Source organism: Stenotrophomonas sp. GD03654 (genome assembly GCF_029845105.1).
In the GTDB taxonomy this organism is placed as follows: domain Bacteria; phylum Pseudomonadota; class Gammaproteobacteria; order Xanthomonadales; family Xanthomonadaceae; genus Stenotrophomonas; species Stenotrophomonas africana.
Genome location: NZ_JAOCLC010000029.1, coordinates 1 through 56,664, shown reverse-complemented (window position 1 = coordinate 56,664; position 56,664 = coordinate 1). Strand labels below are relative to the sequence as shown.

General features: G+C 67.5%; 51 protein-coding genes (1 of these 51 only partly in view). 18 read left to right on the top strand and 33 right to left on the bottom strand.

What is annotated here, in order from left to right; translation table 11 throughout:
• The 5 genes from N5J73_RS12405 to N5J73_RS12385 all read right to left on the bottom strand — a co-directional run.
• Nucleotides 1-2,627, bottom strand: the 5' portion of a protein-coding gene (locus tag N5J73_RS12405) for a TonB-dependent receptor (RefSeq protein ID WP_049448251.1). 199 nt of this gene lie to the left of the window's left edge; the window shows 2,627 of its 2,826 coding nt (coding positions 1-2,627); the start codon lies at nt 2,625-2,627; its stop codon lies beyond the left edge, outside the window.
• A gap of 369 nt (nt 2,628-2,996) precedes the next feature.
• Nucleotides 2,997-4,319, bottom strand: a complete 1,323-nt coding sequence (locus tag N5J73_RS12400) for an ABC transporter permease (protein WP_046984561.1) — start codon at nt 4,317-4,319, stop codon at nt 2,997-2,999.
• A 13-nt stretch (nt 4,320-4,332) separates the two neighbouring features.
• A complete protein-coding gene (locus tag N5J73_RS12395) occupies nt 4,333-5,490 on the bottom strand; it encodes an ABC transporter permease (protein ID WP_049448254.1) in 1,158 nt (385 codons plus the stop codon).
• A gap of 14 nt (nt 5,491-5,504) precedes the next feature.
• Nucleotides 5,505-6,194, bottom strand: coding sequence for an ABC transporter ATP-binding protein (locus N5J73_RS12390; RefSeq protein ID WP_004137569.1), 690 nt, complete (start codon nt 6,192-6,194; stop codon nt 5,505-5,507).
• A 101-nt stretch (nt 6,195-6,295) separates the two neighbouring features.
• The gene (locus N5J73_RS12385) at nt 6,296-7,546 is read right to left on the bottom strand and encodes an efflux RND transporter periplasmic adaptor subunit (RefSeq protein WP_049448256.1); all 1,251 of its coding nucleotides are present in this window, start codon (nt 7,544-7,546) and stop codon (nt 6,296-6,298) included.
• A gap of 202 nt (nt 7,547-7,748) precedes the next feature.
• On the opposite strand from N5J73_RS12385, the gene N5J73_RS12380 reads away from it, so the two are divergent.
• From N5J73_RS12380 to N5J73_RS12365, 4 genes are read left to right on the top strand one after another with little or no spacing between them, the layout of a single operon-like run.
• A complete protein-coding gene (locus tag N5J73_RS12380) occupies nt 7,749-8,645 on the top strand; it encodes an ABC transporter ATP-binding protein (RefSeq protein WP_049448258.1) in 897 nt (298 codons plus the stop codon).
• Nucleotides 8,642-9,424: an ABC transporter permease gene (locus tag N5J73_RS12375; RefSeq protein WP_049448260.1), complete on the top strand. Its 783-nt coding sequence runs from the start codon at nt 8,642-8,644 to the stop codon at nt 9,422-9,424. The genes N5J73_RS12380 and N5J73_RS12375 overlap by 4 nt, the downstream gene beginning before the upstream one ends.
• 6 nt (nt 9,425-9,430) lie before the next feature.
• Nucleotides 9,431-10,645 (top strand): sensor histidine kinase, encoded by a 1,215-nt coding sequence (locus tag N5J73_RS12370; protein WP_049448261.1) that lies wholly within the window; start codon nt 9,431-9,433, stop codon nt 10,643-10,645.
• Nucleotides 10,642-11,244 (top strand): response regulator transcription factor, encoded by a 603-nt coding sequence (locus tag N5J73_RS12365; RefSeq protein WP_049448262.1) that lies wholly within the window; start codon nt 10,642-10,644, stop codon nt 11,242-11,244. The genes N5J73_RS12370 and N5J73_RS12365 overlap by 4 nt, the downstream gene beginning before the upstream one ends.
• A gap of 563 nt (nt 11,245-11,807) precedes the next feature.
• On the opposite strand, the gene N5J73_RS12360 is transcribed toward N5J73_RS12365, so the two are convergent.
• From N5J73_RS12360 to N5J73_RS12320, 9 genes are all read right to left on the bottom strand, one after another.
• Nucleotides 11,808-12,344 (bottom strand): cytochrome b, encoded by a 537-nt coding sequence (locus N5J73_RS12360; protein WP_049448721.1) that lies wholly within the window; start codon nt 12,342-12,344, stop codon nt 11,808-11,810.
• Nucleotides 12,341-13,444 (bottom strand): catalase family peroxidase, encoded by a 1,104-nt coding sequence (locus N5J73_RS12355; RefSeq protein ID WP_049448718.1) that lies wholly within the window; start codon nt 13,442-13,444, stop codon nt 12,341-12,343. Before N5J73_RS12355 ends, N5J73_RS12360 begins: the two co-directional genes overlap by 4 nt.
• Nucleotides 13,445-13,579: 135 nt before the next feature.
• Nucleotides 13,580-14,947 carry a M17 family metallopeptidase gene (locus tag N5J73_RS12350; protein WP_049448717.1) on the bottom strand — a complete coding sequence of 456 codons (1,368 nt, stop codon included), beginning with the start codon at nt 14,945-14,947 and terminating at the stop codon, nt 13,580-13,582.
• Nucleotides 14,948-14,950: 3 nt separating this feature from the next.
• Nucleotides 14,951-15,670: an HAD-IA family hydrolase gene (locus N5J73_RS12345; protein WP_049448715.1), complete on the bottom strand. Its 720-nt coding sequence runs from the start codon at nt 15,668-15,670 to the stop codon at nt 14,951-14,953.
• 31 nt (nt 15,671-15,701) lie between these two features.
• Nucleotides 15,702-16,811 carry an AI-2E family transporter gene (locus tag N5J73_RS12340; RefSeq protein WP_049448713.1) on the bottom strand — a complete coding sequence of 370 codons (1,110 nt, stop codon included), beginning with the start codon at nt 16,809-16,811 and terminating at the stop codon, nt 15,702-15,704.
• Nucleotides 16,812-16,878: 67 nt separating this feature from the next.
• On the bottom strand, nt 16,879-17,334 hold the full coding sequence (locus N5J73_RS12335) for a hypothetical protein (protein ID WP_049448711.1): 456 nt from the start codon (nt 17,332-17,334) through the stop codon (nt 16,879-16,881).
• Complete coding sequence (locus N5J73_RS12330) at nt 17,331-17,801, bottom strand: phage holin family protein (protein WP_049448709.1); 471 nt, start codon at nt 17,799-17,801, stop codon at nt 17,331-17,333. Before N5J73_RS12330 ends, N5J73_RS12335 begins: the two co-directional genes overlap by 4 nt.
• An 8-nt stretch (nt 17,802-17,809) precedes the next feature.
• On the bottom strand, nt 17,810-18,175 hold the full coding sequence (locus N5J73_RS12325; RefSeq protein ID WP_049448707.1) for a hypothetical protein: 366 nt from the start codon (nt 18,173-18,175) through the stop codon (nt 17,810-17,812).
• 101 nt (nt 18,176-18,276) lie between these two features.
• The gene (locus tag N5J73_RS12320; RefSeq protein WP_049448706.1) at nt 18,277-19,710 is read right to left on the bottom strand and encodes a Do family serine endopeptidase; all 1,434 of its coding nucleotides are present in this window, start codon (nt 19,708-19,710) and stop codon (nt 18,277-18,279) included.
• A gap of 490 nt (nt 19,711-20,200) precedes the next feature.
• Between N5J73_RS12320 and N5J73_RS12315 the strand changes: the two genes are divergently transcribed.
• Together N5J73_RS12315 and N5J73_RS12310 are read left to right on the top strand one after the other, a co-directional pair.
• The gene (locus N5J73_RS12315) at nt 20,201-21,094 is read left to right on the top strand and encodes a histone (protein WP_279940995.1); all 894 of its coding nucleotides are present in this window, start codon (nt 20,201-20,203) and stop codon (nt 21,092-21,094) included.
• A gap of 107 nt (nt 21,095-21,201) precedes the next feature.
• Nucleotides 21,202-21,891: a hypothetical protein gene (locus N5J73_RS12310; protein ID WP_049448704.1), complete on the top strand. Its 690-nt coding sequence runs from the start codon at nt 21,202-21,204 to the stop codon at nt 21,889-21,891.
• Nucleotides 21,892-21,906: 15 nt separating this feature from the next.
• Here the strand turns inward: N5J73_RS12310 and N5J73_RS12305 are convergent, their stop codons facing one another.
• A complete protein-coding gene (locus tag N5J73_RS12305; RefSeq protein WP_005407745.1) occupies nt 21,907-22,266 on the bottom strand; it encodes a DUF1428 domain-containing protein in 360 nt (119 codons plus the stop codon).
• Nucleotides 22,267-22,357: 91 nt separating this feature from the next.
• The gene (locus tag N5J73_RS12300; RefSeq protein ID WP_049448703.1) at nt 22,358-24,760 is read right to left on the bottom strand and encodes a DPP IV N-terminal domain-containing protein; all 2,403 of its coding nucleotides are present in this window, start codon (nt 24,758-24,760) and stop codon (nt 22,358-22,360) included.
• A gap of 210 nt (nt 24,761-24,970) precedes the next feature.
• On the opposite strand from N5J73_RS12300, the gene N5J73_RS12295 reads away from it, so the two are divergent.
• Nucleotides 24,971-25,543: an Ax21 family protein gene (locus tag N5J73_RS12295; RefSeq protein ID WP_032130335.1), complete on the top strand. Its 573-nt coding sequence runs from the start codon at nt 24,971-24,973 to the stop codon at nt 25,541-25,543.
• Nucleotides 25,544-25,732: 189 nt separating this feature from the next.
• Entirely contained in the window at nt 25,733-26,404 is a 672-nt protein-coding gene (locus N5J73_RS12290; protein WP_049448702.1) for a response regulator transcription factor, read from the top strand.
• Between the two features lie 12 nt (nt 26,405-26,416).
• On the opposite strand, the gene N5J73_RS12285 is transcribed toward N5J73_RS12290, so the two are convergent.
• Entirely contained in the window at nt 26,417-26,806 is a 390-nt protein-coding gene (locus N5J73_RS12285) for a DUF6165 family protein (RefSeq protein WP_049448701.1), read from the bottom strand.
• 179 nt (nt 26,807-26,985) lie between these two features.
• Between N5J73_RS12285 and N5J73_RS12280 the strand changes: the two genes are divergently transcribed.
• Nucleotides 26,986-27,684, top strand: coding sequence for a TorF family putative porin (locus tag N5J73_RS12280; RefSeq protein ID WP_049448730.1), 699 nt, complete (start codon nt 26,986-26,988; stop codon nt 27,682-27,684).
• Here N5J73_RS12280 and N5J73_RS12275 read toward each other — a convergent pair.
• Complete coding sequence (locus N5J73_RS12275; protein WP_340623623.1) at nt 27,681-28,829, bottom strand: MFS transporter; 1,149 nt, start codon at nt 28,827-28,829, stop codon at nt 27,681-27,683. The two genes, N5J73_RS12280 and N5J73_RS12275, sit on opposite strands and share 4 nt — an antisense overlap.
• Nucleotides 28,830-28,973: 144 nt before the next feature.
• Between N5J73_RS12275 and N5J73_RS12270 the strand changes: the two genes are divergently transcribed.
• Nucleotides 28,974-29,861 carry a LysR family transcriptional regulator gene (locus N5J73_RS12270; protein WP_049398095.1) on the top strand — a complete coding sequence of 296 codons (888 nt, stop codon included), beginning with the start codon at nt 28,974-28,976 and terminating at the stop codon, nt 29,859-29,861.
• Here the strand turns inward: N5J73_RS12270 and N5J73_RS12265 are convergent.
• A complete protein-coding gene (locus N5J73_RS12265; RefSeq protein WP_005411992.1) occupies nt 29,830-30,297 on the bottom strand; it encodes a DUF1456 family protein in 468 nt (155 codons plus the stop codon). The genes N5J73_RS12270 and N5J73_RS12265 overlap by 32 nt on opposite strands.
• A gap of 115 nt (nt 30,298-30,412) precedes the next feature.
• Here N5J73_RS12265 and N5J73_RS12260 point away from each other — a divergent pair, with 115 nt between their 5' ends.
• Complete coding sequence (locus tag N5J73_RS12260) at nt 30,413-31,165, top strand: SDR family NAD(P)-dependent oxidoreductase (RefSeq protein ID WP_049448698.1); 753 nt, start codon at nt 30,413-30,415, stop codon at nt 31,163-31,165.
• Nucleotides 31,166-31,321: 156 nt separating this feature from the next.
• Here the strand turns inward: N5J73_RS12260 and N5J73_RS12255 are convergent, their stop codons facing one another.
• The 4 genes from N5J73_RS12255 to N5J73_RS12240 all read right to left on the bottom strand — a co-directional run bounded on the left by N5J73_RS12255 (nt 31,322) and on the right by N5J73_RS12240 (nt 35,444).
• Entirely contained in the window at nt 31,322-32,218 is an 897-nt protein-coding gene (locus N5J73_RS12255; RefSeq protein WP_049448696.1) for an SPOR domain-containing protein, read from the bottom strand.
• 21 nt (nt 32,219-32,239) lie between these two features.
• Nucleotides 32,240-33,928, bottom strand: coding sequence for an arginine--tRNA ligase (gene argS / locus N5J73_RS12250; RefSeq protein ID WP_012478915.1), 1,689 nt, complete (start codon nt 33,926-33,928; stop codon nt 32,240-32,242).
• Nucleotides 33,929-34,042: 114 nt separating this feature from the next.
• Nucleotides 34,043-34,747 carry a DNA repair protein RadC gene (gene radC, locus N5J73_RS12245; protein ID WP_049448728.1) on the bottom strand — a complete coding sequence of 235 codons (705 nt, stop codon included), beginning with the start codon at nt 34,745-34,747 and terminating at the stop codon, nt 34,043-34,045.
• Between the two features lie 70 nt (nt 34,748-34,817).
• Complete coding sequence (locus tag N5J73_RS12240; protein WP_049448694.1) at nt 34,818-35,444, bottom strand: response regulator transcription factor; 627 nt, start codon at nt 35,442-35,444, stop codon at nt 34,818-34,820.
• 228 nt (nt 35,445-35,672) lie between these two features.
• Between N5J73_RS12240 and coaBC the strand changes: the two genes are divergently transcribed.
• From coaBC to N5J73_RS12225, 3 genes are read left to right on the top strand one after another with little or no spacing between them, the layout of a single operon-like run.
• A complete protein-coding gene (gene coaBC, locus N5J73_RS12235; RefSeq protein WP_049448692.1) occupies nt 35,673-36,935 on the top strand; it encodes a bifunctional phosphopantothenoylcysteine decarboxylase/phosphopantothenate--cysteine ligase CoaBC in 1,263 nt (420 codons plus the stop codon).
• Entirely contained in the window at nt 36,932-37,405 is a 474-nt protein-coding gene (gene dut / locus N5J73_RS12230) for a dUTP diphosphatase (RefSeq protein ID WP_049448690.1), read from the top strand. The genes coaBC and dut overlap by 4 nt, the downstream gene beginning before the upstream one ends.
• A gap of 12 nt (nt 37,406-37,417) precedes the next feature.
• On the top strand, nt 37,418-39,763 hold the full coding sequence (locus N5J73_RS12225) for a phosphomannomutase/phosphoglucomutase (RefSeq protein WP_049448688.1): 2,346 nt from the start codon (nt 37,418-37,420) through the stop codon (nt 39,761-39,763).
• A 257-nt stretch (nt 39,764-40,020) separates the two neighbouring features.
• Here the strand turns inward: N5J73_RS12225 and N5J73_RS12220 are convergent, their stop codons facing one another.
• The 8 genes from N5J73_RS12220 to pyrE all read right to left on the bottom strand — a co-directional run bounded on the left by N5J73_RS12220 (nt 40,021) and on the right by pyrE (nt 49,541).
• Entirely contained in the window at nt 40,021-40,734 is a 714-nt protein-coding gene (locus N5J73_RS12220; protein WP_004153862.1) for a response regulator transcription factor, read from the bottom strand.
• The gene (locus N5J73_RS12215) at nt 40,715-43,375 is read right to left on the bottom strand and encodes a sensor histidine kinase KdpD (protein WP_049448686.1); all 2,661 of its coding nucleotides are present in this window, start codon (nt 43,373-43,375) and stop codon (nt 40,715-40,717) included. The genes N5J73_RS12220 and N5J73_RS12215 overlap by 20 nt, the downstream gene beginning before the upstream one ends.
• Before the next feature lie 51 nt (nt 43,376-43,426).
• Entirely contained in the window at nt 43,427-44,077 is a 651-nt protein-coding gene (kdpC, locus tag N5J73_RS12210) for a potassium-transporting ATPase subunit KdpC (protein WP_049448684.1), read from the bottom strand.
• On the bottom strand, nt 44,074-46,131 hold the full coding sequence (kdpB, locus tag N5J73_RS12205) for a potassium-transporting ATPase subunit KdpB (RefSeq protein WP_049448682.1): 2,058 nt from the start codon (nt 46,129-46,131) through the stop codon (nt 44,074-44,076). The genes kdpC and kdpB overlap by 4 nt, the downstream gene beginning before the upstream one ends.
• Before the next feature lie 10 nt (nt 46,132-46,141).
• Complete coding sequence (gene kdpA / locus N5J73_RS12200; RefSeq protein WP_049448680.1) at nt 46,142-47,851, bottom strand: potassium-transporting ATPase subunit KdpA; 1,710 nt, start codon at nt 47,849-47,851, stop codon at nt 46,142-46,144.
• A gap of 12 nt (nt 47,852-47,863) precedes the next feature.
• On the bottom strand, nt 47,864-47,956 hold the full coding sequence (locus tag N5J73_RS12195; RefSeq protein ID WP_005407770.1) for a potassium-transporting ATPase subunit F: 93 nt from the start codon (nt 47,954-47,956) through the stop codon (nt 47,864-47,866).
• A 243-nt stretch (nt 47,957-48,199) separates the two neighbouring features.
• Nucleotides 48,200-48,862 carry a hypothetical protein gene (locus tag N5J73_RS12190; protein ID WP_049448678.1) on the bottom strand — a complete coding sequence of 221 codons (663 nt, stop codon included), beginning with the start codon at nt 48,860-48,862 and terminating at the stop codon, nt 48,200-48,202.
• Nucleotides 48,863-48,881: 19 nt separating this feature from the next.
• The gene (gene pyrE / locus N5J73_RS12185) at nt 48,882-49,541 is read right to left on the bottom strand and encodes an orotate phosphoribosyltransferase (protein WP_049448676.1); all 660 of its coding nucleotides are present in this window, start codon (nt 49,539-49,541) and stop codon (nt 48,882-48,884) included.
• Nucleotides 49,542-49,703: 162 nt separating this feature from the next.
• Between pyrE and N5J73_RS12180 the strand changes: the two genes are divergently transcribed.
• From N5J73_RS12180 to N5J73_RS12170, 3 genes are all read left to right on the top strand, one after another.
• Entirely contained in the window at nt 49,704-50,504 is an 801-nt protein-coding gene (locus N5J73_RS12180; protein WP_005412008.1) for an exodeoxyribonuclease III, read from the top strand.
• Nucleotides 50,501-51,874: an MFS transporter gene (locus N5J73_RS12175; protein WP_032128445.1), complete on the top strand. Its 1,374-nt coding sequence runs from the start codon at nt 50,501-50,503 to the stop codon at nt 51,872-51,874. The genes N5J73_RS12180 and N5J73_RS12175 overlap by 4 nt, the downstream gene beginning before the upstream one ends.
• A 78-nt stretch (nt 51,875-51,952) precedes the next feature.
• Nucleotides 51,953-52,183, top strand: a complete 231-nt coding sequence (locus N5J73_RS12170; RefSeq protein WP_005420465.1) for a hypothetical protein — start codon at nt 51,953-51,955, stop codon at nt 52,181-52,183.
• A 106-nt stretch (nt 52,184-52,289) separates the two neighbouring features.
• Here the strand turns inward: N5J73_RS12170 and N5J73_RS12165 are convergent, their stop codons facing one another.
• The gene (locus N5J73_RS12165) at nt 52,290-53,417 is read right to left on the bottom strand and encodes an anhydro-N-acetylmuramic acid kinase (protein WP_080354931.1); all 1,128 of its coding nucleotides are present in this window, start codon (nt 53,415-53,417) and stop codon (nt 52,290-52,292) included.
• Nucleotides 53,418-53,483: 66 nt separating this feature from the next.
• Nucleotides 53,484-54,956, bottom strand: a complete 1,473-nt coding sequence (locus N5J73_RS12160) for a peptidoglycan DD-metalloendopeptidase family protein (RefSeq protein WP_049448585.1) — start codon at nt 54,954-54,956, stop codon at nt 53,484-53,486.
• A gap of 167 nt (nt 54,957-55,123) precedes the next feature.
• Here N5J73_RS12160 and tyrS point away from each other — a divergent pair, with 167 nt between their 5' ends.
• Nucleotides 55,124-56,335 (top strand): tyrosine--tRNA ligase, encoded by a 1,212-nt coding sequence (gene tyrS / locus N5J73_RS12155; RefSeq protein WP_049448583.1) that lies wholly within the window; start codon nt 55,124-55,126, stop codon nt 56,333-56,335.
• Nucleotides 56,336-56,664 lie beyond the last annotated feature (329 nt).

Genomic DNA, 56,664 nt, shown 5'->3' with positions numbered 1-56,664 from the left:
TTGGTCGGCGACGCGCTGGTGTACGACGAGCTGAAGCCCGGCAGGTTGCACTCGTCCATGTACGAGCACTTCTCCTTCATGCTGGAGTAGTAGCGCGCGGTCCAGCCGATGCCGAGGTCGCCGTACTGCCAATCCAGGTTGAAGGTGGAGCGCACGCGGAAGTCGCCGCCCCAGCTGGTGCGCTGTTCCACCGGCGTGGTCGCGGCGTTGTCGTTGCGCTGCTTCAGGTAGTCGGTGTAGGTGGTGTTCCAGTTGACGGCGAACTGGCCGAACGTGGTTTCCGGCAGGCGGTAACGCACATTGATGTCATAGCCGGCGGTTTCGCGGAAACCGGCATTGACCAGCGAGCGGTCCAGGCTGTTGACCTGGCCGTTGCTGCCGCGGGTGAAGCGGCCGCACGCGGCATCCGAACCCTGCACGTAGCACTGTTCGAGAATGCTGTTGGCGGTCTCGGAGACAATGGCGTTGTTGATGCGGATCTTCCACCAGTCGAGGCTGACATCCAGGCCGGCGACGAAGTCCGGGCTGTACACCAGGCCCACGGTCCAGGTCTTGGCGGTTTCCGGCTTCAGCTCTGCGTTGGAACCGGAGTTGAAGTCGACGGTCGACTGCTGGCCCGGCTTGGTGGCAACAGTGCCATCGCTGTTGAGCTGGCGGAAGTTGGCCGGCACCTTCAGCGCCTGGCAGCGGGCGGCAACGGTCGGGCTGGTCGCAGCGGTACCGAACGAGGTATCGCACGGATCGGTGAACGAATCGCGGGTACTGACGGTGCCAGCGTACAGGTCATCCACGGTCGGCGCACGGAAGCCGGTGCCGTAGGTGGCGCGCACCAGCAGGCTGTCGATCGGCTTCCACTTCAGGCCGAACTTGCTGTTGGTGGTCGAACCGAAGTTGTTGTAATCCGAGTAGCGACCGGCCACGTCCATCGACAGTTCGCGCGCGAACGGCAGATCGGTCAGCAGCGGCACCTGCAGCTCCAGGTAGACCTCGTTGAGCGAGTAGTCGCCACGGGTCGGCTGGCCGGTGGTGCCGGCGATCTCGCCCTTCTGCACCCGCATGTCCGGGGTGTAGCTGGCCTCTTCGCTGCGGTGCTCGAAGCCCATCGCGCCCATGATGTCGCCGGCCGGCAGGGTGAACAGCGAACCGGAGATGTTGGCGCTGGCCACCTTGGTGGTGCTCTTCATCTTGTCGACGAAGCGCGCGAACAGGTAGTCCTGCACGTCCTGGTTGCTCAGCGAGCCGGGGCCGGTGTAACCCATCGGCGCAGCCGGGTTCCACGGCACGCAGCCGGCGATCACCGCACCCGGTGCGCCGCAGCGGGCCACGTTGCCATCCATGAAGGACGGACCGACGGCCTGGTTGACGTGCGGCTGGTACATGCTGCCGGTACCGATGCGCTCGCCTTCATTGCGGTTGTACATGTAGCTGACGTTCCAGTCCCAGTACCGCGAACCGGTTTCGAAGCTGCCTTCCAGGCCGATGCTGGCGCGCTTGGTCTCCAGATTGTTCTCGGTGCCGCGCGGCAGCTCCTCGGAGCGGTGCGCGAACAGCACATCCTGGCCCCACAGGTTGAACGTACTGTCCTTGGACAGGGCGGCACGGCTGCCGTTACGCGCCTGGGCGGCGCTGACCGAGTACGGGTAGCCGGCCAGCTGCTTGGTCGATTCGCGCTTGCTGTACAGCGCGTCGGCGACGATGCGCAGGTCGTCGGTGATCGAGAAGCCACCGTTGGCGAACACCGAGGTGCGCTCCAGGCCGGTCAGCAGGCTCATGTTGGTCTTGCTGTTGGCACCATCGGCCGGATCCGGCGCGTGGAAGTTGCCCTTCTGGCTCGGATCGCCGCCCGGGCCCACGGTCAGGTTCTTGCCACCGACGGTGACGTAGCCCCACGGGGTATTGCCGTTCAGGTTGTCGGTCGGGTGGCGCGGGCCGTTGGGATAGCGGCTGAACTCGCGATCCTTGCCCAGCACTTCGTCTTCCTTGGTGCGCTCGGCACCCACGGTGAACCAGCCGCGGTCGAAGGTCTTGCCGAAGGTGGCGCTGTAGGAACGCTTCTGGCCGTCACCCTGGCCGTACTGTCCGACGTAGACGCTGGCTTCGCCACCATCGAAGTTCTTGCGGGTGATGATGTTGACCACGCCGGCGACCGCGTCCGAGCCATACAGAGCGGATGCACCGTCGGTCAGCACTTCCACGCGCTCGACGATGGCCGACGGGATCGAGGCCAGGTCGGAGTAACCGCCGGCGCTGACGCCCATGCGGCGGCCGTCGATCAGCACCAGGCTGCGTTCCGGGCCGAGGTTGCGCAGGCTGACGTACATGCCGCCGAAGTCGCGCGAGGAGGTCAGCGAAGACGCGCGGCCCATGCTCGGCGAACCTGCGGCGGGAATGTCCTGCAGGATGTCGGCGACGTTGACGTAGCCCTTCTTCTCGATCTCGGCGCGGTTGAGCGCGATCACCGGCTGTGCGGTCTCGACACTGGCCTGGCGGATGCGCGAGCCGGTGATTTCGATGCGGTCGAGAGTGGTGGTGGCGTCGCCGGTGCTCTGTGCGAAGGCGGGGGTGGTGCAGCTGGCGGCCAGCGCGATGACGATCGCGTTGCGCAGCGGATTGGTTCTCAGGGACATCCGTGAAATCTCGTGCTTCAGAAAAAACATGCGCCCGTTCTGTGGGCGCGTGGGGTGCTGCAAACCAACGTGGGGGGCGCGATTCTAGATTGTTTCCATTCGTAACTGTTTGTCGCTGCGCCGCGAATGTGCGCGAAAATGAATCGCAACCAACAATCCACAGATGCACTGTGCGCAGCGTCACGCGCGTTGCGTTTGCGACGGGCAGAGGCATCGGTAGCGGCGGTATCTACGCAATCTGTAGCGACGACCACCCAGATCGTGGTCAGATCCCTTCGCGTAGCGAAGGGATCTGACCCACCAAAGAAAAAGGGACGGAGCCTTCGCTCCGTCCCTCTGCACGATGCGCAGTCTGTCGCTGCGTGATGCTCAGGTTTCGCGCAGCGCCGTGGTGATCGGCAATCGTGCCGCACGCAGCGCCGGGAACAGGCCGCCGACCAGGCCGATGCCCAGCGCCCATTTCAGGCCCGTCCACAGCAGTTCCGGCGACACATGGAACTTGAACACCACCGCGCTGAAGTTGCTGCCGATGGTGGACACGCTGTAGCCATTGAACAGCAGCCACGCCACCGCACAGCCCAGCAGGCCACCCAGCAGTGCAAGCAGCATTGTTTCCAGCATCACTGCAGTCACCACCGGCAGGCCGCGGAAGCCGATTGCCCGCATCGTGGCGATCTCGCGTGCGCGCGTGGCCACGGCGGCATACATGGTGTTGAGCGCACCAAACACAGCGCCTACGGCCATGATGGTGCCGATCACCTTGCCGAGGATGTCGATCAACTTGGTCAATCCACCACCCTGCTTGCTGTAGTAGACGCGGGTGGTCTCCACGTCCAGCTTCAGGCGCGGATCGGCGGCTACGGCGGCCTTGAACTGCTCGAAGCCGGCCTTGCCATCGGTGCGCACGCTGATCGACTGCCACGCACTGCGCTGGTAGGTGGTGGCCAACGTATCGGCGTCGGTCCACAGTTCCGAATCATGCGCATCGCCGGTGGCGAAGACACCGACCACGGTCCAGGTCTGGTTGCCCAGGGTCAGCGTCTTGCCAACGTCCAGATCGCGGAACTGGCCCTTGGCGCCCTGGCCGACCACGATCTCGCGCAGGCCTGTGGCGAACGTGCGGCCTTCGACGATCTTTACCTTGTCATGCACCGCCCACGCCTGCGGGCCGACGCCGCGGAACTGCGCGTTGACGTCGGTGCCATCGGACTTCGACACCAGGTTGACCACCTGCGACAGCTCCGGTGACAGCAGCGGCCGACCTTCGGCATCGCGGCTGATGCCGGGCAGGGTGGACAACGTCGGCACCTGTTCGCGGGTGATGACTGAGTTGGTTTCGGCCTGCGAGCCGCCGCGCAGCACGATGGCGGTGGTGTCATCGCCGGTGTTGTTGAGCGTGGCCTGGAAGCCTTCGCCCATCGCCAGCATCGCCACCAGCACGCCGACCACACCGGCGATGCCGACCACGATCACCGAGGACGCGCCCCAGCGCTGCGGCAGGCTGGCTACGCCGATGCGGGTAGCCGCCAATGCCAGCCGCCCGCCACGGGTCAGCAGCAGCCACAGTGCCACCAGCACGGCGACCGCCAACACGCCGATCCACGGCAGGCCGATCCACAGCACCAGGCCGATCACCAGCAACAGCGCGGTCAGCGCATTGCCCAGCCACTTCTTGAGTTTGCTCTTGAACATGTCGGTGTCCTCCTCAGCGGCCGGCCAGTGCGTCGACGATCTTCAGGCGCTTGGCACGCAGCGCCGGCAGCAGGCCGACGATGATGCCGATCACCACGATCAGGCCCAGCCCCATCAGCCAGGTTGGGGTTGGCACGTGTGGCGGCAGCATGCCCATGCTCTTCGGGCCGATCGCCGGCAGGATCAGCGCGGCCAGGCCCATGCCGATCAGGCCGCCCAGGCCGATCAGCAGCACCGACTCCACCATCACCAGGGTCAGCACGGTGCTGTCCTTGAAGCCCAGCGTCTTCAGCGTGGCCAGTTCGGGCACGCGCTCGCGCACCGCCTGCGCCATGGTGTTGCCGGTCAACAGCAGCAGGGTGAAGAACACCGCACCCATGATCGAAGTGACGATCATGCCGATATCCGCGAACTGCTTGACGAAGGCCTGCTGGAACGCCGATTCGGTCTGGGTCTTGGTCTCGTGGTCGGAGTTGGCCGAGATCGCATCGATGGCCTGTGCCACCCGCGAGGAGTGGTCCGGGTTGTCCAGCGTCACCGTGTACCAGCTCACCTGGTTCTTGATGTAGTCGTTGGACTCATCGAAGTACTTCCAGTTCATCATCAGTTGGCGTTCTTCGTTGGCCGCCAGCGCACGGTCCTTTGAACGGTAGATGCCCTTCAGTTCCAGCGGCCAGTCGTTGCTGCCGCCGCGCGGGAAGATCGTGGCCTGCAGCGGGATGGTGTCGCCGATCTTCCAGCCGAACTGCTTGGCCAGGGTTTCGCCGACGATGGCGCCGGTGCGGGTCTGCTTCCAGTCTTCCAGCTGCGCCGGGTCGATCTGCAGTTCGCGGTAGACATCGAAGTAGTTGGGCGACACCGAGAAATTCGGGAAGAAGTTCTTCGGATCCTGGTAGATGCCGCCGAACCACATGCCATAGGCCACGTCGCGCACGCCGGCTACCTGGCGGATCTGCGCTTCAAGGCGGATCGGCAGCGACTGGGTGATCGACAGTCGCGAAGCCACCACCAGACGGTTGGCGCCTTCCACGCTGCCACCGGAAGTGAACGCCACGCGCACCGAGTCGAGCATGCCGAACAGCAGGAACGCGGCCACCACCGAGAGCAGGGTCAGCAGGGTGCGGGTGCGGCTGCGGAACAGCTGCGCCCAGACCAACGAGAAGTATTTCATTGCCGTGGCCTCCGTCAGTGGGCCAGCGGCGCGTCGGCCAGCTCGCCCTTGTCCAGGTGCACCGTGTGCGTGGCGTACTCGGCGGCCTTCGGATCATGGGTGACCATGATGATGGTCTTGCCGTGTTCGCGGTTCAGCTGCTGCAGCAGGCCCAGGATCTCCTCGGCGGACTGGCGGTCGAGGTCGCCGGTCGGTTCGTCGCAGATCAGGAAGGTCGGGTCGGAGACGATCGCCCGCGCGATCGCCACGCGCTGCTGCTGGCCGCCGGACAGTTCATTGGGACGATGGCTGCGGCGGTCGGCCAGGCCGACCAGAGTCAGCGCGATCTCCGCGTTGCGCCGGCGCTGCGCGGCATTGAGGTGGGTCAGCAGCAGTGGCAGTTCCACGTTCTTCTGCGCGGTCAGCATCGGCATCAGGTTGTAGAACTGGAACACGAAGCCGACGTGATGGCTACGCCAGGTCGACAGCTGGCCGCCGCTCATCTGGTCGATGCGCTCGCCTTCGATGCTGATCTCGCCGCCACTGGGATTGTCCAGGCCGCCAATCAGGTTGAGCAGGGTGGTCTTGCCGGAGCCGGATGGGCCCATCAGCGCCACGAAGTCGCCGCTGGCGATGTCCAGGTCGATGCCGTGCAGCACCTGCACTTTCTCGGGACCACGCTGGTAGGTCTTGGTGATGTTGCGCAGTGAAACCAGGGTCGACATGGGTGGTTCTCCACGGAAGACGGGAAACGGGGAAGCGCACCTGCGGTGGCGCAGGCGTGCGTCGAGCGGTGTTGCCGGCGGCGCCCATGGGCGCCAGGCCGTTACTGCGCTTGTTTCTGTTGCACCTTGGCGCCATCGCGCAGGGTGTCCGGCGGGTTCACCACCACCGATTCACCTGCGCTCACGCCCTTGAGGATCTGGCGGTCCTTGCCCATCGCCTGGCCAGCCTCGACCGTGCGCTGCTGCACGCGGTTCTCATCACCCAGCACGAAGGCCACCGAGGCGCCCTCGCGCTGGACCACGGTGCCGCCCGGTACGCGTACGCCCTGCGGCTTGGTGGCCGCCTGCGGCTGCGCCTGTTCCAGGAAGCTGACCCGCACGCCCATCTCCGGCACGATGCGCGGGTCTTTCACCTTCAGCGCCACGCGCACCTTCACCGTGGCCTTGCCGCGGTCGGCGGTGGGAATGATGGCGATGACCTCGCCGGGAATCTTCCATTCCGGGTAGGCGTTGAGCGTGGCCTCCACCGGCATCTTCGGCTGCACGCGACCGATGAAGGCCTCGCCCACCTCGACTTCGATCTCCAGCGAGTCCATGTCGACGATGGTGCCGATGCCGGTACGGGTGAAACCACCGCCCGCCGACAGCGGCGAGACGATTTCGCCGGGCTGCGCGGCCTTGGCGGTGACCACCCCGGAGAAGGGCGCGCGCACGATGTTGTTGTCCACGCCCAGGTCGGCGATGGCCAGCTGGTCGTTGGCCACCTTGACGTTGCGCTGTGCCGTTTCCAGCTGCGCACGCAGGCTGTCGCGCTGGGCCACGGCCTGGTCGTACTGCGAACGTGACACCAGCTGCTGGCCGACCAGTGCCTGCAGGCGGCTGGCCTCGGCGGTGGCCTGCTTCTGCTGCGCCTCCAGCCCGGCCACCTGGCTGCGTGCGGCCTGCAGCTGCGAGGCATACAGGCTGCGCTGGGCGTCGGCATCGATCGGGTCCAGCGTGGCCATGATCTGGCCCTGCTCCACCCGCATGCCTTCCTCGATCATCACCTCACGCACCTTGCCGGTGATCTTGGCCGAGACCGTGGCCATGCGCCGGGCGACCACGTAGCCGCTGGCATCGAGCACTGAACTGCTGGCGTTGCCTTGCTGTATGGCCACGGCGGGCGCGGTTTCCACCTCCACGGCCGGCGCGCGGCCGAACAGGAAGGCTACAGCGGCGGCGATCAGCAGCACGATCACGATGAGGGCGATCCACAGCCAACGACGTCCACCGCCATTGCTGCCACCGGAGGCGGGCGGCGGCGATTTGCGGTCGATACGGAGTTCCTTCAACAGCTCGGCAGAAGCGTTCATTCGTTCCATCACAGGCATTCGGGCGGGTGTGGCCGGAAGAGCGGACGGCGGCGGTTCCGGCGGTGGAGCGTGCGGCACAGCATGAAGGCAGGTACGGCGATGACGGCAGTGACAGCTGTCACCCGATGACACTGACGGCGGCAACTGCGAAATGTGACCACGGCGGCACAGGATGGCAACGTCCCCGCTACCGGTACCGCCCATGGATCCGATCGCCCCGTCGCTGGCCCGCCTGCAGCAGGTGCAGGTGCGCTATCGCGACCATACCGCCCTGCAGGGCATCGACCTGCAGGTCCGCGCTGGCCAGGTGCTGGCATTGCTGGGCCGCAACGGTGCCGGCAAGAGTACCGCGATCAGCGTGCTGTTGGGTCTGCGCCGCGCCGATGCCGGCCAGGTCGAGCTGCTCGGCGGTGACCCGCAGCAGCGCAGCCGTCGCCTCGGCTTGGGTGTGATGCTGCAGAGCACCAGCCTGCCACCGATGCTGCAGGTGGACGAACTGGTGGCGCAGGCCAGCGCCTGCTATCCGGACCCGATGCCGTTGCAGGAGATACTGCAGCGCGCCGGTCTGCAGGCACTGGCACGCCGCCGCTACGGCCAGCTTTCCGGTGGCCAGCAGCGCGCGGTGCAGTTCGCCATCGCCCTGTGTGGCCGCCCGCGGGTGCTGTTCCTGGACGAGCCCACCACCGGACTGGACATCCAGGCGCGACAGGCGATGTGGCAGGCGATCCGGCAGCTGGTGGCCGAAGGCTGCGGCGTGCTGCTGACCACCCATTATCTGGAAGAGGCCGAAGCGCTGGCACAGCAGGTGGTGGTGCTGGAGCAGGGCCGGGTGCTGGCCGACGCGCCGTTGAGCGAGCTGCGCCTGGCCGATCGGCCGCGTCGGATCCGTTGCCGCAGCGTGTTGCCCGCCGAAGACGTGCAGCAGTGGCCGGGCGTGCAGCAGGTGCAGCGCGACGGCGAGCACCTGCAGCTGCTGGCGAGCCCGGCCGAGCCGGTGGTGGCACGCCTGCTGGCCGCCGATGCGCAGCTGCGCGAGCTGGAAGTACAGGGCGCGGCACTGGCCGACGCTTTCCTCGACATGACCCGGGAGGCCGCATGAACACGATGACCCGTACCGGCACTACACCCGCGCTCGCATCTGCCTGGCACCAGGCCCTGCGTCCGTACCGCGCCGAGTTGGTGGCCGAACTGCGCCGTGCCTGGCGCACGCCGGCGTTCGCGGTGCCCTCGCTGCTGTTCCCGGTGCTGTTCTATCTGCTGTTCGGTGTGCTGCTGGGGCGTGGTCACGCACCGCTGTACCTGCTGGCCACCTACTGTGTGTTCGGCGCGATGGCCCCGGCCCTGTTCGGCTTCGGCGTGCAGCTGGCGCTGGACCGCGAAGGCGGCCTGTTGACCCTCAAGCGCGCGCTGCCGATACCTGCTGCGGCGCCGCTGCTGGCACGGTTGGCGATGGCAGTGATGTTCGCGCTGCTGGTGGCTTCGCTGTTGATCGGCGCGGCGCACGTGCTGGGTGGCGTGCGGTTGCAGGCGCTGCAGGTGCTGCAGCTGATGGCGGTGGCCGGACTGGCGGCGTTACCGCTGGGGGCGATCGGCCTGCTGATCGGCAGCCATGTCAGTGCCAGTGCGGCACCGGCGATGGTCAACCTGGTCTACCTGCCGCTGGCCCTGCTCTCGGGCCTGTGGCTGCCACTGTCGGCGCTGCCTGTGCTGTTCTCGACGATGGCACCGCTGTGGCCGACCTGGCATCTGGCGCAGCTGGCGCTGCCGGTGGTCGGGCTGCCGTCGGCGGGCAGCATCGGGGGCCATCTGCTGGTGCTGCTGACGGTCACGGCGGTGGCGTTGCTGTTGGCACGGCGTCGCCTGCGCCGGATCGGCTGAGCTGGCATGATCGGCAGTGATCGTCCCCGCCTGGATTCTCCCGTGCCGTCGAGTTGGCTTGCGTCCCTGCTGCGCCCCGCGCCGGATTCGGCCGTGGCCGAACTGCTGCGACGTGGCAAGTCGCCCTGGAGCGGAGCGATCCACCTTCTGTGGTCGGTATGGATCTTCCTCACCCCGGTGCTCGGCAATGGCTTCACGCTGCGCTGGCTGCTGCTGACCCTGGCCAGCTATCCGCTGTTCCTGCTGCTCTATGCCAAGGTGATGCTGGCGCCCCGGCACCATGGGTGGCGCTATGCGCTGGGCATGATCGTGCTCGCCCTGGTACTGCTGCCGTGGTACCCGTCGGGCCTGAGCTACTTCGTGTTCGGTTGCGTGATGATCCGCATGAGCAGCCGTGGAGGCTGGTGGGTGTACCTGTTGCAGCTCACCGGGCTGAACCTGTTGTTCTGCGGTGCTGCGCTCTACTTCGGCTATCCGTGGCAAGCCATGGTGTGGATGCCGGCAGTGTCGTTCATTGTCGGGCTGGTGGTGAACGTGGAGGCCTTGAGCCAGCAGCGCGACGTTGCCCTGCAGCTGTCGCAGGACGAAGTACGGCGGCTGGCGACCACTGCTGAGCGCGAACGCATCGGCCGTGACCTGCACGACCTGCTCGGCCACACGCTCTCGCTGATCACCTTGAAGCTGGAACTGGCACGCAAGCTGTACGACCGCGATGACGCACGGGCGCGGCAGGAGATCGGTGAAGCCGAGGCCATCGCCCGCGAAGCGCTGGCACAGGTGCGCAGCGCGGTGACCGGTATCCGTGCCAGCGACCTGGCCGGCGAACTGGCGTCGGCCCGTCTGCTGCTGGAATGCCAGCAGGTGCACCTGCAGTACACGACGCCACCGCCGATGCCGGTGGACGTGGAACGTGGACTGGCGCTGGTGCTGCGCGAGGCCGCAACCAACATCGTGCGCCATGCGCAGGCGACCCGCGTGCAGGTGGATTTCATGCTGGAGGACCGACAGTTGGCGATGCAGATACGCGATGACGGCCGCGGTGGCGTGCAGGCCGAGGGCAATGGGCTGTGCGGCATGCGCGAACGTGCGGCGGCGCTGGGTGGGCAGCTGACGCTGCAGTCGCCCCGCGGCGAAGGCACGCTGCTGACCGTGCGCGTGCCCTTGGGGGCCGCCACCATGCCGCTGTCCTCGGCATCGCTGGCACAGGGGGGACCCGCATGATCCGCATTCTGCTGGCCGAGGACCAGGCGATGGTGCGCGGCGCGCTGTCGGCGCTGCTGGGGTTGGAGCCTGATATCGAGGTGCTGGGCAGCGCGGCCGACGGCGAAGCTGCGTGGCGGATGCTGCAGCAGCTGATGCCGGACATCCTGGTCACCGACATCGAGATGCCGGGCCTGTCCGGGCTGGAGCTGGCGCAGCGCATCGCCCGCCATGAGCTGCCGATCAAGGTGGTGATCGTGACCACCTTCGCCCGCGCCGGTTTCCTGCGCCGCGCGCTGGAGGCGGGCGTGCTGGGCTACCTGCTGAAGGACGCCCCGGCCGAGAACCTGGCCGATGCACTGCGCAAGGTGAAACAGGGCATCCGTGCGATCGACCCGCAGCTGGCGCTGGATGCGTGGTCGCAGGCCGATCCGCTGACCGACCGCGAGCGCCGTGTGCTGCGCCTGGCAGGGGAGGGCCGAACCGCCAGCGAGATTGCCGAGCAGCTGGGGTTGTCGCACGGTACGGTGCGCAATTACCTGTCCGAGTGCATCGGCAAGCTGGGCGTGGCCAACCGGATCGAGGCGTATCGGCTGGCGCGGCAGAAGGGGTGGTTGTAGGGGCGTGCGCCGACGCACTGGTAGCGCCGGGCGCTGCCCGGCGGATCATTTCCGCGCCTGCGGAGAGGTGTCACTTTCTTTGCGCGCAAAGAAAGTAACCAAAGAAACGCTCCGCCGGCCGCGAGCCGGCGTGCTTCGCACGCCGGTGCCCTGCGCTCCTCGGTCCGTCGAGGGACGGTGCGGGAACTCGCTGCGCTCAGACACCCGCACCTCTTCGCCCTCGCCAGACCTGCGGTGCTCGGCTCGCTCAAGGCGGACTGGAAGGGCAAGAGCATCCACGCGCGGCGTGGATCTACTGGGTGCAGCTTTTGCCTTTGACGTTGGGTCCGCCTTTTAGCGAGCCGAGCATCGCAGGGGAATCAGGGGCGTAGAGGCGCCGATGTCTGAGCGCAGCGAGTTCGGCGCCGTCCCCTGATTCACCGAGAAGCGCAGGGCACCGGTGCGCAGCACCGGCTCGCGATCTGGCGGCGTGTTTCTTTGGTTACTTTCTTTGCACGAGCAAAGAAAGTGACACCCCCACGCGGTCGCGGAAACGATCCGCCGGGAATTCCCGGCGAACCCGATCAATCCTTCCCGCGCGCCATCGCCTGGAACACCCCATCGCGCCGCACCCACAGGTGGAACAGCGCCGCACCCACGTGCATCAGCACCGTTGCGAACAGCACGTAGGCCAGCAGACTGTGCGCATTACGCAACGCGGCGTACAGCGCCGGTGTGTGTGGCACGATCGGCGGCAGATGCAGGCCGCCCCACAGCACGATCGGGTACCCACCGGCCGACAGCATCGCCCAGCCGATCAGCGGCATCGCCAGCATCAGTGCATACAGCATCCAGTGCGAGGCCTTGGCCGCCATCACCTGCCATACCGGAAGATCCGCCGGCAGCGGCGGCGGGCGATGGCGCAGCCGGTTGTACAGGCGCAGCAGCACCAGCACCAGGATGGCGATGCCCAGCGGGCGGTGCAGGTCGATCAGCATTGGCCGCAGGTGCAGTGAGGCGACCATGGTCACGCCGATGAACAACATGGCGATGATCATCAGCGCCATGGACCAGTGCAGCACCCGCGCCAGCAGGTTGAAGTGGCCGTTGCCGGTGCTCATCGTGCGGCCTCCTTCGGTTGTTCGACGTTGCCGCTGGCGCGCTCGCGTTCGCGGCGGTTGAAGGACTGCGAATACACCGCCGAGCGGGCGGCCAGGATCGGATCGTCACTGCCGCGCACGCCGCTGGGCAGGATCAGCGGATCGAAGTTGATCTGGCCGCACGCACCCTGTTCCTGCGACTGCATGCGGTCCAGGCTGAGTACGCCGGCTACTACCTGATCACGCGACTCGGGCCACGGTACCGACGGATCGTCGATGGCATCGCCAGGCTCGGCGGTGGTAACCACCAGGTTCCAGCGCACCGGACCGCTGGCCAGGCGCTGCCGCAGTTCCTGGCTGAGGAAATCGACGCTGGCCTGCGTGCGCGTTTCCGCATCCATTTCCACCACCGGCGCCTGTGGCTGCCAGCGCCAGCGCACCGCGCGCTTCTGGCCCTGCGCATTGGTAAACCAGAAGCTGTTGACGCTGTTGAAGGTGGTGTCGGCCCAGCTGCTGGTCCACGGTGCCGTCTTGGCCCACTGCTGGAACGCCTGCGCACTGGGGTACTTGGCCAGTACGGCGGCCATCTTCTGCGGGTCGGGCTTGCCGGTGGCCGGGTCCGGAATGGAGGCGCGTGTCTGTTCGTAGAACGCCTCGGCATCGGGCACGGCGAAGAACGGGAAGCTGTTCATCGCCATCCGCCATTCCTGGCCGTCATCGCTGACCATCTGCACCGCCAGGCTGCGTACGCGTGCGGTGTTGTCGGCGCCGTAGGGGTCACCGCCGCCAATCGACAGGCGGCCCATCACCGGTACGCGTGACTGTGAGAACACGCGGGCGCTGGACAGGGTAGGGGCCTGCGCGCTGGGTTCGAACCAGCCGCTCACGCAGATGCCCTTGCTGTGCGCGCGTCGGAAGCCCGGATGGGCGGGGCCGGTGGCCTCGATGGTGTCGGTGAAGCGCTGCGCGGTCAGGCGGTCGCCGATCCAGCCGGCCAGCCAGGCGAACGCCAGCGCGATGGCACCCAGAATGAGCGCGATCAGTGCGATCCAGGGCAGCGGCGAATGCGTGCGCGGTGTGCCCGGCGTCTGGCCGGCGCGGGTGTAGCGGAAGAGCGACATGGTCGGAGTCCTGCCTTCACGGAGCGTGTGGGTGGTCGACCCACACATCCTCGCAGAACCCGGCCGGGGCCGAAATTCAATTTTTCGTCAGATTTTCCGGGACGGCGTGCCGACGAACGGTCGGCACCCACCCGATCAGCTGTAGCGCTGCTTCAGCATTGCCCACGCCGAACGCAGCGCCAGCGCTTCGCCACCGGCCGGACGGCCCGGGCGTTCACCGTCGTTCCAGGCGTACACGTCCAGATGCGCCCAGCGCTGGCCGTCTTCCAGGAAGCGTTCCAGGTACAGCGCTGCGGTAACCGAACCGGCCATGCGCGAGCCGGCGTTGGCCAGATCGGCGATGCCGCTGGTCAGGTAACGCAGGTAGGGGCGCCACAGCGGCATGCGCCAGACCGGGTCGCGCGTCGCATCACCAGCCTGCAGCCATTGCTGCGCCACGCTGTCGTCATTGCTGAAGAGCGCCGGCAGATCCGGGCCCAGCGCGATGCGCGCGGCGCCGGTGAGGGTGGCGAAGTCCAGCACCAGGTCCGGTTTCTGCTCGCTGGCGAAGGTCAGTGCATCGCACAGGATCACGCGGCCTTCGGCGTCGGTGTTGTCGATCTCCACGCTCAAGCCCTTGCGGGTGGCGATCACTTCGCCCGGGCGGAAGGCATCGGGACCGATCGCGTTTTCCACCGCCGGCACCAGCAGGGTCAGCCGTACCGGCAGCCCGCGTGCCATCACCAGGCCTGCCAGGGCCAGGGCATGCGCGGCGCCGCCCATGTCCTTCTTCATGTTGCGCATGCCGTCGGCCGGCTTGATGTCCAGGCCGCCGGTATCGAAGCACACACCCTTGCCGACCAGCACCAGTGCTGGATCGGTGTCCTTGCCCCAGCGCAGCACGACCAGGCGCGGTGCGCGGTGCGATGCGCGGCCCACGGCGTGGATGGCCGGGAAATTCTGCTTCAGCAGTTCGTCGCCGGTGATCGCCTCGACCTGCGCGCCATGCGCATCGGCCAGCGCGCGTGCGGCATCTTCCAGCTGCTGCGGACCCATGTCTTCGGTCGGGGTGTTGACCCAGTCACGCACGCGCAGGCTGGCGGCGATCAGGTCGGCCACTTCGCCGGTCGGCTCGGCCACCAGGCGCGCCGGCGCACGGTGGCGCTTGCGATAGCGGTCGAAGCGGTAGCTACCCAGGCCCCAGCCCAGCTGCAGCAGCGCCAGTTCGGCGGCCGGCAGTTCGCTGGCCAGCTGCCACACGCTGCCTTCCGGCAGGGCATGCGGGGCATGCGAATAGCTGTAGGCATCGGCACGATCACCGACACCGATCACCGCTCCGGCCAGACCATCGGCGCCGGGCAGCAACGCCGTGGTGAAGGCACCGGCGGTGAAGCCCTGCGACGCCAGCCATGCCCGGGTGGCGGCCGGCTGGCCGTCCTTCCAGGCCGCGAACTGCTCGCGGTCCAGCACGTACAGCGGCAGCGCTGCGGCGGTGTCGGCAGTGAAACCAGTGATCTCGCTCATGCGTCAGGTACTCCGGGGTGCGGCAGCGTCGAGGTTGGCATCCAACCAGTCGGCCAGGCCGGTGAGGGTGTCGAACTGCAGGTCCGGCTGCAGCTGCGGATGGGTCCAGGTGGCTGCTTCGCGGTTGATCCAGCAGCCGCGCAGGCCGGCGGCGATCGCTCCGGCCACGTCCATTTCGGCGTGGTCGCCGACGTGCAGTACCTGTGCCGGCGCCACACCCAGGCGGGTGCAGGCGGCATGGAAGATGCTCGCCTCAGGCTTGGCCGCGCCGTGTTCGCGCGCGCCCAGCTGGAAGGCGAAATGATGGGCCAGGCCGATCCGCTCCAGATCGGCATTGCCGTTGCTCAGCGCTGCCACCGGTACCCGCGCGGCAATCCGCGCCAGCGCATCGATCGCATCGGGGTAGCACTCGACCTGGTTGCGCGCGGCGAAGAAGACTTCATACGCCGGCTCCAGCAGCTCCAGGCTGGCACCACTGGTGTGCAGCGCTTCGTGCAGGGTCAGCCGGCGCAGCGCGCTCAGGTCATGATGGAGGTGCGGATGGGCGTGGTACAGGCGTTCGCGCAGTTCGCGCATCGCCGCCACCGGATACATCGCGGCCGTGGCGGGGCTGTGTTCGCGCATCCACTCGTGCAGGACCAGGTCGATGCGGGCGCCGATCGGAGCGAACGGCCACAGCGTGTCGTCAAGGTCGAGGGTGATGGCTTGGACGGGGAAATTCACCCCGCCATTCTACCCCTGCCCGCGCGGGCTTTCATTCCAGCAGCCGCGCCCAGCCCTGCATGCCGTCCAGCCGCGCCAGCACCAGCTTGATGCATACCAGCAGTGGCACCGCCAGCAGCAGCCCGATCATGCCCCAGGCCCAGCCGAACACCATCAGCGCCAGGATCAGCACCAGCGGCGACAGCTTCATGCGCCGGCCCAGCACGATCGGGGTCACCATCTGTCCCTCCAGGGTGTGCAGGGCCAGGTAGGCGGCCGCCGGCAGCAGCGCCTGCAGCGGGTCGCGGAATTCCACGAAGCCCATCAGCAGCATCAGCGCCACGCCGATCAACGGACCCACATACGGCGCAAAATTCAGCAGTGCGGCCACCGTGCCCCACAGCAGCGCTTCCTGCAGGCCGATGCCGAGCAGCATCAGCACGCCGGCGAACACCAGCCCGACCAGGGTGTTGATCACGCTGATGGTCAGCACGTAACGCGAGACCTCGCGCTCGATTGAACGCAGGATGTCCGTGGTGAAGCGCTGCTGCTGGCGGTTCGGGAACAGGGCGATCGCCGCGCGCTGCAGGCTCTGCCCGTAGATCATGAAGAACAGGGTCAGCAGCACCACCGCCAGCACCGAGGCGGCCAGTCGCGGCGCACGGGTCAGCATGCGGTACGGGTCGTCGAGCTGGGTGCGGATCACCTGCACCTTGCGGTTGCTGTCGCCACCGGCCACGCGGGCGAAGTTCTCCGCGGCCTGGTTGGCCTGCTGCACCGGCTTGGTCAGGTCCTGCACCTGACGGGCAACCTTGCGCAGCTGCTGCGGTGCTTCCTGCGCCCACTCCATTGCTGGCCCGATCAACTGCACGGCCAGCGATCCGGTCACGCCCAGGCCGGCGCCAAGGATCAGCAGCGCGCCCAGCGCACGCGGAATCCACAGCTTCTGCAGCAGGCGCAGGATCGGATTGCCGACCAGCGCGAAGAACATCGCCAGCAGCACCGGCAGGATGATGTCCTGCGCGGCCCACAGCGTGCAGCCCACCGCCAGGGTTGCCAGCACCACCAGCGACATCGGTCCGCGCGGGCGCGATGCGGGCGGCAGCGGTGCGTCGGGCTGTTCGGGGTCGGCCGGTGACGGGGACAGGAGTGACTCGCTCATCGACGCATCAACCGGAAAGGGGAGCGCATTATCCGCCGGCCGCGATCGGCGCGGCGGATTTCGTGGATCAACGTTCGGACAGCTCGGTGGCGGCTTCGGCCGGGCGCGGTTCGCTCACTTCCGGTTCCGCGGTGGATTGCGCCGCCGGTGCCGGCCGTGCGGTGGATGCCGATGCGGTGGCCTGCGCCTGTTCGCTGGCGTCGGCGGCTTCTTCGGCTGCATCGTCGGCGGTGGCCGCCGCCTGTGCTGCCATCGCCGTGGCGAACGCGGCCTGCGCACTGGCGAACAGGTTCGAGACCGAACCCACCATCTGCAACCAGCGCGCACCGTTGACCTTGCCCGGGACTTCCAGTTTGCCGGCAATGAAGCCACCGGCGAGGCCGACCACCACGATGCGCAGCGGCGACCAGCCTTTTCGCCAGACGTCGCTGAGCGTGGACCAGTGGTCCTGGGTTTCGACCAGTCGCACGGTCACCACCTGTTCGCAGCGTTTCACCCGCCGCTGCAGCGCACCGAACTTCATGGCTTGCCCTCAGGCAGCTGCACATCGGCATCGGGATCGTCTTCGCTGGGCTCGTCGAACAGGCCCAGGCGTGACAACTGGCGCCGGGTGGCGTGCATGCCGGTGTGGTGGAAGAAGTAGGACACCCGCCAGATCGCATAACCGGTGACGGCCAGGCTCAGCAGCGAGGTGATCAGCAGGGCCTGCAGCCAGCTCAGGCCCCAGCTCTGCAGCAGGGCGATGAGGGTGGCGGCCATCAGCAGCCAGGCCGAGGCACCGAATACGATCGCCACGCCGGCCCAAGCCAGCGCACGGCCGAACGCGCTGCGCGCCAGCGCGAAGTCGGCCGAGGCCAACCGGCGCAGCGAACGCAGCGAATGCCTGGCCGAATCGGCGGCGGCACGACCGGCCGCGCCGACCTGACGGATGCTCTCATCCAGCGGCGGGGTGGCCGCTGGATCAGGGGTTTGCGCGTTGTCTTCGCTCACGCCGCGGCTTACTTGTCGCTGCTGCTGCGGGCCAGCTTGGCAATGATCCAGCCGGCAGCAAAGGCGACGCCGAACGAGGCCAGCGGACGTTCACGGATGAGCTCAGCGGCGCTGTCGATCAGGTCCTTGCCCTTGTCCATCAGTGCGTCAACCTGTTCCTTGGCGGCGGCACCACCGAACTCGGCGGCAGCCAGGCCGGACAGCGCGCTGTCGGACAGTTCAGCCTTGACGTTGGCCTTGCCGATACGCAGTTCGTCGCCGGCTGCGCCGGTTGCACCCTTGATCGCACCGCCGGCGGCCGACGCGGCCTGCTTCAGGTGGGAACCGGCTTCACCCAGGTGTTCCTTCAGGTTCTCGGTATTGGTGGGGCTCATCGAATCACTCCTGTTGCGATGGGGGAACGGGTGTCGGCGGTGCCGACCTGGACTGACAGCAATAGCATTGCCGGGGTATAGGGGGTGTTACGGCAGGGCGATCACCGCATCACGAGCTGGCCCTGCTGCTGGCCATTGTTGCGCAGCACGCGTACCACCAGGGTCGGCGGGCGCTGCTGGAAGTTGGCGCGCCAGCTGGCCAGGTCGGCGAATTCGCCCACCGTGGCATCGGTGATGATGTCGCCCTGCTGCAGGCCGTTGGTGGCCGCGCGGCTGCCGCGCTTGACCTCACTGACCAGCACGCCGCCGACTCCGGACTGACGCAGTGACTCGGGCAGGTCGACGAAGGTGGCCCCGGTCAGGCGCGGGTCCAGGCTCTCGCCGGTGACCGCGCGCGCCTGTTCCTTCAGCGTTGCCTTGATCTGCAGTGGCTTGCCTTCGCGGCGTACGTCCAGCGTCAACGCGCTGCCGACCGCGGCCAGGCCTTCCACGTTGTGCAGGGCCTCGGCGCTGTCCACGCGCTGGCCATTGGCCGAGACCACCACGTCGCCCGGCTTCAGGCCGGCAGCGGCGGCGGCCGAACCGGCCAGCACGCGGGTGATCAGTGCGCCACGGGTTTCGCCCAGGCCCAGGCCCTGCGCGATCTGCGCGGTCAGGTTCTGGCTTTCCACGCCCAGCGTGCCGCGCACCACGACGCCGTGCTTGACCAGCTGGTCGACCACGCTGCGCGCCAGGTTGGACGGAATCGCCAGGCCCAGGCCGATGTTGCCGGCCATGCTGCCCTGCGGGTTGAAGCTGGCGGTATTGATGCCGACCAGCTGGCCCTGCAGATCGACCAGTGCGCCACCCGAGTTGCCCGGGTTGATCGACGCGTCGGTCTGGATGAAGTTCTGGTAGCCCAGCCCGCGGATGCCGCTGCGGCCCACCGCCGAGACGATGCCCGAGGTGACCGTCTGGCTGAAGCCGAACGGATTGCCGATCGCCACTACGAAGTCGCCCACCCGCAGCTGGTCGCTGTTGCCGAGCTTGATGTCGGTCAGGTTCTGCGCCGGAATGCGGATCAGCGCGATGTCGGTATCGCGGTCCGAACCGAGGAACTCGGCCTTGACCGTGCGCCCGTCGGCCAGTGTCACCTGTACGTCATCGGCGTTGTCGATGACATGGTGGTTGGTCAGTACCAGGCCCTCCTTGGCGTCGATGATCACGCCCGAGCCCAGCGACTCGTTGATGCGTTCCTGCGGGATGTCCGGGAACAGGCGGCGGAAGAACGGGTCGTTGAAGAAGGGGTTGCGCACGCGAACCACCTGCTTGGTGTTGACGCTGACCACCGCCGGCATCGCCTTCTCCAGCATCGGTGCCAGCGACGGTACCGCTTGTCCGGCCACCGAGGCCGGCAATGCAGCGGTGGTCGGCACGACCGCCGGCAGCGGTGCGGCATCGGCCCGGTTGTCCAGGTGCGCATTGATGCCGGTGGCAACGAAGCCACCGAAGGCGGCGGCGATTGCGAGCGTGAGCAGGGTGGGAAGCGGTCGCATGGGAGTCGGTTCGCTGGCGTGGATGGGGACGGTTCGGCCCTACGGTAAAACATGCTGAATGAGTGTGTCGCCATCTGGATAAATGCGCCATGAAAACCATAGGCCGCGAAGGGGGGGGCGGAGGATGGCAACAAGGCTGTGGCGACGCCCGCAGGGGCGATTCCTGCACCACCGAAGACCATCGCACGGCGCGTGGACACAGACTGATACTTGCGCAGTTCCGCGCAACAGGGCGCCGCAATGCGTCACAGCGCGCACTGGACGCTGCATCCGTTCAACGGCACGCAACGGCCATCTTCGACCACGCGGTCGATGTGGCGTAGTCCTTAAAAAAAGGGGTTTCCTGTAAACCCGCCACTGCTGCAGCAGTGGCGGGCTACACCATTGCCGTCGCATCAGATGCGATTGCTGGTGCGTGCCCCGTTCCACGATCGTCAATGTCGGTATAGCATCGCCCCGTTTTGATACTTAAGGCCCCCAGGAGGGCAACATGAGCAACGGTAATGGTGTGTCGGTCGTGACCGACGCCGTCGAGAACGTCAAAGAAACCGCCACCAACGTTGGCGAGACCATCGCCCACGCCGCCGAAGACGCCGTGAAGTCGGTCAAGAAGACCGTCAAGCGCGCCACCAAGGCTGCCGGTACCCGCGTTGCCAAGGCCAAGAAGGCTGTGGCCAAGGTCGAGAAGACCGTTGCCAAGAAGGCCGAGAAGGCCGCCAAGTCGGTCGGCAAGACCGTTGCCAACGCCAAGAAGAAGCTGGAAGCGGCCAAGAAGAACGCCAAGGCCGAAGCCGCTGCCCTGAAGAAGGAAGTGGCCAAGAAGAAGGCAGCTGCAGGCAAGGCTGTGACCAAGAAGGCCGCCGCTGCCAAGAAGACCACCAAGGCCGCCACCAAGGCTGCCGGCAAGAAGGTCGCTACCGTGAAGAAGGCCGCCACCAAGAAGGCTGCCGTCGCCAAGAAGACCGTCGCCAAGAAGACCGCGGCCGCCAAGAAGGTTGTCGGCAAGAAGGTCGCCACCGCCAAGAAGGCCGTGGCCAAGAAGACCGTCGCCGCCAAGAAGGTCGCTGGCAAGAAGGCCGTGGCTGCGAAGAAGGTTGTCGGCAAGAAGGTTGCCGCCACCAGGAAGGTCGCCACCAAGAAGACCGCCGTCGCCAAGAAGGTTGTCGGCAAGAAGGCTGCTGTGGCCAAGAGGGCCGTCGGCAAGAAGACCGCTGCTGCCAAGAAGGTGGTCGGCAAGAAGTCCGCCGTTGCCAAGAAGGCAGTGGGCAAGAAGGTTGCCGCCACCCGCAAGACGGTTGCCAAGAAGGCTGCCCCGCTGAAGAAGGTCGCCGCCAAGAAGGCGCCGGCCAAGAAGGCCGTGCGCAAGGTCGCCAAGCGCAAGTAATCGCGCCGTGACCGAAGGCCCTGCCACCCACCGGGTGGTGGGGCCTTTCGCGTTTCTGGGGCGCGGTCTGGGGCAAGATGCAGGTTCTTCCCGCCGGAGCCCCGTGCATGCGTGGTATCGACTTCAGTTCCTGGCAGGGCGTGCTGTCCACCTTGGCCGGCCTGGTCCTGATCACCCTGCTGGGCGTGGGCATCCGCCTGCTGGTGATGCAGACCCTGCAACAGCGCCGCGAGCGCGAGAACCGGCAGATCAACGAACGGCTGCGCACGCTGATGGCGGCCTACAAGACGCTGGGCGGTTCGTTCACCGGCGAACTGGGCGTGGATCCCAGCCACCGCCGCGACCTGCGCCAGCGCGAAGATGCCGAGGGCATCGCCGAGCCCCGCTCGGATCGCGCGCGGCGCATCCGTGATGCGGTCGAGGCCGCGTTGTCGGACATCCTGCTGCTGGGCACCGACGAACAGGTGCGGCTGGCTGCGCGCGCTGCCAACGATCTTGCACAGGGGCGACCGGTGCACACCCACGAACTGGTGGTCTCGCTGCGCGACTTCGTGCGCGAAGCGCTGGACCTGGCGCCGATTCCGGCCGACCTGCAGATACCGCCGCAGGGGCCGACCCGGCCGGGCGGTGCCAGTGGCGGTGGCAAGGGCCGCAACGACGGCGATGCCAAGGGCGGTCGTGCGGGTGGAGGCGGCGGTGGCGGAATGGGGGCCGGCATGGGCGGTGTGGGCCTCGGCGCCGGCGCCGCACTGGGCGCCGGCCATGCCTCCGCCAGCGATGAAACGGACGCGCGCTGAGCACGTCCGCCCGGTTCAGCGGGTCAGTTCGTAGATTGGTACGAAGCCACCGTAGATCATCCGCGCGCCGTCGAATGGCATCGGATTCGTCGCCGGATCAAACCGCGGGTCTTCCATCATCTTCTTCATGCCGGCGTCGCGGGTCGGCTTGTCCGGCCATTCGATCCACGAAAACACCACCGTCTCGTCTGGCGTGGCTTTCACTGCGCCGAAGAAGTCGGTGGTCTTGCCGTGTGGCACGTCGTCGCCCCAGCACTCGACCACGCGCAGCGCGCCGTACTCGATGAAAACGGGATCCCCTGTGCGTGCATGGGCGAGGAACTTCTCTTTGTTGGCGGTGGGCACCGCCAGGACGAAACCATCGATGTAGCTCATTGCCTGCCTCCGGATGGACCGTGCCGCATGCACGGCCTTCAAGTACCCGACGAACCAGGGCGTCGGGGATCGACATCCTGTGTGCGCCTGTTCAGCCCGGGCCACCGGGCAGCGGTGCCAGCACCGTATCCGGCGGCTGCTGGCCGGCCAGGTGGCGCACGAAGTAGTCCCACATGCGGTGCGTGTAGGTGGCGTCGTTGCGGAACAGTTCGTGGTCCTGCCGGGCCAGGTACAGCAGGTCGTAGCCGCGCTGGGCCTTGTTCAGGGCGGCGGCCAGCTGCAGGGTCAGCGCCGGTGGCGCGTTCTCGTCCAGTTCGCCATAGACCAGCAGCAGATGCCCGCGCAGGTTGCCGGCCAGTGCCGCATTGTCGAGCCCGGCAAAGGGCGCCGGCACGCCATCGGCCATGGCCGTAGCTGGCAGCACGCCACCGAACAGCCGGTCCATGCCGTGCAGCGCGCCGCCGTACATGCCCTGGAAATTGTGGCTGCCGGCCGAGGCCACGCCCACCTTGTAGAACGCCGGGTAGCGCAGCAATGCACGCGCCGCGCTGTAACCGCCGAACGAATGCCCATAGATGCCGACCCGCTGCAGGTCGATGCCCGGGTAGCGTTCGCCCAGCTGGCGCAGCGCGGCCACATGGTCATCCAGCTGCACATCGGCGGCGCGCAGGAAGCTGCTGTCATGGAACGCCTTGTCGCGGCCACCGGTGCCGCGCGCATCGATGCTGACCACCACGAAGCCGAGTTCGGCCAGGCTGGCGCGTGACACCGGGTTCAAGGCAGATACCGCCTCGGCGTAGGTCACCGGCGCATTGCTGATGAAGGAGCCACCGTACATCGCGTCGATCACCGGGAAGCTGCCGTCATCGCGATAGTCACGGGGCAGGTAGACGGTGGCGAAGATCGGCGTGCGCCCATCGGCGGCCAGCAGCCGCTCGCGCCGTGGTGGGCGCCAACCGGCAGCAACGATCGCGCTGTCATCGGCTGTTTCCAGCACCATCACTTCACGGCCGTCATCGCTGGCCCGCAGCACGGTGCGTGGTGGCTGGCCGAGACGGGAAACGGTATCCACCAGATAGCCGCCGCCAGGCGACAGCGCCTGCGGCGCGCGTGCCCCGAACAGCGCGCCGGTACCGGCATCGGCCATGTGGTCGTTGCCATCAGCGGCCAGGCGCTGGATCGGACCGCCCTGCAGCGATACCCGGTACAGGCCGCGTACGTAGGGGTCGCCACCGTCGACGCCACCGGCGCTGAAGTACGCCCAGCCACCCGCAGCGTCCACACCCAGCAGGTCACGCACCACCCATCTGCCGCGGGTGAGCTGGCGCAGCACTTTGCCGTCGGACAGGCGCACCCGGTACAGATGGCCCCAGCCATCGCGCTGCGAGAACCACACGGCGGTGTCCTGCCCGGGCAGGATGGCCACCGCGGGCCGGTTGTAGGAATACACGTTGAGCTGCAGGCGAGTGTCGCTGGCTTCTTCCAGAACCGTGCGCAATGCACCGCTGTTGGCATCGACCTCCACCAGGCGCAGCCTGCGCGGTGTGCCGAAGTGCGCGATCACGGCATACAACCGATCACCGTCCCAACCCAGGATGCCGGCCTCACTGAGCGTGTTCCAGCCCTCGGGCAGCACGATTTCATGCTGCCTGCCGCTGAGGATATCGATCACATACAGGCTGTCGCGGACCTGCTGTGCATCGCCCAGAACCCCCAGCTTCACGGTATGCACGCGTGGCCGCGCGCTGTGGGTCGGGCTGCTTTCCAGATAGGGGTAGTCCTGCAGCGCGCGTTCGTCGTAGCGGATGCCGGCCACGTAGCGCCCGTCCGCTGACCAGCCGACCGCGAACGGACGCACCGGCATCCGGCCCTGACGGCGTGCAATGCCGCGCAGGGTGAAGTCCGGCAGTACGCCATAGCCATGCCCGGCCTCACCGCCGTGGGTCAGTACCTGCGACGCCGTTCCAGAGCGCTGCAGCCACAGATTGTGATCGCGTACCTGCAGCCAGGCGTCGCCGCCAGGCGAAGGCAATGCATCGGCTGGCGGCGACGGCTGCGGTGCGGCCGTGCACTGCAGGCGTGGCCATTGGCAGTTGATTGCCGCCTCGCCGTTGAACTGCAGGCGCAGGCCATCATCCAGTACCTGCACACTGTTCAAGCGCAGGCGTGGCCCGCTGGCACCGAGAGGTGCAACTGCGGCGTCCAGCGCAGTGGGTTCGAACAGGATCTGGCGCGTAGCCTGGATTGGATCGACCAGTATCGCCTGGCGCCGGCCCTGCGCGTCTTCGCGTTCGTACCAGAACCGCCCATCGGCCAGCCAGTGGGGCAGCACCGAAGCATTGCGCAGCGCACCGCGCAGATGACTGTCATGCACGCGTTCGGCGCGTTGGTAGTCAGCCGCCTGCAACGCGTGCGCAGGGGGGATCGGGAACAGGGCCGCGCAGGCCACGAGGGCGGCGCGGACAGGCATCAGCAGCGGATCGGAAACGTGCAAAGCAACCTCCTGTTGCAATCGACGACGAATCACAAATGCACGCGCGCCGCGCGCGTATGCCAGACGCAGCCTGAATCAAGCCAAAAAATTCAGCAATGCGAAGACCGCTGTTTTCAGGGAGCGTTGTGGCGAATAACGGAGAATTTACATTCCCGATGCGATGGCGCTCTGGCGCTGCTGCACACCATAAGAAAGTAAAGGTGTACCCCCATGAAGAATTCGCTGATTGCTCTGGCTCTGGCCGCTGCCCTGCCGTTCACCGCCTCGGCTGCTGAGAACCTGTCCTACAACTACGCCGAAGCCGACTACGCCAAGACCGACATCGACGCGTTCAAGGCCGACGGCTGGGGCGTGAAGGGTTCGTACGGCTTCCTGCCGAACTTCCACGCTTTCGGTGAGTACAGCCGCCAGGAAATCGACCACACCAACATCAAGCTGGACCAGTGGAAGATCGGCGCCGGCTACAACGTTGAAATCGCTCCGACCACCGACTTCGTTGCCCGCGTTGCTTACCAGAAGCGCGACCAGAAGCACGGCCTGGACTTCAACGGCTACAGCGCTGAAGCCGGTATCCGCACCGCCTTCGGTGCCCACGCCGAAGTCTACGGCATGGTCGGCTACGAAGACTTCTCGAAGAAGCACGGCATCAATCCGGAAGGCCAGTGGTACGGTCGCCTGGGCGGTCAGGTCAAGCTGAACCAGAACTGGGGCCTGAACGGCGAGCTGAAGATGAACCGCGACGGCGACAAGGAATACACCGTCGGCCCGCGCTTCAGCTGGTAATTGCTTCCTCGGCGCGCCTGCGCGCTGAAGATGCCTCGACAGGCCCGGCTTCTGCCGGGCCTGTTGCGTTGTGGGGAAACGAAACCGCGCCTGACCACACGCCCCGGTCGTGCTCTGTTGCAATAAATTGGATTCCGCTGACCGCAGCACCGACCTACGGTGGGTACTTCGTATTGCCGGATCTGTGTGATGCCGCCTGCCGTTCCCGCTCTGTGTCTCGACCGGCCCTGCCGCCTGGCCATGCTGGCGCCGCATCCAGTACTTCGGCTGGGGGTGGAAGTCGTACTGCGCCGGCACGCTGGCGTGCAGGTCTGTGCCAGCTTCACCTGTGAGCGCGAACTGTTCGACCTGCTGCAGCGCCAGCCCGGCGACATCGACCTGTTGCTGGTCGATCTGCTGGCACCGCATGGGCCCGGGGAAGGATTGTCCCTGCTTCGCCTGCTGTCACGGCGCTGGCCGCTGCTGCCGGTGCTGGTGCTGTCCGCACACTGCAATGCCAGCACGGTGACCCTGGCGATGCAGGCCGGCGCGCGCGGCTTCCTGTCCAAGGAGACTTCGCCGGACATGCTGCGACGCGCGGTCGATGTGTTGGTCCGTGGCGGACGCTTCGTACCGCCGGAACTTCGCACGCCGTTGAGTCGATCGCGGATGCGGCGGACACCGGAGCCGCTGCTCGCAGCATTGAGCCGACGTGAGCGCGAAGTGCTCCGGCTGGTCCTGCAGGGCTGCAGCACCGGCGAGGTCGCACGGCGTTTCGGCCGTACGGCCAGCACGGTCAGTACGCAGAAGCGGACCGCCTATCGCAAGCTCGGCATCCGCAGTGACGGCGAACTGTTCCGCATCCGGCATCTGCTCGAGTGAGGGTGAGCCGGCTTATTCGCCCTGGTACTGCTTTTCTTCCACCAGCGCCGAACCGGCCACGCGGTTGATCTCGTTCTTCACCTGCACGCGCTCGCCATTGGTGCCATAGACACCGCGTGCCAGCTGGATGAACGCATCGTCGAACACCTGGGCTGCTTCCTTGTCGCGCAGCTGGTCCTGGATATCCCACATGCGCTCGTTGATCGCCTTCAGCTGCTGCTTCAGCACGGCCAGTGCCGGCTGTGCCTGCAGCTGCTGCTGCAGCAAGGGCAGCAGGCCATCCAGCTCGGTGCGGACGTTGGCCAGCTTGGCCACATCGCCGATGCGCTCGGCCTTGATCTCGAGAATGGTGATCTTGTCGATCAGCTCGCCGATCGATACCGGAGTCAGGATGGCGTCCACGCGGTTGGTTCCTGGAAACAAGGCGCCATGATACCGCGCCGCTGGCACGCGGCCCCCGGTCCACGGGATTTACGCCGAATTTGCGCCATGGGCCCGGCAGCACCCTCGATCCGTTACGGCCACCGCCTCGACACTGCGTTCCCGGCGGCGTGACCGCCTTCGACGAGGAACACAGTGCAGTGAACAGCAAGGGGATGATGGCGGCGATGGTGGCCGCCCTGGCAGGGCTGCTCGGCATCGGCAGCGCCCAAGCACAGGTGCAGGTCAGCGGCAGTGCCGCACTGACCAGCGACTACGTGTGGCGCGGCAGCTCGCAGAGCGACGGCGACCCGGCGGTGCAGGCCGGCGCGAAGGTCTCGATCCCATCGGGCTGGTACGCCAGCGTGTGGGGTTCCAACGTTTCGTTCAAGCCGGACAACGGCGCGCGCAGCGAGTTCGACCTGGTGGCGGGCTGGTCCGGTGCGCTGGCCCCGGACTGGACGCTGGATGCCAACCTGACCCGCTACGTGTACCCGGGCACTGGCCGCGCGCTGGACTGGACCGAACTCAATACCAGCGTGACCTGGAAGCAGCGCGCCTGGTTGCAGGTCGCCCATTCCAACGACGCGCTGGCGGGCGGCCATCGCGGCACCTATGCCCAGCTGGGCGTGCGTGTACCGCTGCATGAACGTTTCCGCCTGGAAGCGGCGGTGGGCCAGTACTGGCTGGCCACCGCGCAGGGCCCGGATTACCTGCATGGCCAGATCAGTGCCATTGCCACGCTGACTCCGGCATGGGAGCTGCGCGCCACCGTGCATGACACCGACAACGCAGCCAAGCGACTGTTCCCGGGCAATGCCGGTGGACGGTGGGAACTGGCGCTGCAGGGCAGCTTCTAGTTCGGCGACACCGCCTGGCGCGCGCGCAGCGCGCCGGGCAGCCACAGCAGCAGGGCCAGCACGGCCACCGCAGCACCGGCCACGCAGACGCCGGTCCAGCCGAAGCGCTGGTAGACCTGCGCCGACAGCAGCGAACCCAGCGAACCGCCGATGAAGTAGCCGGTCATGTAGCCGGCGTTGAGCCGGTTGCGCGCCGCCGGTTGCAGTGCGTAGATCAGGTTCTGGTTGCTGACATGCAGCAGCTGCGCGGCCAGGTCCAGCACCACCACACCGGCCAGCAGTGCCAGCAGCGAGTGTGCCGACAGTCCCAGCGGCAGCCATGACAGCAGCAACAGCACCAGCGCGATGGCGGTGGCGCGTCCGGTCTGGCCACGGTCGGACATGCGCCCGGCCAGGCCCGCAGCCAGCGTGCCGGCGGCACCGACCAGCCCGAACAGGCCGATGGTGGCGTCGCTGTAGGCGTAAGGTGGCTGCGCCAGCAGGAACGCGAGCGGGGTCCAGAAGATCGCGAACATGGCGAAGCTGCAGGCGCCCAGCAGGGTGCGCTGGCGCAGCACCGGCTCCTGCACGAACAGCACGCCGATCGAGCGCAGCAATGCGAAATAGCCGAGGCCGGCGCTGTGGTGGAATCGCGGCAGGCCGCGCTGCAGCGCCAGCGCGGTCAGCACCAGGGTGCCGGCGGCGATCGCATACACCAGGCGCCAGTTGCCCAGGCTGGAAAGCAGTCCGGCCACGGTGCGCGCCAGCAGGATGCCCAGCAGCAAGCCACTCATCAACGTGCCGACCACGCGGCCACGATGTTCCGGTGCGGCCAGCGTGGCCGCGAACGGCACCAGCACCTGTGCCACCACCGAGAACAGGCCGGTGATCGCGGTACCCACCAGCAACCAGGCCAGCGACGGCGCACAGGCACTGATCACCAGCCCGCCGGCGGACAGCAGGCTCATCACCACGATCAGGCGGCGGCGTTCGAACAGGTCTCCCAGCGGCACCAGCAGGATCAGTCCGGCGGCATAGCTCAGCTGTGCGGCGGTGACCACCATGCCGACCTGGCCGAACGGCACACCGAAGGCGTCGGCGATGGTGTGCAGCAGCGGCTGCGCATAGTAGTTGCTGGCCACGGCCACGCCGGTAGCCACCGACATCAGCAGCACCTGCCAGCGGTGCAGAGGGGGAAGGGACGGACTCACGCGGTGTTCCAGGAAGCGGGGGAGCACAGTGTCCGCCTGCTGCAGTCATGATGGAAATGAATCATCATCATCCCTGTCATCTGGAAATGAGATGGTTGCGTGAATCTCAAGCAGCTCGAGTTCGCCGTCGCCCTGGCCGAGGAGGGCAACTTCACCCGTGCCGCCGAGCGCTGCCACGTGGTGCAGTCCGCGCTCAGTCACCAGATCGCCCATCTTGAGCAGGAACTGGGCACAACGCTGTTCGAGCGCCTGCCGCGCCAGGTGCGGGCCACCGCCGCCGGCGAGGCGCTGCTGGTGCATGCACGCCAGGTGCTGGCCAGCCTGCGCCACCTGCGCGCCGACGTGGCCGCCGTCACTGGCGAGGTGCGTGGCCTGCTGGCGATCGGGCAGATCTCCTCGCTGACCGACATCGATGTGGTGGCGATGCTGGCGGCCTTCCAGCAGGCGCACCCGCAGGTGGAGTTCCAGCTGCGGGTCGACAAGAGCGAGGACCTGATCGCGCAGGTGCAGTCGCGAGAGCTGGACGTGGCACTGGTCGGATTGGCGCCGTCGGCGGGGCTGGACGGGGTCTGCCACCAGATGCTGCAGGAAGAAGACCTGGTGGCGGTGCTGGCGCCGTCGCACCGCTTGGCCCGGCGCAAGCGGCTGCCGTTGACCGAATTGCAGGACGAGGCGCTGGTCGACTTTCCGCGCGGCACCGGTGCGCGGCGGCAGACCGACGATGCCTTCGCCGCCGCTGGCCTGCCGCATACGGTGCGCTTCGAGGTCAATCTGATGGAACTGATCGAGCGCTTCGTCCGTCATGGGCTGGCGGTTGGCATCGTGCCAGCGTTGATCGCCGACGGGTTCCAGGGGGTGGTACAGATTCCGCTGCAACCGACCCCGACCCGCCGCGTGCACCTGGTCTGGCAGCGACTGCCGACACCGGCGGCGCGGGCGTTTGTCGAAGCTGTGCTCAGCCGCGCAGGCGCAGGCTCAGGCCCTTGAGGAAATTGCGCAGCATCTGGTCCAGGCAGCGCCGGTAATTGGTGTGCCCGGGCTGGCGGAACAAGGCGCCCACTTCCGACTTGGAGACGTTGAAACCGGCGCTGGCGAAGATCTCCATCAGATCGACGTCGCGCAGCTGGAAGGCGACGCGCAGCTTCTTCAGCACCAGGTTGTTGTCGATGCGGGTTTCCACCGCGCGCTGCGGCTGGCTCTCGTCGCGACCGCGCAGGTGCACGATCAGGCCGTCGAGGAAGTGCGCCAGCGCACTGTCGCTCATCGCCTCGAAACCGGCTTCGTCCTCGCGGCGCAGCCAGGCCTTCACCTGTTCGGGATCCACGGCGAAGGCCGGGTCGGCCATCTGGCACAGGGTCACCACGTGGTGGTCGCCCAGGTCCAGGGAGTAGCGCACGCTGCGCAGGACATCGTTGTTGATCATGGCCCAATTGTACCGGTCACCCCGGCAGGCGGGGCCGGATCTGGCCGATCAGGCAACGCAACCCCCGGCCGACGGTGCCAGAATGGGGGTCTGGTTTTCCCCCTGGAGTTGCCTGATGACCCGCACTGTCCTGATTACCGGCGCCACGTCCGGCTTCGGCGCCGCCGCTGTCCACCGCTTCGCCCAGGCGGGCTGGAAGGTGATCGCCACCGGCCGCCGCAGTGAACGCCTGCAGCCGCTGGTCGAGCGCTACGGCAAGGACGTGGTGCATGCGGCCGCCTTCGACATCCGCGATCCGGTCGCGATGGAAGCCGCGCTGCTGGCACTGCCGCCTGCCTTCGGCGAGATCGATCTGCTGGTCAACAACGCCGGTCTGGCACAGGGCACCGCGCCGGCACAGAGCGCCAAGCTGTCGGACTGGACCACGATGATCGACACCAACATCACCGCGCTGGTGACCCTGACCCATCGCCTGCTGCCGCAGCTGGTGGAGCGCAAGGGCGCGATCATCAACATTTCGTCGGTGGCCGGCGTCTACCCGTACCCGGGCGGCAACGCCTACGGTGGTACCAAGGCCTTCGTCAGCCAGTTCTCGCTGGGCCTGCGTTCGGACCTGCACGGCACCGGCGTGCGCGTGACCACGATCGAGCCGGGCATGGCCGAAACCGAGTTCACCGTGGTGCGTACCCATGGCGACCAGGCGGCATCGGACAAGCTCTATACCGGCGCCAACCCGATGACCGCCGAAGACATCGCCGAACAGATCTTCTGGGTGGCCAGCCTGCCGCCGCACCTGAACATCAATCGCCTGGAACTGATGCCGGTTAGCCAGTCATTTGCTGGTTTCCAGGTGGCACGCGAAGGCTGACCCGCGCCGTGCGACGTCTCGTGTGATCGCTGGTGGGGTAGGTCCTGTAGAGCCGAGCCCATGCTCGGCTTCGTCTGGATTCAGCCGAGCATGGCTCGGCTCTACAGAAACAAAAAAGCCGGGCAATGCCCGGCTTTTTCATTCGCAGCGGCAGACTTACTGCGCCTTGATCGCCATCGCCTGCAGGCCGGTGCCATCCAGCTTCTGCTTGGCTTCGGACAACTCGCCGGCACTGCCATACGGCCCCATGCGCACGCGGTACACGGTCTTGCCGTTGATCTGCGCCGATTCCACGCGTGCTGCCAGGCCCATCATCGCCAGCTTGGCCTTGGTCGCTTCGGCATCGCCGGAGGCGCCGAACGCACCCGCCTGCAGGATGTAGCGGGCGTTGTCGGCGGCAGCCGGTGCAGCAGCGGCCGGCGTACCGGCCGTGGTTGGCGGGGTTTCCGCACGCGCTGCCGGAGTGGCGGCGGCGCTGGTCGACGCCGTCGGCGTGCTGGCCGGCGGCGTTGCCGCAGCCGGGCGTTCACTCAGCGGTGCCGGCAGCGGACGGCTGGTAGCGGTCACCGGCGCAGTGCTGGCGACGCTGGCCGTGGCCGGCGGTGCGGTGGCCGCAACCGGCGGAACCGGCTTGCCTTCCAGTGCCGCCTGCGCGCGCTGCGCTTCGGCCTTGGCCCGGCGCTGGTCTTCGGCACGCGCGCTGGCGGCCAGTTCGGCGTCGGACATTTCAACTTCCTTGCCCGGCAGCAGGGTGTAGAAGTCGTACTGGGTGGCGGCCGGCTTTTCCGGTTCGGCCGGCTTCGGCGTGGCCGGCTGCGCGGCCGGCTGGGTGCCCACATCGCTGTCGGCATCCGCGACCGGGGCCGGCTGCGCGTTCGGGTTCGGCTGCGGACCGGCGCGAAGGAAGCCATCGCCTTCGCCCTTGAACAGGTTCGGCGCCGCCAGGAACACCACGGCCGCAATCGCCACGCCAGCGACCAGCCACACCCATCCGGGTGTGCCCTGGCTGCTGCTGTTGCGTCGTGCCTGGTTTTTGCCGCGTCGTGCTGCCATGGGTACTGCGTCTCCTGATGCTTACATTTTTTCCGGGGCGCTGACGCCCAGGAGTTCGAGGCCGTTGGCCAGCACCTGCCGCGCGGCGCAGGCCAGGGTCAGCTTGGCGTTGCGATCGGCGGCGTCTTCCACCAGCACCGGCGTCCCGTGATACCACGTGTGGAAGGCGTGCGCCAATTCACGCAGGTACTGCGCCACCAGGTGCGGTTCCAGCGCCACGCCGGCCGCCTCCACCACTTCCGGGTACCGCGAGATCTCGTTCATCAGCAGCAGCGAAGCGTCGTCAGCCAAGCGGCCAAGGTTGGCCAGGCCGTTGCCCTGTTCGTACACCAGGCCCTTCTCCTGCGCCTGGCGCAGCAGGCTGCAGACGCGGGCATGGGCGTACTGTACGTAGAACACCGGGTTGTCGTTGCTCTGCTGGCGGGCCAGGTCGATGTCGAAGGTCAGCTGCGAATCGGGCTTGCGCGCGATCAGGAACCAGCGGGTGGCATCGCGGCCGGCTTCCTCGATCAGGTCGCGCAGGGTGAAGTAGCTGCCGGCACGCTTGGACAGCTTCACTTCCTCGCCGCCACGCATGACGGTGACCATCTGGTGCAGCACGTATTCCGGCCAGCCCTGCGGGATGCCCACTTCCATCGCCTGCAGGCCGGCGCGCACGCGTGCCAGCGAGCCATGGTGGTCGGCACCCAGTTCGGTGATCGCGCGCTCGTAGCCGCGCTGCCACTTGGACAGGTGGTAGGCCACGTCCGGCACGAAGTAGGTGAAGGTGCCGTCGGACTTGCGCATCACGCGGTCCTTGTCGTCACCGAAGTCGGTGCTGCGCAGCCACAGCGCGCCACCTTCTTCATAGGTATGGCCCGAGGCCTGCAGCTTGGCCACCGCTTCGGCTACCTTGCCGTCGGCGTACAGCGAGCTTTCCAGGAAATAGATGTCGAAGTCGACGCCGAACGCGGCCAGGTCCAGATTCTGCTCGTTGCGCAGGTAGGCCACGGCGAAGCGGCGGATTGCCTGCATGTCGTCCGGGTCCTTGGCGCCGACCACGGTGCTGCCTTCCAGGTCGACGCTGGCGCCGGCCATGTAGGCGCGGGCGACGTCGGCGATGTATTCACCGCGGTAGCCACCTTCCGGCCAGCCGTCCTGGTCCGGCGCGATGCCCTTGATCCGCGCCTGGGTGGACAGCGCCAGGTTTTCGATCTGTACGCCGGCGTCGTTGTAGTAGAACTCACGCTTGGCGTTCCAGCCGTTGGCATCGAGCACGCGCGCCACGCAGTCGCCGATCGCCGCCGCGCGGCCATGGCCGACATGCAGCGGACCGGTCGGGTTGGCCGACACGTACTCCACGCCCACCGTGCGGCCGTTGCCGGACAGGTTGCGGCCGTAGTCGTGGGCTTCCTTGATGACCGAGGCGGCTTCGCGCTGGTACGCGGCCGGGGCCAGGTGGAAGTTGATGAAGCCGGGGCCGGCGATCTCGACCTTGCTGACGTCCTCGCTGCGCGGCAGCGCCTCGACCAATGCCTGTGCCAGTGCGCGCGGATTGCTGCGCGCGGCCTTGGCCAGCAGCATCGCGGCGTTGGTGGCGAAGTCGCCGTGGTCGCGGGTCTTCGGGCGCTCGACCACGAAGTCCGGCGGCAGGGAGTCGGCGGGCAGGGTGCCATTGGCGCGCAAGGCTTCGATGCCTTGGCTGATCAGGGCGCGGAGGAGATTTTTCACGAGGCCTGCTGTGAGAATGAGCGGCGGAATCGCCCATTTTAGCGCAGATGCCCGCGCCCACGCTGACCAGAACATGCCTGTGGGGGCGGCCGATAGCGCCCGAAGGGGCCGCGCTCAGCCGAACAGGCGTGGCTGGGGCGGGGATAGCAGGCCCCGTTCAGCAAATGAAACGGGACGGCCCTCGCCGACCACGAAGTGGTCCAGCAGGCGCACGTCCACCATTGCCAGCGCCTGCTGCAGTTCGTCGGTGATGCGGGTATCGGCGCTGGAGGGTTCCGGGTCGCCGGAAGGGTGGTTGTGGCTGAGGATCACCGCCGCCGCGTTGTGCAGCAGGGCGCGCCGGACCACTTCGCGGGGGTAGACCGGTGCGGCGTTGATGGTGCCGTGGAACAGCTCCTCGCAGGCGATCAGGCGGTGGCGGTTGTCCAGGAACAGGGCCATGAAGATCTCCCGGGCCTGCCCCCGCAGGCGGTGCTGCAGATAGCGGCCGACCGCGGCCGGGTTGTTGCCGACCGCTTCGCCGTGTTCCAGCTCGGCGGCCAGGTAACGGTGGGCCAGTTCCAGCCCGGCAGCCAGCGTACAGCTGCGCGCCGGGCCCAGCCCGGGCAGGCGGGCCAGCTCCCGCGCGGGCCGATCGAGCAGCACCCGCAACGGGCCATGCGCCTGCAGCAGGTCGCGCGCGGTCTGCACGGCATCGCGGCCGCCGAACCCGGAGCCGAGAAACAGGGCCAGCAGTTCGGCGTCGGAAAGTGACGTGGGCCCGCGCGCGATCAACTTCTCGCGGGGGCGTTCCTGTTCGGGCCAGTCGTGGATGGGCATGCCTGCATCATCGCCAGCCCAGGCGGCGTCTCCCATCAGGGCTTGCCGCAGGCCCGGGTCGGTCGATGCCTCAGTCGCGCCGGGTCTGCAGGTAGTCGAACAGTTCCTGGTTGTTCTGCAGGCCCAGCTTGCGCTTGGCTTCGGCCTTCTGCCGGCTGATGGTCTTCGGGCTGCGCCCACAGCGCTCGGCGACTTCGTTCACGTTGAGACCGGCCGCCAGCAGCTCCAGCACTTCCTGTTCACGTGCCGACAGCGGCGCCGGTTCGCGCGGAAACAGCAGGTCGCGCGCCTGCAGGTGGTGGCGCAGCTGCTGGGAGACGAATACCTGCCCGGCCAGCGCGGCGTTCAGCGCCTGGGGCAGTTCGGCGAAATCGGCACACTTGTCGACCAGGCCGCTGATGCCCTCCCGCAGCAGTCCGTCCAGCAGGCCGGGATGTCGGGCGCCGGTCAGCACCACCACCGGCAGGCCAGGGCGGCGCATGCGCAGCGCGTCGATCAGCTCTGGACCATCCGGGCCGGCACCCGGCATCGACAGGTCGGTCAGCACTGCATCGCAGTCGTGGTGGTCCACCAGCTCCAGCAGCTGGGCACCGTCACGTGCACTGCCGACGATGTCCATCAGATGGGTCTGCAGCACGATACGGATGCCATGCAGGACCACGGGATGGTCGTCGGCGATGATGATGCGTGGATGCACGCGGCTCCTTGAGGATCGAACAGGCCACGGTGAGCGGCGGCCAACGCCTGATTCTGCAAAAGAGCAGGGCCGCAGAGGTATAGGAAAGGTCCGAAACCGATACCCGGCAAACTCCGGGTCAAGCGCAGCGCGCTCCATCTGCTGATAGCTGTCTGCTATGTGCACCCTGCACCGGGACATTACCGACCATCGGGTAAGCTAGCGCCCTCGTTTGCACAGGAATTCCAGGTGGCTGACTCCCCCAACGCTTCCCCCGCGCCGGCCCGCGCGCTGGAAGGTCAGAAACTGCTGTTGTGCGTCGGCGGCGGGATCGCGGCGTACAAGGCGCTGGAACTGGTGCGGCGCCTGCGCGACGCCGGTGCCCAGGTGCAGGTGGCGATGACCGCCGGTGCCCAGCAGTTCGTCACTCCGCTCAGCTTCCAGGCCCTGTCCGGGCAGCCGACCCGCACCACGTTGTGGGACAGCGCCGCCGAACAGGCCATGGGCCACATCGAGCTGGCCCGCTGGGCCAACCGCATCGTGGTCGCCCCGGGCACCGCCGATCTGCTGGCACGGCTGGCCCAGGGCCACGCCGATGACCTGGTCAGCACGTTGTGCCTGGCCAGCACTGCGCCGTTGACGATCTGCCCGGCGATGAACCACCGCATGTGGCTGCATCCGGCCACACAGGCCAACATCGCCCTGCTGCGCCAGCGCGGCGCGCAGGTGATCGGTCCGGTCGACGGTCCGCTGGCCGAAGGTGAGTCCGGTCCGGGTCGTCTGGCCGAGCCCGGCGACATCGTGGCCGCGCTGGCCGCCAATGGCAGCAGCGCCGCGACCGTTGCCGCGCCGGAAATCCGCGCGCTGCAGGGCCTGCGCCTGCTGATCAGCGCCGGTCCGACCTATGAAGACATCGATCCGGTGCGCTACGTCGGCAACCGCAGCAGCGGCAAGATGGGCTTCGCCCTGGCCGCGGCTGCCGCGACGATGGGCGCCCAGGTGGTGCTGGTCAGCGGCCCGGTACAGCTGCCGACGCCACCCGGCGTGCAGCGGGTCGACGTGCGCTCGGCCGCGCAGATGCGCGATGCCGTGCTGAAGTCGCTGCCGGCCGACATCTATATCGGCGCCGCCGCGGTGTCCGACTACACGCCGCGCCAGGTGGCTCCGCAGAAGCTGAAGAAGACCGCCGAGAGCCAGTCGCTGGTGATCGAGCTGGTGCGCACGCCGGACATCCTTGCCGAAGTTGCCGCGCAGACGCAGTCGCTGAAGCTGGTGGTCGGCTTTGCCGCCGAAACCCACGACGTGGAGAAATATGCGCGTGGCAAGCTGGTCGACAAGCGCCTGGACCTGGTGATCGCCAACCAGGTCGGCATCAGCGGCGGCGGTTTCGAGAGCGACAACAATGCCGCCACTGCCTTCTGGCAGGACGGTGAACAGGTATTCCCGGCCACCTCCAAGCGCGAGCTGGCCGAACAACTGCTGGCGCTGATCGCGCGGAGACTCCAGGCATGACCCAGGCTTCCACTTCCCAACCGGTGCAGGTCAAGCTGCTCGATCCGCGCTTCGGCGACAGCTGGCCTCTGCCGGCCTACGCCACCGAAGCCAGCGCCGGCATGGACCTGCGCGCCGCGCTGGATACCGCGCTGACCCTGCAGCCGGGCGACACTGCGCTGGTGCCCAGCGGCCTGGCCATCCACATCGCCGATCCGAACCTGTGCGCGGTGATCCTGCCGCGCTCGGGGCTGGGCCATCGCCATGGCATCGTGCTCGGCAACGGCACCGGTCTGATCGACGCCGACTACCAGGGCCCGCTGCTGATCAGCGTCTGGAACCGTGGTCGCGAGGCCTTCACCATCGAGCCGGGCGATCGCATCGCGCAGCTGGTGGTGGTGCCGATTGCCCGCGTCAGCCTGCAGGTGGTGGATACTTTCACCGACAGCGTGCGGGGAACGGGTGGATTCGGCCATACCGGGGTGCGTTGACGGGGGACATCGATGAGCGGCATCGGGGAAGGACAGCGGGGACGGTCGTTGGGACGCAGCGCGCCACTATTGGGGGTGCTGCTGGTCCTGCTGGCTGGCTGGTTCGGATGGAGCGCGGTGCAGCAATGGCGCCAGGAGGCCAACGGCCAGGCGCTGGAAGAAGCACGTGACCAGGCCGTGCAGGGCCTGCAGGAGGCGGCCGCCGGCCAGCTGAAGCAGCTGCAGCAGCAGCTGAAGAACGAACGCGTGCAGCAGGCGCTGCAGGCCGGTGATGCCGCGGCAGCGGCGCTGGCAGTACGCGAGAGCTGGACCGGCGTGGAGCAGGCTGACGTGCTGACCGCCGATCTGGCCAACGCCTACGCCGACCCGGCCACGTTCGGCTATGCCCGATTGGCGCTGCTGGAAGCGGCATTGGCCGAAGGCAAGCCCAGCCTGCGCGTGGTCCGCGATGGCGGTGGCAATCGCCTGGGCCTGGCAGCGCCGGTGCAACTGGGCAGTCTTGGCCCGGCGGTGCTGTATGTGCGCCAGCCGTTGTTGCGGCTGACCTCACCGCTGGATCAGGTGAGCGCGCCCTCGGCGGGTTTCCTCGGATTGCGCCAGGGTGCGCACGACCTCGTCGCCCAGGGCGATTCCGGCCTGGCGGAAAGCGCCGAGGCACTGGCACGGCCGGTCACCGGTACACCGCTGCGGCTGGTGGCCGCGGTACCCAATGTCGAACCCGGTCCGCTGGGCCTGGGTTCGTTGGCCAGCGCCATCGTCGCGCTGCTGCTGGCGTTCATCGCCGTGCTGCTGGTGGTCGGTCGCGGTCGCCTGCCGAAGACGTTGCCGCTGCCGCGCCGTGCGGCCGTGACGGAAGCGGATCATGGCCCGACCCTGAGCGAGAGCCTGCAGATGGCGCCGCCGCCGGTGGCCGAGGCCAGCGCAACTGAAAGCGCACCGCCGCCTCCGCCGCCGGTTCCGGCCGAGGAACTGGCGGCAGGCATCTTCCGCGCCTACGACATCCGCGGCGTGGTCGGCAGCCAACTGACGCCGAAGACGGCGGCGCTGATCGGCCAGGCCATCGGCACCGCAGCGTTGGAGCAGGGCCTGCGCGAGGTGGTGATCGGTCGCGATGGCCGCCTGTCCGGCCCGGAGCTGGCCGCAGGCCTGGCCGAGGGCCTGCGGCGTGCCGGTTGCGCGGTGATCGACATCGGCCTGGCGCCGACCCCACTGGTGTACTACGCCGCCTTCCACCTGCGTACCGGCACCTGCGTGGCGGTCACCGGCAGTCATAACCCGCCCGAGTACAACGGCTTCAAGGTGGTGATCGGCGGCGAGACGCTGTCCGGCGATGCCATCACCGATCTCTACCAGCGCATTGTCGAGGGCCGCCTGGTGCAGGCCGCCGAGCCGGGCGATTACCAGCAGCGCGATGTCAGTGCCGATTACATCCAGCGCATCGCCGACGACGTGCAGCTGGACCGCCCGCTGAAGGTGGTGGCCGATGCCGGCAACGGCGTCGCCGGTGCGCTCGCACCGCAGCTGCTGGAAGCGATCGGCGCCGAAGTAATTCCCTTGTACTGCGATGTCGACGGTACCTTCCCCAACCATCATCCGGACCCCAGCGAGCCGGCCAACCTGGAAGATCTGGTAGCGACGGTCAAGCGCTTCGGTGCCGACCTCGGCGTAGCCTTTGATGGCGACGGTGACCGGCTGGGCGTGGTCACCGGTGAAGGCAAGATCATCTATGCCGACCGCCTGCTGATGCTGTTCGCCGCCGACGTGCTGATGCGCAATCCGGGCGCGATGGTGATCTACGACGTGAAGTGCACCGGCAAGCTGTCCGACCACGTGTTGCGCAATGGTGGCAGCCCGTTGATGTGGAAGACCGGGCACTCGCTGATGAAGGCGAAGATGCGCGAGACCGATGCCGAGCTGGCCGGCGAGATGAGCGGCCACTTCTTCTTCAAGGAGCGCTGGTTCGGTTTCGACGATGGCCTGTATGCGGCGGCGCGCCTGCTGGAGATCCTGGCCCAGCGCGAGGAAACCCCGGATGAGGTCCTGGCAGAGCTGCCGGAGATGGTGGCCACGCCGGAACTGAAGGTGCCGGTGGCCGAAGGCACGCCGCATGCGCTGGTGGCGATGCTGGTGGCGGCGGCGCAGTCGCCGGACAACCCGTATGTGGGCGGCCGCCTGTCGACCATCGACGGCTTGCGCGTGGATTTCCCCGATGGCTGGGGCCTGGTGCGTGCTTCCAATACCACGCCGGTGCTGGTGCTGCGCTTCGAGGGCAACGACGAGGCGGCACTGGAACGCATCCAGGCGTTGTTCCGCAGCCAGTTGCAGCCGGTGCTGGGCGACACCCCGCTGGGGTTCTGAGGTGGGGCCGGGCTGCGCCCGGCACCCGCCGAAGCAACGGCAACAGCAACATCAACATCAAAAGCGGGCGATCCGCGGGATGGTGGGGCGGTGCCGGAGTGCGGGGGCGCCGCAAGTACGTCCCTGTAGGCTTGGCAGCCGCACCCATGCGGCTGACACCCCGCACTCCGGCGCCGCCCCACCTTCGACAGATTTCCGCGATCTGTCGGAACGGCATGGACCGCTGTTGGTAGGTGTCGACCTTGGTCGACACACCCTCACCCCTTGAACCGCAACCCCACGCCCGGTTCGGTGAACAGGTAGCGCGAATCCAGCGCTGAATCGCCCAGCTTGTGCCGCAGCTTGCCGACCAGAATGCGCAGGTAGTGGGTGTCGTGCTGGTGGGTCGGGCCCCAGATTTCCTGCAGGATCTGCGGCTGGGTCACCACGCGTCCCGCGTTGCGCAGCAGCAGCGACAGCAACGCGTATTCCTTGCGGGTCAACGCCACCGGCTCGCCGTCCAGCGCCACTTCACGGCGCACCAGGTCCACATGCAGGTGGCCATCGTCGAACACCGGTGGCGTGCCATCACTGGGCACGCTGCGGGTGCGCAGCAGCGCCCGTACCCGTGCCATCAGCTCCTGGGTGCCGAACGGCTTGGTCACGTAGTCGTTCGCACCTGTATCCAGTGCGCGCACCTTCTCGGCTTCACCCGCACGCACGGTCAGCATGATCACCGGCACCTGGCTCCACTGCCGCAGCTGCTCCAGCACCTCATGGCCTTCCATGTCCGGCAGGCCGATGTCCAGGATCACCAGGTCCATGTCTTCACTGGCCGCCAGCTGCAGGCCTTCCTGGCCGGTGGCGGCCTGCCGAACCTGGTAGCCCTGCGCGCGCAGGCTGATATCCAGGAACCGGCGGATCTGGGTTTCATCATCGATCACCAGCACGCGTGCGGCCGGCACGCTGGCGTCAATCGGGGTCGGGCTCATCGTGGGAGGCTGGCTTGAGCAGGGGCAGGGTGATGCGGATCAGGGTACCGCGACCGTCGCGTCCGGGCAGCGCCTGCACGCTGCCGCCATGTGCGCCGATCATGCCCTGGCAGATGGTCAGGCCCAGGCCGGTGCCGTGGCGGCCGCGGTCGCCGCGTTCAACGCTGTAGAACATGTCGAAGATGCGTGCGCGCTCGTCATCGGGAATGCCGGGGCCGGCATCGATCACGTCGATGCGCAGCTGGCCGTCCAGTTCACGCGCCTGTACCTGTACGGCAGCATCGGGCGGCGAGAACTTGGCCGCGTTCTCCATCACGTTGAACACCGCCTGTTCGACCAGTGCCGGATGCACCCAGATCGGCGCCAGCGTGGCCGGAATATCCAGCTCCAGCCGTACCTTGGGCTGGTAGCGCTGCAGGCGCCGCGCCGCCGAGCCGATCAGTTCGTCCACGCCGATCCAGTCGCGGTTGATCTTCAATCCTTCGTGGCCGAGGCGGGTCATGTCCAGCAGGTTCTGGATGTAGCGGTCCAGCCGTTCGCCTTCCACCAGGATGGTGTCCAGCAGGGCACGGCGATCTGCTGTATCCATCGCCGCACCGTAGCTGGCCAGGCTGTCGGCCGAACCGATCATCGCCGCCAGCGGCGAGCGCAAGTCGTGCGATACCGAAGAGAGCAGGGCCGAGCGCAATCGCTCGGTCTCGTTGCTGACGTGGGCCTGTTCCAGTTCGGCCACCAGCCGGGTGCGCAGCGCGGCCTGCGCGATGTCATCCACCATCGCCTCTGCCAGCTGCCGTTGTTCGGGCAGCAGGCGCGCCTGTGCGCCGGGCAGGTACAGGCCGGCCACGCCGATCGCACGATCCTCGCCGTCGAGCAGCGGCAGGAACCACCATTGCGCGCCGGCGAGGGTGTCGGTGAAGCGGCCGCTGGGCTGGCCGTGGCGCAGTGCCCAGTCGGCGGCGGCCAGGTCGGTATCGCCCGGTTGGCTGCGGCCACCGGTGGCGGTATCGGCGCCGATCCGCAGCCACGCCGGCACGTCCATGGCCTGTTCCAGTGCATGCCGACCCGCCTGCGCCACTTCGCCGTTGCCGGCGGCACTGGCCAGCTGGCGTCCCAGCTGCTGGCGCGCGCGCGCATGGCGGTTGGCCGCACGAAGCGCGATCACCTGCATGCGCAGGCGCGAGGCCAGGCGTCCGGCCACCAGCGCGGCGGCCAGGAACAGGAACACGGTGATCACGCCCTGGCGCGCGCCGATGGCGAAGGTGAAGCGCGGCGCGATGAACAGGAAGTTGTAGGCGAGGAAGCACAGGATCGCCGCCATCACCGCCACGCTGGCGCGCGTACGTGCGGCCACCAGCACCACCGCCACGATGAACACCATCGACAGGTCGGCCATGCCCACCCAGCGTTCGGCCAGCCAGGCCACCGCACAGGCCAGTGCGGTGGCGATCAGCGCCTGCGCCGGCTCGTAGCTGATGCCGCGCATCGGTGGCAGCAGACCCTCGCGGCGCGAGCGTGCTCGCGCCTGCGGGGTGCTGATGATGGTGATCTCGTAGTGCGCGCCGCGCTGGATCAGCTGCTGGGTCAGGGTCCGGTTGAACATCCGCGCCAGCGGACGCTCGCGGGTGCGGCCCAGCACCAGGGTCGATACGCCGTTGTGTGCGGCATGGTCGAGCAGGGCATCGGCGATGCTCGATCCGTGCAGCAGTTCGGCGTCGCCGCCCAGCCGCCGTGCCAGCGCGAAGGCAGCATCGATCTCGCGCCGGGTTGCCTCGTCCTGGCGACGGCCCTGCACGGTCACTACCGTCCACGGTGCGTCGCGGCGCTCGGCGATGCGCCGCGCCACGCGCACCAGGTATTCACTCTGACCGCCGCCATCAATGGCCACCAGCACGCCGCGACGCAGCGGCAGGTTGCTCTCGCCACGCGCGGCGCGTGCTTCGCGCAGGCTGCTGTCGACGCGGTCTGCCGCTTCCTGCATGGCCAGTTCGCGCAGCGCGGTCAGGTTGGCCGGCGAGAAGAACGCCTGAAGTGCCTGCGCGGCCTGCTCCGGCACATAGACCTTGCCCTGCTGCAGGCGCGCGATCAGTTCGCGCGGCGGCAGGTCGACCAGCACGATGTCGTGCAGGCGGTCGAGCACACCGTCCGGCACGGTCTCGCTGACCCGCACACCGGTGATGCGCATCACCACGTCATTGAGGCTTTCCAGATGCTGGATGTTGACCGTGGTCCAGACGTCGATGCCGGCGTCCAGCAGCTCCATCACATCCTGCCAGCGCCGCTCGTGGCGGCTGCCGGGTGCATTGCGATGGGCCAGTTCGTCCACCAGCACCAGCGCTGGATGCCGCGCGAGCACGGCATCCAGGTCCATCTCCTGCAGGGTGTGGCCGTGGTAGGCCACTGCCTTCAGGGGTAGCTGTGGCAGCCCCTCCAGCAGCGCCTGGGTATCGGCACGGCCATGGGTTTCCACCAACCCGACCACCAGGTCGACGCCGCGGCGCAGCTGTTCCTGCGCGCGGGTCAGCATGGTATAGGTCTTGCCCACGCCCGGCGCCGCGCCGAGGAACACGGTCAGCTTGCCGCCGGCCTCGCGTTGCAGGCCTTCGACCAGGGCATCGGCCTGGCGGGTACGCGCATCAGTCATGGGTGCCGCTGTCATGGCCGCCATTGTGCGCGCAGCCGGTGCAGGCCGGCATCACGGCGCCTTCGCCGCGTGATCCAGCGCGAAGTTCAGCGTCACCACGTTCACCCGCGGCTGGCCGAACAGGCCCCACTGGCGGCCTTCGGTATGCGCCTGCACCAGCGCCTGCACGCGTTCCACCGGCAAGCCACGGGCACGCGCCACGCGAGCTACCTGCAGCTGCGCTGCAGCCGGCGACAGCTGCGGATCGAGGCCACCACCAGACTGGGTGACCAGGTCCGCCGGCACCTGCGCCGGCGCGACACCTTCGCGCGCAGCCACCGCAGCGGTACTGGCAGCGACGCGCTCGGCCAGCGCGGGGTTGCTGCGCGCCAGGTTGGAACCGGCCGCCGCCATCGGGTCGTAGTTGGCGGCCGACGGACGTGCCTGGAAGTAGCCGTCACCGGTGAACGGCTGCGACAGCCAGGCCGAGCCGCGCACCTGGCCGTTGCCATCGCGCAGCAGGCTGCCCTCGGCCTGGGTCGGGTAAGCCAGACCGGCGAAGCCGGTGGCGATGCCGGCGTAGACCGCGCCGGCCAGCAGCAGCGTGGCCAGGCCCAGGCCGATGGCCGGGCGCCAGCTTGCGCCATCCTGCAGGCTGGCCACGCGGGTCTCGGCCTTCTGTTCGCGCGGAAGGGAAGACGAAGTGGAAACAGTACGGTTCATGCGCCGAATACCAGGACAAGAAGAAGGTCGATCGCCTTGATCGCCGCGAACGGCAGCAGCACGCCGCCGAGGCCGTACACCAGCATGTTCCGGCGCAGCAGCGCCGTTGCGGTGGCCGGGCGGAAGCGCACGCCACGCAGGGCGAGCGGAATCAGGGCGGGAATCACCAGGGCGTTGAAGATCAGTGCCGCCAGCACCGCGTTGCGCGGGCTCGACAGCTGCATCACGTTCAATGCGGCCATGGTGGGAACGGCAGCGGCAAACAGCGCCGGCAGGATCGCGAAGTACTTGGAGACGTCGTTGGCCAGCGAGAAGGTGGTCAGCGCGCCGCGGGTGATCAGCTGCTGCTTGCCCACTTCCACCACTGCCAGCAGCTTGGCCGGGTCCGAATCGAGGTCGACCATGTTGCCGGCTTCCTTCGCCGCCTGCGTACCGGAGTTCATCGCCAGGCCGATGTCGGCCTGGGCCAGCGCCGGCGCGTCGTTGGTGCCGTCACCGACCATGGCCACCAAGCGGCCACCGGCCTGTTCCTGGCGGATGCGCGCCAGCTTATCTTCCGGGCGGGCCTCGGCGATGTAGTCGTCGACACCGGCTTCGGCGGCGATGGCGGCGGCGGTCAGCGGATTGTCGCCGGTGATCATCACCGTGCGGATGCCCATCGCCCGCAGCTGCGCGAACTTCTCGCGCATGCCGTGCTTGACCACGTCCGACAGCTCGATCACGCCCAGCACGTGGCGGCCCTCGGCCACCACCAGCGGGGTGGCACCGTTGCGTGCGACCTGCTCGACGCGACCGGTCAGTTCAGCCGGCACATTGCCGCCCAGCGACTGTACATGGGCACGGATCGCATCGGCGGCACCCTTGCGGATCTGCCGCCCATGTTCCAGATCCACGCCCGACATGCGGGTCTGCGCACTGAAGGCCAGGTACTCGGCATGGTCCGGTTCGGCGGTGGCACAACCCTGTTCGCGCGCCAGGCGCACGATCGACTTGCCTTCCGGGGTCGGGTCGGCCAGCGAAGAGAGCAGGGCTGCTTCGCGCAGCTGGCTGGCGTCGATGCCGGCCAGCGGGTGGAAATGGCTGGCCTGGCGGTCGCCGTAGGTGATGGTGCCGGTCTTGTCCAGCAGCAGCACGTCGACGTCGCCGGCCACTTCCACCGCCTTGCCCGACTTGGCCAGCACATTGGCGGCCAGCGCACGGTTCATGCCCGCGATGCCGATCGCCGGCAGCAGCCCGCCGATGGTGGTCGGGATCAGGCACACCAGCAGCGCGATCAGCAACAGCGGGTCGACCTTGACGCCCACCGAGGCACCGATCGCCGGCAGCGTTGCCACCACCACCAGGAAGGTCAGCGTCATCGCTGCCAGCAGCAGGGTCAGCGCGATCTCGTTCGGCGTCTTCTGGCGGTTGGCACCTTCCACCAGCGCGATCATCCGGTCCAGGAAGCTGTGGCCCGGCTCGGCGGTCACCCGCACGATGATCTGGTCGGACAGCACCTTGGTGCCGCCGATCACGCCGGAGCGGTCGGTACCGGCCTCGCGCAGCACCGGTGCCGATTCGCCGGTCACTGCCGCTTCGTTGATGGTGGCCAGGCCCTGCACGATCTCGCCATCGGCCGGTACCAGCTCACCGGCACTGACGATCACATGGTCGCCCGGGCGCAGTTCGGCGGCCGGTACCTGGGCTTCGGCCGCGCCCGGTTGCGGCGCAGCCAGCCGGCGTGCCACCAGATCCTGGCGGGCACGGCGCAGCGACGCGGCCTGGCCACGGCCGCGCGCCTCGGCCACCGCTTCGGCGAAGTTGCCGAACAACACGGTCACCAGCAGGATCGCGGTCACCGCCAGGCCGAAGCCCAGCGGCGCATTGCCGGTCAGGGTGACGATGGCGGCGACGATCGTGCCGGCCATCACCACCGCCATCACCGGGCTGCGCACCAGGTGCATCGGGGACAGCTTCAGCACCGCCTCGACCAGCGCACGGCGCAGGCCGGCGGCATCGAGCAGGGCAGGGCGCGCTGCAGGGGAACTACGGGTTGAACTTGCGTGGGTACTCATCGGGGTGTCCTTAGTGCAGTCCCAGGCTCAGGTGGTCGGCGATCGGGCCGAGTACCAGCGCCGGCATGAACTGCAGCACGGTCAGGATGACGATCACCGAGACCAGGGTCAGGGCGAAGGTCGGGGTTTCGATCTGCAGGCTGCCGGCAGACTCCGGCGCCTGGCGCTTGGCGGCCAGCTGTGCGGCCACCACCAGCGGGATGATCAGCAGCGGGAAGCGGCCCAGCAGCAGCACCAGCGAGCAGCTCAGGTTCCACCACAGCGTGGCGTCACCCAGCCCTTCGAAGCCCGAGCCGTTGTTGGCGTAGGCCGAGACGTACTCGTAGAACACCTGGCTGATGCCATGGAAACCGGGGTTGGAGGTGCCCGCCAGGCCGGGTACGGCCAGGGTGATCGCGGTGAACACCAGCAGGGTGATCGGCTGCAGCAGCACCAGCAGGGCCAGCAGGCGCACCTGTGGCGTCTCCAGCTTGCGGCCGAACAGTTCCGGCGTACGTCCGGTCATCAACCCGGCCAGGAACACACCCAGCAGCAGGTACACGATGAACTGCTGCAGGCCACAACCGATGCCGCCCCAGATCGCGCTGACCAGCATGTTGACCATCGCGATGCCGCCACTCAGCGGTGCCAGCGAATCGTGCATGCCGTTGACCGAACCGTTGGAGACCTGGGTGGTCACCGCCGCCCACAGCGCAGTGCCGTCGGCACCGAAGCGCACTTCCTTGCCTTCCATCAGCAGCGGGGTGGCGGCGCTGGCGCTATGCCCTTCGCTCCACATCATCGCGCCGGTGGACAGCAGCGACATGCCCAGCATGCAGCTGAACACCAGGGCGCCGAAGCGACGCCGGCCAGTGAACGCACCGATCATGAAGATCACCGCCATCGGCACCAGCAGGATGCCGACCACTTCCAGCATGTTCGATACCGGGGTCGGGTTTTCCAGCGGGAAGCTGCTGTTCGGGCCGTACCAGCCGCCACCGTTGGCGCCCAGCTGCTTGGCCGCGACCATCGCCGCTACCGGGCCCAACGGCAGCTTCTGTGCGGCCATGCCGGCACTGGCATCGATCGGTGTGGCCTGTGGGCCACCGGCCATCGTCGATGGCACGCCCTGGCTGGTCAGCACCAGCGTCCACACCAGGCACAGCGGCAGCAGGAAGCGCACGCACAGGCGCACCACGTCCACGTAGTAGTTGCCCACCGCCACCTGGCGGTCATCGCCGCTGCCGGTGGCCGCCGCAGTCTGCGGCGCACGCGAGAACAACGCGCGCAGCGTGGCCACCGCCAGCGCCAGGCCCATCATCGGCGTCACCACCTGCAGGCCGGTGATGCCGGTCATCTGCGAGAGGTAGGACAGCTGCGCCTGGCCCGAATAGTGCTGCTGGTTGGTGTTGGTCAGGAACGAGATCATCGTGTGCAGCGCGGTGTCCCAGCGCATGTTCGGGATCTGATCCGGATTCAGCGGCAGCCAGGCCTGGGTCATGAACACCGCCTGGGTCAGTACCGCGACCACTACGTTGCTCAGTACGAAGGCCAGCACGTAGCCGCGCCAGGACATCGAGCGCGATGGATCGACACCGAACACCCTGTACAGCGGCTTCTCGATCCAGTGGAACAGCACGTCGACCTTCATCGGCGTGCCACGCATCACGCGGGCCAGGTACAGGCCCAGCGGCCACGCCAGCAGCAGGCTGGCGGCAATAATCACAAGCATCTCAGTCATGGCCGGCTCCGCTCAGAACGACTCGGGCCGCAGCACGACATAAAGAAGATAGGCGGCGGCGACCAGCACCAGCACGCCACACAACAACGACAGCCAGGGGGACATTGCAATAGCGTCCTGGTGGAACCCCTCCACCTCAGGCCGTCATCGTCGTCCTGCCCCCCATAAACGCACTACGCGCCGGACCGGGCCGACGCGTAAAGAGTGCATAAATTCGATGGGCCAAGCCGTAACCAGGCCCCGCCTTCTGTATCCCCCGCCATGCCGGGTGATGCTTTCCGTAGAGTCGAGCCTGCTCGACTGATTCTCGGGCAGGAACAGTCGAGCAAGCTCGACTCTACCCGGGAATCACGGAGCCTGGCTCGCCGGCACCAGCCCCTTCAGCTCGCGATAGCGCTGCAGGGTGCTGTCGATCTCAGCCTTCAGCGCCTGCTGCTGCTGCAGGAACCCGGCCTGCAGGCGCTGCTGCGACTGCAGCTGCACGTGCCGCTGGCGGATCGCCTCGGCCTGCTTGTCGGCCACCTTGGCACCGGCCAGTTCGCGGTCACCGGCCGCCGACAATAGAGCCACCAGCGACTCACGCAGGCTGGTGACGTTGTACTCGGCCGTCTTCAGGTTGTTGTCCAGCACTTCCTGGCGCTCGGCGAACACCCGGCGCAGGTCGTCCTCGCTGCCATAGGTGGTCAGCATCGCCTGCTCGGTGCGCTGGCGGGTCTGCTCGGCCATCAGATCCAGTTGCTGCTGCGCGGCCACCGTGCTGGCGGCGGCGCGCTCTTCGTCGGTCAACGCGCGCTGGACCTGCGCATTGCGCAGGCCACTCTTCGCGTTGAATTCCTCGCGGGCATGGTTGACCGCATCGGCCGGCAGCGAATCACTGCAGATCCGCTCCTTGCCCTCGTTCCAGCAGTACAGCTTCTTTTCCGTCTTGTCGCCGCCCCGCGGCTGCGCCGGCACGGTGAACGGTACGGCCAGCAGCAGGCCGGCAAAGAGCACAGCAGGAACTCGGGACATGACCTTTCCCCTGGGTCGGTCAGCGGATCGAACGGACGCCGTACTGGGCCCGGTAGGCTTCCAGCGGCTGCCGGTAACCCACAAGTTCCGGGTTGCCGGAGGCGAAATCAAGCAGATCGGCCAGCGATGCCACGGCGATCACCGGAATGCCGGCTTCCTCGGCCACCGACTGCGCCGCCGAACGGCGATCGGTTTCCGAAGCGATCTCCTGACGGTCCAGCGCCACCACGATGCCGGCCGGGGTGCCACCGGCGGCGCGGATGATGCCCAGCGCTTCGCGGATCGCGGTACCGGCGGTGATCACGTCGTCGACGATCAGCACGCGCTTGCCCTGCATGTCGGCGCCGATCAGCTGGCCACCTTCGCCGTGGTCCTTGGCTTCCTTGCGGTTGAACGACAGCGGCAGGTCGCGGCCGCGCTGGGCCAGCTCACAGGCCATCGCGGTGGCCAGCGGAATGCCCTTGTAGGCCGGGCCGAACACCACGTCGTACTTGATTCCGGTGGCATCGATGGCATCGGCGTAGCAGGCGCCGAGCTGCGACAGCAGCGAACCGGAGTCGAAACGACCGGCGTTGAAGAAATAGGGGCTCAGCCGGCCGGACTTGAGGGTGAACTGGCCGAAGCGCAGGGCGTCGGCAGTCAGGGCCAGCTGCAGGAAACGGTGGCGGTGGTCGCTCATCAAAACTCGATTCATCTTCATTTGGAGCACAAATCCTAATCCAGCTGGGCGTTTCGCGCTCGTCCGGGCCCGTGTGAAGGGCATCGCAGCCCGGCTTGGCGGACTGCGCAGCCCCACGGGCAACCGGTATGCTTGCCCGGTTTCCCGCCGCAGGTCCCCCGCATGCGCATCATCAGTTTCAACGCCAATGGCATCCGTTCCGCCGCGACCAAGGGCTTCCTCGACTGGTTCCGTGCCCAGGACGCCGACGTCCTGTGCATCCAGGAAACCAAGGCCCAGGAAGACCAGCTGACCGACCCGATGTTCCGCCCGGATGGCCACCACTGCTTCTACCGCGATGCCATCACCAAGAAGGGCTACAGCGGTGTGGCGATCTACAGCAAGCGCGAGCCGGACCAGGTCATCACCTCGCTGGGCTGGGCCCCGTTCGACGACGAAGGCCGCTACATCGAGGCACGCTACGGCAACCTCAGCGTGGTCTCCTTCTATATCCCGTCCGGCAGCTCGGGCGACCTGCGCCAGGGTTTCAAGTTCGAAGTGATGGAATGGCTGCGGCCGATCCTGGAGGAGTGGGCGCGCAGCGGCCGCGACTACGTGCTGTGCGGCGACTGGAACATCGTGCGTTCGGCGCTGGACATCAAGAACTGGAAGTCCAACCAGAAAAACTCCGGCTGCCTGCCGGAGGAGCGCGATTGGCTCAACGCCCTGTGCGCCGACCACGGCCAGGCCACTGATGTCGCCGCCGGCCGTGGCTGGGCCGATGCCTACCGCCTGCTCAATCCCACCGGCGAGGACTACACCTGGTGGAGCAACCGCGGCGCCGCCCGTGCCAACAACGTCGGTTGGCGCATCGATTACCAGTTCATCACCCCGGGCCTGCGTGACCGCCTGCGCAGCTGCTCGATCTACCGCGACGAGCGCTTCTCCGACCACGCGCCGTTCACCGTGGACTACGACCTGTGACCGAGGCTGCCAAGCCGCGCCGGCCGTGGCAGCAGGTGGTTTCCAACCTGAGCCAGCGCAAGGTGCTGGCGATGCTGCTGCTCGGCTTCAGTTCCGGCCTGCCGATCTATCTGGTGGGCAACACGCTCGGCTTCTGGATGCGCAAGGAAGGCATCGAGCTGAGCACGATCGGCTTCCTGTCATGGGTCGGGCTGGCCTACACCATGAAGTTCCTGTGGGCACCGATCGTCGACAAGACCGACGTGCCTCTGTTCGGCCGCTTTGGCCGCCGCCGTGGCTGGATGCTGCTGTCGCAGCTGGTTGTGGTGGTGGGCCTGGTCGGCATGGCGCTGGTCCAGCCGAAGGGGGGCCAGATCCAGTTCCTGGGCATCGCCTGGCAGCACATTGTCGTGTTCGGCGTGATGGCCGTGATCGTGGCGTTTGCTTCGGCCACCCAGGACATCGTCATCGATGCTTGGCGCATTGAAAGTGCTGACAACAGCGAGCAGCTTGGACTGCTGACCTCATCCTCCGCACTGGGCTACCGCACTGCATTGCTGGTCACAGATGCGTTGATCCTGATCATCGCGGCCCGTGTTGGCTGGCAGGTCTCCTACGAGATCATGGCTGTGCTGATGGCGCTTGGCGTGGTGGCCGTGGTCATGGCCCGTGAACCCGCGCGGGAAGTGGCTGCCGTGCAGGCACAGGCGACCTCCCTGTGGACGCCGCGCGGACTGTTCGACGCCGTGGCGGGGCCGTTCATCGCCTTCGTCCGCGAGCATCGCAGTGGCGCGATCCTGATCCTGGTGGCCATCAGCGTCTATCGCATGGCCGACTTCGTCATGGGGCCGATGGCCAATCCGTTCTACGTCGATCTTGGCCTGGACGAGGACACCGTTGGCGCTGTGCGTGGCTCGGTGGGCTTGGTCGCGACCTTCGTCGGCATTGCTGCGGCGGGCCTGGTCTCGGTTCGCTGGGGGGTGCTGGCGGCGCTGATGGTGGGTGCCGTGCTGGGTCCGGCCTCCAACCTGGCGTTTGCCTGGTTGGCCTATTCGGGCCCGGACACGACCCATTTCGCCGTGGCCATGGCAATCGACAACTTCGCCAGCGGTTTCGCCGGTACGGCGCTGATCGCCTATATGTCGAGCCTGACCAGCATCGGATATACCGCAACCCAGTACGCGCTGCTGAGTTCGTTCTACGCAATGCCCGGCAAGGCGCTCAAGGGGCTCTCCGGGTGGTCGGTACAGACGCTCGCACAGGGTCGGACGCTGCTGGAAGGCTACGCGCTGTTCTTCGTCGGTACCGCGCTGGTGGCGATCCCGGTGGTGATCCTCTGCGCCCTGCTGATCCTGCAGCAGCGCCGTCGTCAGGCCGCCAGCGCCACCTGATTGCCTGCCCGCCCGGTCTGCGGGATCATCGCCCCCGACGCGCCGAGGGGGCGGTGCCTTGCGAACGGGGAAGTGAGCATGGCCGACGTTGTGCTGCGGGACTTGGACCCGCTGCTGCTGGAACGCATCCGACGTGTCGCGGTCGCCCGCGGCTGGACCCACGAACAGACCTGCGCTGCCTTGCTGGAGCAGGGTCTGTTCAGCAGTGAACTTGAGGTTCGCTCCGGCTTCGGCGATCCCGAAGTGGACGCCCTCTCCGACGCCATCGCCGCCCTGCAGGCCCTGCCCGCAGGGCAGGGCTTCGATTAGCGCCTTTGTAGAGCCGAGCCATGCTCGGCTGCTCTTGGCCCGGCCCACGCGAAGCCGAGCATGGCTCGGCTCTACAACGGTGCCTCACCTGCGCGGATGACGCCACTCACGCCAGGTGGATCGCACCCAGGATCCGCGGGCCCTTCGCCCCGGTCACGCTCGGCAGATTGCCGGCCAGCCCGTCCATCGTCCGTTGCGCCAACCACGCAAAGCCCATCGCCTCCACGTACTCCGGGTCCAGCCCGTGCACCGCGCTGGACTCCACCTGCACCCCCGGCAGCCGCGCCGCCAGGCGCTTCATCAGTTGCCGGTTGCGCACCCCGCCGCCACAGACCAGCAGGCGCCGGGTCTGCGGCTGCTGCGCCAGCAGCGCATCGGCCACCGTCGCCACGGTCAGCTCCAGCAGGGTGGCCTGCACATCGGCGGCAGCGTATTGGCCTTCGCCCATGTGCGCCTCAGCCCAGGCCAGATGGAACTGCTCGCGCCCGGTGCTCTTCGGCGGCGGCAGCGCGAACCACGGGTCCGAACCCCAGCCGGCCAGCAGGCTTTCGTCCACCGCGCCGCTGGCGGCGTAGGCGCCGTCGGCATCGAAGGTGCGGCCGGTGTGGCGCTGGCACCAGGCATCCATCAACGCGTTGGCCGGGCCGGTATCGAAGCCACGCACCGCACCTTCGCGCGGGATCAGGGTCAGGTTGGCGATGCCGCCCAGGTTGAGCACCGCGCGGTCCTCATCGGCGGTGCCCAGCATGCCCAGGTGAAAGGCCGGCATCAGCGGTGCGCCATGGCCACCGGCTGCCACGTCGCGGCGGCGGAAGTCGGACACCGTGGTGATTCCGGTCAGCTCCGCGATGCGGTTGCCATCGCCCAACTGCACGGTGAAGGCGGGGTTGGCCAGCGGGCGATGGCGCACGGTCTGGCCGTGCGAGCCGATCGCGCGCACCTGGCTGCGATCCACGCCGGCCTCGGCCAGCAGCTGGTTGGCGGCTTCGGCGAAGTTGATCGCGATCCGCGCATCCAGCTCGCCCAGCTCCTCCAGCGAGTCCAGCGGGCCGCCCTCACCCAGCGCCACCAGCCGCGCACGCAGCACCGGCTCCCAGCGGGCGGTCAGCCCGTGCACGAAGCGGCAGCCGCCGCCGGCGGGGAACTGCACCAGCGCGGCATCGATGCCATCGGCGCTGGTGCCCGACATCAGGCCAAGGTACAGGGGGGCGTCAGCGTCGGCAGTCGTGTTCATGGCAGGCATAAAAAAAGGACGCGGCAAGCTTGGGCTGCCGCGTCCTTCTTCGTCAACGCAGGGCGCTCAGCCGCGCTTGCGGCCGGTCGCCTGCCTGTCCTTGGCGCTGGCAACCTCGGGGGCGGCCTCGTCGCGGCTGGTCGGTGCCGGGCTGGCGTCGGCGTAGATCAGCTTCTCCATGCCCTGGATGCGGGCCATCGCCGGCGCGGTCTGCGCACGGAAGGCGACCAGCTCGGCACCCTTCAGCGGCTCCGGCGGCGGCATGGTCACGGTCAGCGGGTTGCGGTGCTCGCCGTTGACGCGGAATTCGTAGTGCAGGTGCGGGCCGGTCGCCAGGCCGGTCGAGCCGACATAGCCGATCACCGTGCCCTGGGCCACCCGCTGGCCGGTCTTGATGTTCGCAAAGCGCGACATGTGGCCGTAGAGGGTGGTATGGCCGCGGCCGTGGTCGAGGATCACCACATTGCCGTAGCCGCGCTGCACGCCGGCGAACTGTACGCGGGCATCGCCGGCGGCCATGATCGGGGTGCCGGTGCGCGCGGCGTAGTCCACGCCCTTGTGCATGCGCATCTTGCCCAGCACCGGGTGCTTGCGCGCGCCGAAGGTCGAGCTCAAGCGTGCGAAGGGGATCGGCATGCGGATGAAGCTCTTCTTCAGCGAGCGGCCGTTGATGTCGTAGTACTCGGACTTGCCGTTGCGGTCGAAGCGGAAGCCGGAATAGGTCTTGCCACCGGTGGTGAAGGTCGCCGCCAGGATCTTGCTGGTGTCCACCTTCTCGCCTTCGCGCCAGGTTTCATCCATCACCACGCTGAAGCGGTCACCCGGCTGCAGGTCCTTCGAGAAGTCGATGTCGTACTTGAAGATGTCGTCGGTCATCGTCGCGATCGCCGACGGTGACAGGCCGGCCCGTCGGGCCGCGGCATACAGCGAACTGGTGATCTCGCCGCTGGTGACCACGGTGCGCGTAGAGGTCTCGCGCTGGGTCACCTTCTCCTTGATGTCGTCGCCGGCCAGGCTCAGTTCCACCCGGTTTTCGGCATCGCGGTCGAAGCGGATGCTGCGCAGGTCACCGGACAGCGGCATGTCGAAGGCGATCTCGGCACCCGGGCGCAGCTTGGTCAGCGCCTCACGCGCGCCCGGATGGTCCAGTACCCGGTGCAGGGTGGTGGCCGGGATGCCAGCCTTGTCGAACAGATCGCTCAGGGTCTGGCCGCGCTGCACCCGCAGCACCTGCCAGCTGTCACCGGGTACCTGCTGCTGGCGGGCCATGGTCAGCGGCGGCAACGGCAGCGCCAGGCTGGTATGGCTGTCGGCGAAGGGCGCGTCGATGGTGTGCGAGAAGCCGGGCACGATGGTCGCCACCAGGGCGCCGATGGTCGCGAACAGGCTGGCGTGCATCCAATGGCGCCGGGTCCAGCGTTCATTGAAGGCGGCGGGAAGATGTTGCCTGAGCTTCCGATGCAGGGCGTTGTCGTGCAGGACGTGGAGGCGTTCCTGGAAGCGCTGCTTGCGTGCGCGCCCTTGTTCGGAATTGTGCATCGGCGGTTTTTTCCTGGCAGCCCGGGAGCGCGGGCCTGATCGCCGGTTACCATAGACACCTGAGAAAACCGCGTCAAACCCTTGTGCCCATTGGCTTTTGTGAAGCCAATCGGGTTAACTTTGCTTTAACACCCCACACAAGAATCGGCGTTGCCGGGAGTAGTCACGTGTCCTCGATTGAAGAAGCCCTTGCCCTGATCGGCCGCGGTGCCGACGAGATCCTCAAGCTTGAGGATCTGCGTGCGCGCCTGCAGGAAGGCCGTCCGCTGCGGATCAAGGCCGGCTTCGACCCCACCGCGCCCGACCTGCACCTGGGCCATACGGTGCTGCTGAACAAGATGCGCCAGTTCCAGGACCTCGGCCACCAGGTCATTTTCCTGATCGGCGACTTCACCGGCATGATCGGCGATCCGTCCGGCAAGAGCCTGACCCGCAAGCCGCTCAGCCGCGAGGACGTGCTGGCCAACGCGCGTACCTATGAAGAGCAGGTGTTCAAGGTGCTGGACCGCAGCCGTACCGAAGTCCGCTTCAACTCGGAGTGGTTCGGCAAGATGGGTGCGGCCGACATGATCCGCCTGGCCGGCCAGCACACCGTGGCGCGCATGCTCGAGCGCGACGACTTCGCCAAGCGCTACGCCGCCCAGCAGTCCATCGCCATCCACGAGTTCCTGTACCCGCTGGTGCAGGGCTACGACTCGGTGGCCCTGGAGGCCGACGTCGAGCTGGGCGGTACCGACCAGAAGTTCAATCTGCTGATGGGCCGTGGCCTGCAGGAACACCACGGCCAGAAGCCGCAGGTGGTGCTGACCATGCCGCTGCTGGAAGGCCTGGACGGCGTCAACAAGATGTCCAAGTCGCTGGGCAACTACATTGGTATCAGCGAGCCGGCCATCGACATCGTCACCAAGACCATGAAGGTGGACGACGCCCTGATGTGGCGCTGGATCGAGCTGCTGTCCTTCGACATCAGCCAGGCTGAAGCCGTGCAGCTGCGCGAGCAGGTGGCCAATGGCGGCCTGAACCCGCGCGTGGTCAAGCTGCGCCTGGCGCGTGAACTGGCGACCCGCTTCCACGACGCTGCGGCGGCCGAGCAGGCCATTGCCGGCTGGGAAGCGGCGGTGACCGGGCAGGGCGACATCACCCAGCTGCCGCTGCAGGACGTGGCGATCCCGGCCGAAGGCCTGCGTATCGCCGCACTGCTGACCGCGGCCGGACTGACCCCGAGCAACTCCGAAGCCAACCGCAAGCTCAAGGAACGCGCGGTCAAGGTGGACGGCGAAGTAGTGGAAGACGGCCAGCAGGTGCTGCAGCCGGGCTTCGAGGGCTTGCTGCAGGTCGGCAAGCGCACCTTCGCCCGCGTGCGCCTGGTCGCTGCCTGAGACAAAGGAAGGGCCGGCGCAGCCGGCCCTTCCTTGATGCTCCTGTAGAGCCAAGCCCACGCTTGGCTGCTCTTGGCGGGGGCCTCCCGCAGCACGACGGATGAACGGATGCAACATCCGGTGAAAAAAATCGCCACACCCCCTTCACAAACGATGGGAATAGGGACATACTTCTCCTCCCCCGTCGCAGGGGTCGCCACCAAAGGGCTTCAGCGACAACAGGGTGCCCACCACCGCCGAACGAGATGATCGAACGAAGGTGTTGACGGACTGAAAAAGTCTGGCATAATGGGCGGCTCGCTACGAAGGAAACTTCGCAGCACACGGGA

Coding starts and splice junctions, on each gene's coding strand:
- N5J73_RS12400 (WP_046984561.1), bottom strand. CDS start 4,319: ATGTTCAAGAGCAAACTCAAGAAGTGGCTGGGCAATGCGCTGACCGCG.
- N5J73_RS12395 (WP_049448254.1), bottom strand. CDS start 5,490: ATGAAATACTTCTCGTTGGTCTGGGCGCAGCTGTTCCGCAGCCGCACC.
- N5J73_RS12390 (WP_004137569.1), bottom strand. CDS start 6,194: ATGTCGACCCTGGTTTCACTGCGCAACATCACCAAGACCTACCAGCGT.
- N5J73_RS12385 (WP_049448256.1), bottom strand. CDS start 7,546: ATGAACGCTTCTGCCGAGCTGTTGAAGGAACTCCGTATCGACCGCAAA.
- N5J73_RS12380 (WP_049448258.1), top strand. CDS start 7,749: ATGGATCCGATCGCCCCGTCGCTGGCCCGCCTGCAGCAGGTGCAGGTG.
- N5J73_RS12375 (WP_049448260.1), top strand. CDS start 8,642: ATGAACACGATGACCCGTACCGGCACTACACCCGCGCTCGCATCTGCC.
- N5J73_RS12370 (WP_049448261.1), top strand. CDS start 9,431: ATGATCGGCAGTGATCGTCCCCGCCTGGATTCTCCCGTGCCGTCGAGT.
- N5J73_RS12365 (WP_049448262.1), top strand. CDS start 10,642: ATGATCCGCATTCTGCTGGCCGAGGACCAGGCGATGGTGCGCGGCGCG.
- N5J73_RS12360 (WP_049448721.1), bottom strand. CDS start 12,344: ATGAGCACCGGCAACGGCCACTTCAACCTGCTGGCGCGGGTGCTGCAC.
- N5J73_RS12355 (WP_049448718.1), bottom strand. CDS start 13,444: ATGTCGCTCTTCCGCTACACCCGCGCCGGCCAGACGCCGGGCACACCG.
- N5J73_RS12350 (WP_049448717.1), bottom strand. CDS start 14,947: ATGAGCGAGATCACTGGTTTCACTGCCGACACCGCCGCAGCGCTGCCG.
- N5J73_RS12340 (WP_049448713.1), bottom strand. CDS start 16,811: ATGAGCGAGTCACTCCTGTCCCCGTCACCGGCCGACCCCGAACAGCCC.
- N5J73_RS12335 (WP_049448711.1), bottom strand. CDS start 17,334: ATGAAGTTCGGTGCGCTGCAGCGGCGGGTGAAACGCTGCGAACAGGTG.
- N5J73_RS12325 (WP_049448707.1), bottom strand. CDS start 18,175: ATGAGCCCCACCAATACCGAGAACCTGAAGGAACACCTGGGTGAAGCC.
- N5J73_RS12320 (WP_049448706.1), bottom strand. CDS start 19,710: ATGCGACCGCTTCCCACCCTGCTCACGCTCGCAATCGCCGCCGCCTTC.
- N5J73_RS12315 (WP_279940995.1), top strand. CDS start 20,201: ATGAGCAACGGTAATGGTGTGTCGGTCGTGACCGACGCCGTCGAGAAC.
- N5J73_RS12310 (WP_049448704.1), top strand. CDS start 21,202: ATGCGTGGTATCGACTTCAGTTCCTGGCAGGGCGTGCTGTCCACCTTG.
- N5J73_RS12305 (WP_005407745.1), bottom strand. CDS start 22,266: ATGAGCTACATCGATGGTTTCGTCCTGGCGGTGCCCACCGCCAACAAA.
- N5J73_RS12295 (WP_032130335.1), top strand. CDS start 24,971: ATGAAGAATTCGCTGATTGCTCTGGCTCTGGCCGCTGCCCTGCCGTTC.
- N5J73_RS12290 (WP_049448702.1), top strand. CDS start 25,733: ATGCCGCCTGCCGTTCCCGCTCTGTGTCTCGACCGGCCCTGCCGCCTG.
- N5J73_RS12275 (WP_340623623.1), bottom strand. CDS start 28,829: ATGTCGGTGGCTACCGGCGTGGCCGTGGCCAGCAACTACTATGCGCAG.
- N5J73_RS12265 (WP_005411992.1), bottom strand. CDS start 30,297: ATGATCAACAACGATGTCCTGCGCAGCGTGCGCTACTCCCTGGACCTG.
- N5J73_RS12260 (WP_049448698.1), top strand. CDS start 30,413: ATGACCCGCACTGTCCTGATTACCGGCGCCACGTCCGGCTTCGGCGCC.
- N5J73_RS12255 (WP_049448696.1), bottom strand. CDS start 32,218: ATGGCAGCACGACGCGGCAAAAACCAGGCACGACGCAACAGCAGCAGC.
- radC (WP_049448728.1), bottom strand. CDS start 34,747: ATGCCCATCCACGACTGGCCCGAACAGGAACGCCCCCGCGAGAAGTTG.
- dut (WP_049448690.1), top strand. CDS start 36,932: ATGACCCAGGCTTCCACTTCCCAACCGGTGCAGGTCAAGCTGCTCGAT.
- N5J73_RS12225 (WP_049448688.1), top strand. CDS start 37,418: ATGAGCGGCATCGGGGAAGGACAGCGGGGACGGTCGTTGGGACGCAGC.
- N5J73_RS12220 (WP_004153862.1), bottom strand. CDS start 40,734: ATGAGCCCGACCCCGATTGACGCCAGCGTGCCGGCCGCACGCGTGCTG.
- N5J73_RS12215 (WP_049448686.1), bottom strand. CDS start 43,375: ATGACTGATGCGCGTACCCGCCAGGCCGATGCCCTGGTCGAAGGCCTG.
- kdpC (WP_049448684.1), bottom strand. CDS start 44,077: ATGAACCGTACTGTTTCCACTTCGTCTTCCCTTCCGCGCGAACAGAAG.
- kdpB (WP_049448682.1), bottom strand. CDS start 46,131: ATGAGTACCCACGCAAGTTCAACCCGTAGTTCCCCTGCAGCGCGCCCT.
- kdpA (WP_049448680.1), bottom strand. CDS start 47,851: ATGACTGAGATGCTTGTGATTATTGCCGCCAGCCTGCTGCTGGCGTGG.
- N5J73_RS12195 (WP_005407770.1), bottom strand. CDS start 47,956: ATGTCCCCCTGGCTGTCGTTGTTGTGTGGCGTGCTGGTGCTGGTCGCC.
- N5J73_RS12190 (WP_049448678.1), bottom strand. CDS start 48,862: ATGTCCCGAGTTCCTGCTGTGCTCTTTGCCGGCCTGCTGCTGGCCGTA.
- pyrE (WP_049448676.1), bottom strand. CDS start 49,541: ATGAGCGACCACCGCCACCGTTTCCTGCAGCTGGCCCTGACTGCCGAC.
- N5J73_RS12180 (WP_005412008.1), top strand. CDS start 49,704: ATGCGCATCATCAGTTTCAACGCCAATGGCATCCGTTCCGCCGCGACC.
- N5J73_RS12170 (WP_005420465.1), top strand. CDS start 51,953: ATGGCCGACGTTGTGCTGCGGGACTTGGACCCGCTGCTGCTGGAACGC.
- N5J73_RS12165 (WP_080354931.1), bottom strand. CDS start 53,417: ATGAACACGACTGCCGACGCTGACGCCCCCCTGTACCTTGGCCTGATG.
- N5J73_RS12160 (WP_049448585.1), bottom strand. CDS start 54,956: ATGCACAATTCCGAACAAGGGCGCGCACGCAAGCAGCGCTTCCAGGAA.